This is a genomic window from Streptomyces thermocarboxydovorans (assembly GCF_039524635.1).
Lineage (GTDB): Bacteria > Actinomycetota > Actinomycetes > Streptomycetales > Streptomycetaceae > Streptomyces > Streptomyces thermocarboxydovorans.
In genome coordinates this window covers 1-57,671 of the sequence record NZ_BAAAGU010000007.1, presented here as the reverse complement: position 1 = coordinate 57,671, position 57,671 = coordinate 1, and the positions used below count along the sequence as shown (strand labels likewise).

At 70.3% G+C, this 57,671-nt stretch carries 46 protein-coding genes and 1 pseudogene; 36 read left to right on the top strand and 11 right to left on the bottom strand.

Annotated elements, in window-relative coordinates:
* Positions 1-10: 10 nt before the first annotated feature.
* The 15 genes and pseudogenes from ABD198_RS04695 (at position 11) to ABD198_RS04630 (ending at position 12,813) form a co-directional block, all read left to right on the top strand.
* Positions 11-1,789: a nickel-dependent hydrogenase large subunit gene (locus ABD198_RS04695; protein ID WP_343998052.1), complete on the top strand. Its 1,779-nt coding sequence runs from the start codon at positions 11-13 to the stop codon at positions 1,787-1,789.
* Positions 1,786-2,373: a hypothetical protein gene (locus tag ABD198_RS04690; protein WP_343998051.1), complete on the top strand. Its 588-nt coding sequence runs from the start codon at positions 1,786-1,788 to the stop codon at positions 2,371-2,373. The genes ABD198_RS04695 and ABD198_RS04690 overlap by 4 nt, the downstream gene beginning before the upstream one ends.
* Positions 2,374-2,621: 248 nt before the next feature.
* The gene (locus ABD198_RS04685) at positions 2,622-3,227 is read left to right on the top strand and encodes a DUF5947 family protein (protein WP_343998116.1); all 606 of its coding nucleotides are present in this window, start codon (positions 2,622-2,624) and stop codon (positions 3,225-3,227) included.
* On the top strand, positions 3,224-3,862 hold the full coding sequence (locus ABD198_RS04680; RefSeq protein WP_343998050.1) for a DUF6084 family protein: 639 nt from the start codon (positions 3,224-3,226) through the stop codon (positions 3,860-3,862). Before ABD198_RS04685 ends, ABD198_RS04680 begins: the two co-directional genes overlap by 4 nt.
* Positions 3,859-5,355 carry a hypothetical protein gene (locus tag ABD198_RS04675; RefSeq protein ID WP_343998049.1) on the top strand — a complete coding sequence of 499 codons (1,497 nt, stop codon included), beginning with the start codon at positions 3,859-3,861 and terminating at the stop codon, positions 5,353-5,355. Before ABD198_RS04680 ends, ABD198_RS04675 begins: the two co-directional genes overlap by 4 nt.
* A complete protein-coding gene (locus ABD198_RS04670) occupies positions 5,352-5,867 on the top strand; it encodes a hydrogenase maturation protease (RefSeq protein ID WP_343998048.1) in 516 nt (171 codons plus the stop codon). The genes ABD198_RS04675 and ABD198_RS04670 overlap by 4 nt, the downstream gene beginning before the upstream one ends.
* 52 nt (positions 5,868-5,919) lie before the next feature.
* A complete protein-coding gene (locus ABD198_RS30660) occupies positions 5,920-6,036 on the top strand; it encodes a DUF6893 family small protein (protein WP_425580415.1) in 117 nt (38 codons plus the stop codon).
* Between the two features lie 162 nt (positions 6,037-6,198).
* Positions 6,199-6,594, top strand: coding sequence for a hydrogenase maturation nickel metallochaperone HypA (hypA, locus tag ABD198_RS04665; protein WP_343998047.1), 396 nt, complete (start codon positions 6,199-6,201; stop codon positions 6,592-6,594).
* 2 nt (positions 6,595-6,596) lie between these two features.
* Positions 6,597-7,292, top strand: coding sequence for a hydrogenase nickel incorporation protein HypB (hypB, locus tag ABD198_RS04660; protein ID WP_343998046.1), 696 nt, complete (start codon positions 6,597-6,599; stop codon positions 7,290-7,292).
* Positions 7,289-9,712, top strand: a complete 2,424-nt coding sequence (gene hypF, locus ABD198_RS04655; protein WP_343998045.1) for a carbamoyltransferase HypF — start codon at positions 7,289-7,291, stop codon at positions 9,710-9,712. Before hypB ends, hypF begins: the two co-directional genes overlap by 4 nt.
* 10 nt (positions 9,713-9,722) lie before the next feature.
* Positions 9,723-10,031 carry a HypC/HybG/HupF family hydrogenase formation chaperone gene (locus tag ABD198_RS04650; RefSeq protein ID WP_343998044.1) on the top strand — a complete coding sequence of 103 codons (309 nt, stop codon included), beginning with the start codon at positions 9,723-9,725 and terminating at the stop codon, positions 10,029-10,031.
* A complete protein-coding gene (gene hypD / locus ABD198_RS04645; RefSeq protein WP_343998043.1) occupies positions 10,028-11,212 on the top strand; it encodes a hydrogenase formation protein HypD in 1,185 nt (394 codons plus the stop codon). Before ABD198_RS04650 ends, hypD begins: the two co-directional genes overlap by 4 nt.
* A gap of 70 nt (positions 11,213-11,282) precedes the next feature.
* Positions 11,283-12,275 carry a hydrogenase expression/formation protein HypE gene (gene hypE / locus ABD198_RS04640; protein ID WP_343998115.1) on the top strand — a complete coding sequence of 331 codons (993 nt, stop codon included), beginning with the start codon at positions 11,283-11,285 and terminating at the stop codon, positions 12,273-12,275.
* Between the two features lie 203 nt (positions 12,276-12,478).
* Positions 12,479-12,616, top strand: a pseudogene (locus ABD198_RS04635) (Scr1 family TA system antitoxin-like transcriptional regulator); the annotation flags it as partial.
* On the top strand, positions 12,613-12,813 hold the full coding sequence (locus tag ABD198_RS04630) for a DUF397 domain-containing protein (RefSeq protein WP_343998042.1): 201 nt from the start codon (positions 12,613-12,615) through the stop codon (positions 12,811-12,813). The pseudogene ABD198_RS04635 and the gene ABD198_RS04630, both read left to right, overlap by 4 nt.
* A 72-nt stretch (positions 12,814-12,885) precedes the next feature.
* Here the strand turns inward: ABD198_RS04630 and ABD198_RS04625 are convergent, their stop codons facing one another.
* Positions 12,886-14,415, bottom strand: coding sequence for a UDP-N-acetylglucosamine 1-carboxyvinyltransferase (locus ABD198_RS04625; protein ID WP_343998040.1), 1,530 nt, complete (start codon positions 14,413-14,415; stop codon positions 12,886-12,888).
* 79 nt (positions 14,416-14,494) lie between these two features.
* Entirely contained in the window at positions 14,495-14,698 is a 204-nt protein-coding gene (locus tag ABD198_RS04620; protein WP_343998039.1) for a DUF4236 domain-containing protein, read from the bottom strand.
* Positions 14,699-15,059: 361 nt separating this feature from the next.
* Between ABD198_RS04620 and acnA the strand changes: the two genes are divergently transcribed.
* The 3 genes from acnA to ABD198_RS04605 all read left to right on the top strand — a co-directional run bounded on the left by acnA (position 15,060) and on the right by ABD198_RS04605 (position 19,828).
* Positions 15,060-17,777 (top strand): aconitate hydratase AcnA, encoded by a 2,718-nt coding sequence (gene acnA / locus ABD198_RS04615; protein WP_343998038.1) that lies wholly within the window; start codon positions 15,060-15,062, stop codon positions 17,775-17,777.
* Between the two features lie 147 nt (positions 17,778-17,924).
* Positions 17,925-18,380, top strand: a complete 456-nt coding sequence (locus ABD198_RS04610; protein WP_343998037.1) for a hypothetical protein — start codon at positions 17,925-17,927, stop codon at positions 18,378-18,380.
* 14 nt (positions 18,381-18,394) lie between these two features.
* Complete coding sequence (locus ABD198_RS04605; RefSeq protein ID WP_343998036.1) at positions 18,395-19,828, top strand: caspase, EACC1-associated type; 1,434 nt, start codon at positions 18,395-18,397, stop codon at positions 19,826-19,828.
* Between the two features lie 77 nt (positions 19,829-19,905).
* Here ABD198_RS04605 and ABD198_RS04600 read toward each other — a convergent pair whose 3' ends face one another.
* On the bottom strand, positions 19,906-23,721 hold the full coding sequence (locus tag ABD198_RS04600) for a GH92 family glycosyl hydrolase (RefSeq protein ID WP_343998035.1): 3,816 nt from the start codon (positions 23,719-23,721) through the stop codon (positions 19,906-19,908).
* 412 nt (positions 23,722-24,133) lie between these two features.
* Between ABD198_RS04600 and ngcE the strand changes: the two genes are divergently transcribed.
* The 9 genes from ngcE to ABD198_RS04555 all read left to right on the top strand — a co-directional run bounded on the left by ngcE (position 24,134) and on the right by ABD198_RS04555 (position 36,309).
* Complete coding sequence (gene ngcE / locus ABD198_RS04595) at positions 24,134-25,603, top strand: N-acetylglucosamine/diacetylchitobiose ABC transporter substrate-binding protein (protein ID WP_343998034.1); 1,470 nt, start codon at positions 24,134-24,136, stop codon at positions 25,601-25,603.
* Between the two features lie 82 nt (positions 25,604-25,685).
* The gene (locus ABD198_RS04590; RefSeq protein WP_343998033.1) at positions 25,686-26,612 is read left to right on the top strand and encodes a carbohydrate ABC transporter permease; all 927 of its coding nucleotides are present in this window, start codon (positions 25,686-25,688) and stop codon (positions 26,610-26,612) included.
* A gap of 4 nt (positions 26,613-26,616) precedes the next feature.
* Positions 26,617-27,540, top strand: coding sequence for a carbohydrate ABC transporter permease (locus ABD198_RS04585; protein WP_343998032.1), 924 nt, complete (start codon positions 26,617-26,619; stop codon positions 27,538-27,540).
* A 195-nt stretch (positions 27,541-27,735) separates the two neighbouring features.
* A complete protein-coding gene (locus tag ABD198_RS04580) occupies positions 27,736-28,947 on the top strand; it encodes an ROK family transcriptional regulator (RefSeq protein ID WP_343998031.1) in 1,212 nt (403 codons plus the stop codon).
* 134 nt (positions 28,948-29,081) lie between these two features.
* Positions 29,082-30,179, top strand: a complete 1,098-nt coding sequence (locus tag ABD198_RS04575) for a substrate-binding domain-containing protein (protein ID WP_343998113.1) — start codon at positions 29,082-29,084, stop codon at positions 30,177-30,179.
* Between the two features lie 177 nt (positions 30,180-30,356).
* On the top strand, positions 30,357-31,148 hold the full coding sequence (locus ABD198_RS04570) for an ATP-binding cassette domain-containing protein (RefSeq protein WP_167993061.1): 792 nt from the start codon (positions 30,357-30,359) through the stop codon (positions 31,146-31,148).
* A complete protein-coding gene (locus tag ABD198_RS04565) occupies positions 31,145-32,437 on the top strand; it encodes a sugar ABC transporter permease (protein WP_343998030.1) in 1,293 nt (430 codons plus the stop codon). Before ABD198_RS04570 ends, ABD198_RS04565 begins: the two co-directional genes overlap by 4 nt.
* Positions 32,438-32,716: 279 nt before the next feature.
* Complete coding sequence (gene dxs / locus ABD198_RS04560) at positions 32,717-34,639, top strand: 1-deoxy-D-xylulose-5-phosphate synthase (RefSeq protein ID WP_343998029.1); 1,923 nt, start codon at positions 32,717-32,719, stop codon at positions 34,637-34,639.
* A 158-nt stretch (positions 34,640-34,797) separates the two neighbouring features.
* The gene (locus tag ABD198_RS04555; protein WP_343998027.1) at positions 34,798-36,309 is read left to right on the top strand and encodes an amino acid permease; all 1,512 of its coding nucleotides are present in this window, start codon (positions 34,798-34,800) and stop codon (positions 36,307-36,309) included.
* Between the two features lie 20 nt (positions 36,310-36,329).
* Here the strand turns inward: ABD198_RS04555 and ABD198_RS04550 are convergent, their stop codons facing one another.
* Positions 36,330-36,701, bottom strand: coding sequence for a PIN domain-containing protein (locus tag ABD198_RS04550; protein WP_343998025.1), 372 nt, complete (start codon positions 36,699-36,701; stop codon positions 36,330-36,332).
* Between the two features lie 89 nt (positions 36,702-36,790).
* Between ABD198_RS04550 and ABD198_RS04545 the strand changes: the two genes are divergently transcribed.
* The 3 genes from ABD198_RS04545 to ABD198_RS04535 all read left to right on the top strand — a co-directional run bounded on the left by ABD198_RS04545 (position 36,791) and on the right by ABD198_RS04535 (position 41,187).
* The gene (locus ABD198_RS04545) at positions 36,791-37,807 is read left to right on the top strand and encodes a PLL family lectin (protein WP_343998024.1); all 1,017 of its coding nucleotides are present in this window, start codon (positions 36,791-36,793) and stop codon (positions 37,805-37,807) included.
* A gap of 240 nt (positions 37,808-38,047) precedes the next feature.
* Complete coding sequence (locus tag ABD198_RS04540) at positions 38,048-39,319, top strand: nucleotide sugar dehydrogenase (protein WP_343998023.1); 1,272 nt, start codon at positions 38,048-38,050, stop codon at positions 39,317-39,319.
* Positions 39,316-41,187, top strand: a complete 1,872-nt coding sequence (locus ABD198_RS04535; protein ID WP_343998022.1) for a glycosyltransferase — start codon at positions 39,316-39,318, stop codon at positions 41,185-41,187. The genes ABD198_RS04540 and ABD198_RS04535 overlap by 4 nt, the downstream gene beginning before the upstream one ends.
* A gap of 107 nt (positions 41,188-41,294) precedes the next feature.
* Here the strand turns inward: ABD198_RS04535 and ABD198_RS04530 are convergent, their stop codons facing one another.
* The 4 genes from ABD198_RS04530 to ABD198_RS04515 form a co-directional block, all read right to left on the bottom strand.
* The gene (locus tag ABD198_RS04530; protein WP_343998021.1) at positions 41,295-42,728 is read right to left on the bottom strand and encodes a polysaccharide deacetylase family protein; all 1,434 of its coding nucleotides are present in this window, start codon (positions 42,726-42,728) and stop codon (positions 41,295-41,297) included.
* Positions 42,729-42,782: 54 nt separating this feature from the next.
* The gene (locus ABD198_RS04525; protein WP_343998020.1) at positions 42,783-44,234 is read right to left on the bottom strand and encodes a cellulose binding domain-containing protein; all 1,452 of its coding nucleotides are present in this window, start codon (positions 44,232-44,234) and stop codon (positions 42,783-42,785) included.
* Between the two features lie 144 nt (positions 44,235-44,378).
* The gene (locus tag ABD198_RS04520) at positions 44,379-46,508 is read right to left on the bottom strand and encodes a 3-hydroxyacyl-CoA dehydrogenase NAD-binding domain-containing protein (protein ID WP_343998019.1); all 2,130 of its coding nucleotides are present in this window, start codon (positions 46,506-46,508) and stop codon (positions 44,379-44,381) included.
* Positions 46,505-47,725 carry a thiolase family protein gene (locus ABD198_RS04515; protein ID WP_343998018.1) on the bottom strand — a complete coding sequence of 407 codons (1,221 nt, stop codon included), beginning with the start codon at positions 47,723-47,725 and terminating at the stop codon, positions 46,505-46,507. The genes ABD198_RS04520 and ABD198_RS04515 overlap by 4 nt, the downstream gene beginning before the upstream one ends.
* A 216-nt stretch (positions 47,726-47,941) precedes the next feature.
* Here ABD198_RS04515 and ABD198_RS04510 point away from each other — a divergent pair, with 216 nt between their 5' ends.
* Positions 47,942-48,511: a PadR family transcriptional regulator gene (locus ABD198_RS04510; RefSeq protein ID WP_343998017.1), complete on the top strand. Its 570-nt coding sequence runs from the start codon at positions 47,942-47,944 to the stop codon at positions 48,509-48,511.
* Between the two features lie 77 nt (positions 48,512-48,588).
* Positions 48,589-50,313 (top strand): acyl-CoA dehydrogenase family protein, encoded by a 1,725-nt coding sequence (locus tag ABD198_RS04505; RefSeq protein ID WP_343998016.1) that lies wholly within the window; start codon positions 48,589-48,591, stop codon positions 50,311-50,313.
* A gap of 79 nt (positions 50,314-50,392) precedes the next feature.
* Here the strand turns inward: ABD198_RS04505 and ABD198_RS04500 are convergent, their stop codons facing one another.
* The 3 genes from ABD198_RS04500 to ABD198_RS04490 form a co-directional block, all read right to left on the bottom strand.
* Positions 50,393-51,679 (bottom strand): ribonuclease D, encoded by a 1,287-nt coding sequence (locus ABD198_RS04500; RefSeq protein ID WP_343998015.1) that lies wholly within the window; start codon positions 51,677-51,679, stop codon positions 50,393-50,395.
* A gap of 182 nt (positions 51,680-51,861) precedes the next feature.
* A complete protein-coding gene (locus ABD198_RS04495; protein WP_004923664.1) occupies positions 51,862-52,524 on the bottom strand; it encodes a helix-turn-helix transcriptional regulator in 663 nt (220 codons plus the stop codon).
* 277 nt (positions 52,525-52,801) lie between these two features.
* Positions 52,802-53,476: a DUF3000 domain-containing protein gene (locus tag ABD198_RS04490; RefSeq protein ID WP_343998014.1), complete on the bottom strand. Its 675-nt coding sequence runs from the start codon at positions 53,474-53,476 to the stop codon at positions 52,802-52,804.
* A 153-nt stretch (positions 53,477-53,629) separates the two neighbouring features.
* On the opposite strand from ABD198_RS04490, the gene hemE reads away from it, so the two are divergent.
* From hemE to ABD198_RS04470, 4 genes are all read left to right on the top strand, one after another.
* Complete coding sequence (gene hemE / locus ABD198_RS04485; protein ID WP_343998013.1) at positions 53,630-54,697, top strand: uroporphyrinogen decarboxylase; 1,068 nt, start codon at positions 53,630-53,632, stop codon at positions 54,695-54,697.
* 122 nt (positions 54,698-54,819) lie between these two features.
* Entirely contained in the window at positions 54,820-55,479 is a 660-nt protein-coding gene (locus tag ABD198_RS04480) for a ScbR family autoregulator-binding transcription factor (RefSeq protein ID WP_343998012.1), read from the top strand.
* A gap of 325 nt (positions 55,480-55,804) precedes the next feature.
* Positions 55,805-56,395 carry a TetR family transcriptional regulator gene (locus ABD198_RS04475; protein WP_343998011.1) on the top strand — a complete coding sequence of 197 codons (591 nt, stop codon included), beginning with the start codon at positions 55,805-55,807 and terminating at the stop codon, positions 56,393-56,395.
* A gap of 149 nt (positions 56,396-56,544) precedes the next feature.
* A complete protein-coding gene (locus ABD198_RS04470) occupies positions 56,545-57,591 on the top strand; it encodes an NAD(P)/FAD-dependent oxidoreductase (RefSeq protein WP_343998010.1) in 1,047 nt (348 codons plus the stop codon).
* The last annotated feature ends 80 nt before the right edge of the window (positions 57,592-57,671 follow it).

Here is a 57,671-nt window from a genome sequence, read left to right as displayed (position 1 = left end):
CACAGACACGATGGCGACGACGACCACCGGTGACAGCACCGGCCTGGTGGAGATGGCGTGGGACCCGATCACCCGGATCGTGGGCAGCCTCGGCATCCACACGAAGATCGACTTCAAGCAGAAGCGGGTGGCGGAGTGCTACAGCACCTCGTCGGTGTTCCGCGGCTACAGCGTCTTCATGCGCGGCAAGGACCCGCGCGACGCGCACTTCATCACCAGCCGCATCTGCGGCATCTGCGGCGACAACCACGCCACCTGCTCGGTGTACACGCAGAACATGGCCTACGGGGTGAAGCCCCCGCACCTCGGTGAATGGATCATCAACCTCGGTGAGTCCGCCGAGTACATGTTCGATCACAACATCTTCCAGGAGAACCTGGTCGGGGTCGACTACTGCGAGAAGATGGTCCGCGAGACCAACCCGGGCGTTCTCGAACTCGCCGAGCGCACCGAGGCCCCGCACGCCGCCGAGCACGGCTACCGCACGATCGCCGACATCATGCGCTCCCTCAACCCGCTGGAGGGCGAGTTCTACCGGGAGGCGCTCCAGGTCAGCCGGTACACGCGGGAGATGTTCTGCCTGATGGAGGGCCGCCACGTCCACCCCTCCACGCTGTACCCGGGCGGCGTCGGCACCGTCGCCTCCGTGCAGCTCTTCACGGACTACATGAGCCGCCTGATGCGCTACGTCGAGTTCATGAAGCGCGTCGTGCCGCTCCACGACGACCTGTTCGACTTCTTCTACGAGGCGCTGCCCGGCTACGAGAACGTCGGCCGCCGCCGGGTGCTGCTGGGCTGCTGGGGCGCCCTCAACGACCCCGAGTACTGCGACTTCACCTACGCCAACATGACCGACTGGGGCCGGCGCATGTTCGTCACCCCGGGCGTGATCGTGGACGGCAAACTGGTCACCAACGACCTGACCGAGATCAACCTCGGCATCCGCATCCTGCTGGGCAGCTCCTACTACGAGGACTGGGAGGGCCAGGAGCAGTTCGTCACCCGGGACCCGCTCGGCAACCCGGTCGACCCGCGCCACCCGTGGAACCAGCACACCCTCCCCGCCCCGCAGAAGCGGAACTTCGACGACAAGTACAGCTGGGTGATGTCGCCCAGGTGGTTCGACGGCGAGAACCACCTGGCCCTGGACACCGGCGGCGGCCCCATCGCCCGGCTGTGGTCCACCGCCCTGTCGGGGCTGGTCGACATCGGCTACGTCAAGGCGACCGGGCACAGCGTCGTCATCAACCTGCCGCGCACCCTGACCAAGCCGGAGACCACCTTCGAGTGGAAGATCCCGCAGTGGAGCAACGCCCTGGAGCGCAACCGCGCCCGCACCTACTTCCAGGCGTATTCGGCCGCGGTCGCCCTGCACTTCGCGGAGAAGGGCCTGGAGGAGGTGCGCGCCGGACGCACCCAGACCTGGGAGAAGTTCGAGGTCCCCGACGAGTCCATCGGCGTCGGCTTCACCGAGGCGGTGCGCGGCGTGCTCTCGCACCACCTGGTCATCCGGGACGGCAAGATCGCCAACTACCACCCGTACCCGCCGACCCCGTGGAACGCCTCCACCCGCGACAGCTACGGCACGCCCGGCCCCTACGAGGACGCGGTGCAGAACACGCCCATCTTCGAGGAGAACCCGCCGGAGAACTTCAAGGGCATCGACATCATGCGGGCCGTGCGCAGCTTCGACCCGTGCCTGCCGTGCGGTGTCCACATGTATGTGGGCGGAGGCAGGACGGTGAAGAGCATGCACGTCCCCACCGGCCTGAGCGGCCTGGCCGGATGAGCGGCGCGCAGGGCGCGGCGGACCGCGGCACGGTGAGCGCCGAGGCGGCCGGGCGCATGGTCGAGGAGGTCCTCGACCTCCTCGCCGCGAGCGGCGACCGCACCGCGTGCGAGGCCGCGGAGGAACTCGTCCGGGTGCTCATGCAGTTCTACGGCGCCGGCCTCGCCCGCATCGTGGAGCTGCTGGGGCGTCACCCCGGCGCACCGGGCGAACAGGCCCTCACCGCGCTGCTCGACGACGACCTGGTGGCGAGCCTGCTGGTGCTGCACGACCTGCACCCGGCCGACGTGGAGACCCGCATCGCCCGGGCGCTGGACGCCGTGCCGTACCCCGTGGAGAACGCCGGCTTCGACGCGGACTCGGGCACCCTGCGGCTGCGGCTCACCGGATCGGCCGGCTGCGGCAGCACCCGCGAGGCCGTGGAACAGGCGGCCCGGGACGCCCTGGCGGGCCTGGCCCCGGAGGTCACCGAGGTGCGGCTGGACGCGGACGCGGCCCGCGAGCCGGTGCTGCTGCAGATCGGGTCGGGGCCGCCCGCCGCGCAGAGCACGAACGGCCGCCCGCCAGCCGGCCGGGCCTCGTGAGCGGCGCACCCAGCGCCGAGCGGCGCACGTACGGCCCCGGCGCCGAGCGGCCCGCCCACGGCTCCGGCACCGACAGGAACGCGTACGCCTCCGGCGCCGAGAAGAGTGCCTGTGGCCCCGGCACCGACCGGAGCGCGTACGGCTCCGGCGCCGAGAGGAGCGCCCATGGCCCCGGCACCGACCGGACCCCCGCCCCGGGTGACCGGCACGGTCCCGGTGCCGCACGGCCGGGCGGTCTGGCGCGGTTCCTGGCCCCCCGCGGTCCCCGCGAGGAGCGCTGCGAGCTGTGCGCAACACCGCTGCCCGGCGAGCACCACCGGCATCTCGTCGACACCGAGCGGCGGTCCCTGGCCTGCGCCTGCGATCCGTGCGCCCAGGTGCTGGAACGCCCGGGCGCGGCCGGCGGGCGCTTCCGGACCGTCCCCGGCCGCTGTCTGACCGACCCGGCGCACGGCATCGACGAGGGGACCTGGGAGCGGCTGGGCATCCCGGTGGGTGTCGTCTTCCTGTTCCGCAACTCCGCGCTCGGCCGCACGGTCGCCTTCTACCCGAGCCCGGCCGGGGCGACCGAGAGCGAACTGGACCCGGAGACCTGGCAGTCGGTGCTCAGCGGCTCCCCGCTGGCCCGGCTCCTCGAGGCCGACGTGGAGGCGCTGCTGCTGCGCAAGCACGAGGGCCGGGTGGAGTGCCATCTGGTGCCGATCGACATCTGCTACGAGCTGGTGGGCCGCATGCGCCTGCACTGGCAGGGCTTCGACGGCGGTGCCGAGGCACACGCCGAACTGGCCGCCTTCTTCGCCCATGTCCGCGAGCGGGCCCGCGACGCCCGTCAACCGCGCAGGAGTCACGCGTGACCGAGTTCGCCTTCAGCTGCACCGGCGTGCGCGCCGACCCGTACGCGGCCGGCCCCACCCTGGTGTTCCGGCTGCGCGTCACGGCGTCCCCGGACACCCGGGTGCACGCGCTGGCGCTGCGCTGCCAGATCCGCATCGAACCCGCCCGGCGCGCCTACGACGACACCGAGGCGGCGGCCCTGGGAGACCTCTTCGGCGAACGCTCCCGGTGGGGGAGCAGCCTCAACCCCGTGCAGTTCGCCCAAGTCCCCCTGATGGTGCAGAGCTTCACCGGCCAGACGGATGTCGACCTGCCGGTGCCCTGCACCTACGACGTGGACATCGCCTCCACCCGCTACTTCCACGCACTCTACGACAGCGAAGTACCCCTGCTGATGCTGTTCTCCGGCACCGCCTTCACCGGCACCGGCGGCTTCCACGTCGAACCGGTCCCCTGGGACCGGGAGGCCACCTTCCGGATGCCGGTGAAGATCTGGCGGGAGATGATCGAGCAGCACTTCCCGGGCTCGGCCTGGGTGCGGCTGCCGCGGGACACCATGGACGCGCTGCTCGCCTACCGGTCCCGGAGGGCGCTGCCCTCCTGGGAGGCGACCGTGAACCGGTTGCTGGCGGCGGCCGGGGAGGGGACACCGTGACCACGACGCCCATCACCACATTCCCCCCGGCGACCGAGAACCGCCTGGCCGTCGCCCGCCAGGTCGCCGACGCCGTGCTCTTCGAGGGATACGTGCTGTACCCGTACCGGGCGTCGGCCGCGAAGAACCGGCTGCGCTGGCAGTTCGGGGTGCTGGTGCCGCCGTCGTGGACCACCGCGGCCGACGAGCACGACTTCCAGCACACCGAACTGCTGATGGAGCCCCGGCGCGGCGCGGCCCTCGCCGTCGAGGTGCGCTTCCTGCACGCCCAGCGGCGCACGGTCCAGCGGGCCCTGCCGGACGGCCGGTTCGAGACCGTGCCCGAACTCCGCCTCGACGACCGGGTCCTGGTGCCCTGGGACGAGGGCACCGAGGAGCAGGTCCGTTTCACCGTCCCGGTGGAGGAACTGACCGGCCCCGGCCTGGAGTTGCCCATCTCCCGTCCCGCGGCCGAGGAGACCGAGCCGGTCGAGGACGCCGAAGGACGGATCGTGGGACGGCTGGTGCGGCACCGCGAGGACATCGCCGGCCGCGTGCGCCTGTCGGCGGAGCCTCTCGACGGGCCGTACACCGCGCAGCGCCTGACCCTCGTGGTGGAGAACACCAGCACCTGGCTGCCGGCCGAGGGCGAGGACCGCGACGCCGCCCTGCTGCGCTCCCTCGTCGCCACACACACCCTGCTGTGCCTGGACACCGGCGCCTTCCTGTCGCTGACCGACCCGCCGGAGTGGGCCGGGCCCGCGGTCGCGGCCTGCCGCAATCTGCACACCTGGCCGGTGCTGGCCGGGGAGCCGGACTCCCGCGACCTGGTGCTCTCCTCACCGATCATCCTCGAGGACCACCCGGCCATCGCCCCCGAGAGCCCCGGCGCCCTGTACGACGCCACGGAGATCGACGAGATCCTGGCGCTGCGCACCGCGGCCCTCACCGACGAGGAGAAGCGGGAGGCCAGGGGCACCGATCCCCGGGCCGCCGCGGTGATCGACCTGGCCGACTCGATGCCTCCCGAGGTGCTGGAACGCCTGCACGGCGCGGTGCGCGGCCTGCGCGAGATCACCACGCCGGGCGCGCCCGCGCCGTACTCCTCCGGAGCCGGGGAAGTCCCGGTCTTCCGCGAGAGCGCCGACCCGACCGGCGGGCCGGCGGCGGCGCCCGGCCCCGGCTTCCCCCGGCCGGAGGCCCCCTGGTGGGACCCGGGCGCGGACGCCTCCGTCGACCCTGCCAGGGACCACGTCCTGATCGACGGACAGAAGGTCCGGGCCGGAAGCCGGGTGGTGCTGCGGCCACGGCTGCGGCACACCGACGCCCAGGACCTCTTCCTCGACGGCCGGCCGGCCCTGGTGGAGGCGGTGCTGCACGACGTCGACGGCGGGGTGCACATCGCGGTCACCGTCGAGGACGACCCGGGCGCCGACATCCGCCGGGAACAGGGCCGGTACCTCTACTTCCAGCCCGACGAAGTCGTCGTCGCGAGCACCGAGGAGGACGCGTGAGCAACGGGTCCGGCAGTCCCGCGCGCACCCTGGTCGCCGGGGTGGGCAACATCTTCCTGGGCGACGACGGCTTCGGCGTCGAGGCCGCCCGCGTCCTGGCCGGGCAGGACCTCCCGGAGGGCGTCGAGGTCGCCGACATCGGCATCCGCGGCGTGCACCTGGCCTACCAGCTGCTCGACGGCTACGACACGCTCGTCCTCCTCGACGCCACGGCACGGGGCGGCGAGCCGGGCACGCTGTACCTCATCGACGCCACCGACCCCGGGACCCGGCAGCAGCCGGACGGTGTCGCCCTGGACGGCCACCGCATGTCCCCGGACGCCGTACTGGCGCTGCTGGACGCCCTGTGCGCGGGCACGGGCGCACAACCGCCGCGGCGCACCCTGGTGGTGGGCTGCGAACCGGCCTCCGTCGAGGAGCGCATCGGCCTCAGCCCCCAGGCGGCCGCGGCAGTGCCCGAGGCGGTGCGCATGGTCGGTGAACTGATCCGCGCCGAGGCCGTCGTGACATGAGCCGCGCTCGGACGAGCCGCCCATCCCTCCCATCCCCTTCACGGAGAGCACCATGAAGAAGCGAGTCATCGGCGGCGCCGCCGCCATGGTCACGGCCACCGCGCTCGCGGCGGTCGTCGCAGCCGTCTGGCCCGACGTGCAGCGTTATCTGCGCATCCGCAGGATGTGACCGCAGGATGTGACGCCCGCCCCGCAGAGCGGTCCGCGCAGGGGCATGCACCGATCGGGTTGTCCGGCCGGCCCGGCGCGGCGTGCCGGTCGGTGCTCCGTACCCGCCGCGCCTCTAATGGGCGGGGCAGCAAGGACTTCCCCGGCCCAGGACGGAGCGACGATGCACGAGATGTCCGTCGCGCTGTCGGTGGTCGACCAGGTCGAGCAGGCGGCGCGGGCCAACGCGGCCCAGGGCGTGCGGCAGGTCGGGGTGGACATCGGCGAACTGGCCGGAGTCGTCCCGGACTCGCTCGCCTTCTGCTTCGAACTGGCCTGCGCCGGAACGGTTCTGGAGGGCGCCCGGCTGGTGATGCGCTCCGTGCCGGGCCGGGCGAGCTGTGAGCCGTGCGGGCGCACCTGGGACACCGGAATGCCGCCCGACCTGGTGTGCGCACAGTGCCGCTCGGCCGCGACCGAGCTGCTGTCGGGACGCGAGCTGCGCATCACCGAAGTGCAGTGGACCACCGAGGCCGACGCGCCCCCGCCCACACCCGCCGGTCGATCCGAGGAGAACTGACCATGTGCCGCACAGTCGACCTCCGCCAGGCCGTGCTCGCCAAGAACACCATGGCCGCGAACATCCTGCGCACCGAACTGACGGCCCGCGGCACGACAGTGATCAACCTCCTGTCGAGCCCCGGCAGCGGCAAGACGGCCCTGCTGGAGCGTGAACTGCTGCTGGCCCGGGAACGCGGCATCGCCGCCGCGGCCCTCACCGCCGACCTCGCCACGGAGAACGACGCCACCCGCCTCGCCCGTTCCGGCGTCCCGGTCAAGCAGGTACTCACCGACGGGCTGTGCCACCTGGAGGCGGACATGCTCGCCGGCCATCTGCACGACTGGCTGCCCGAGGACACCCGTCTGCTGTTCGTGGAGAACGTGGGCAATCTGGTCTGCCCGGCCTCCTACGACCTGGGCGAGTCGCTGCGCGTGGTGCTGGCCTCGGTCACCGAGGGCGAGGACAAGCCGCTGAAGTACCCCACCGCCTTCGGCCTGGCCAACCTGGTGGTCGTCACCAAGTCCGACCTGGCCGGACCGGCCGAGTTCGACGAGGCCGCGTTCCGCGACCATGTGGAGCGGGTCAACCCGGGCGTGGAGGTGGTGCTCACCTCCGTGCGCAGCGGGGAGGGCGCGGGCGTGCTGGTCGACCGGGCCCTCGCCGTCGCCGAGGGGCAGGCCGTCCACGCTCCGGTGATGGCCCGGACCGAGGCGTGAGCGGCACCCCGGGCGTCGACGCCCCCGAGCGGGACGGACAGACCGTCCGGCGGGCCCGGATCGTCGTACGGGGCGTGGTGCAGGGCGTGGGGTTCCGGCCGTTCGTGTACGGGCTCGCCACCCGGCTGCGGCTCGCGGGGCATGTCACCAACACCGGCGAAGGCGTCGTGGTGGAGGTCGAGGGCCCGCCGGACGCGGTGGACCGCTTCCGCTCCCGGCTCGCCCCGGAGGCGCCGCCGCTGGCCTCGGTCGAATCGGTCGAGTCGGCCGAGCTTCCGGCCATCCGGGAGAGCGGCTTCCGCATCGTGCCGTCCCGCACGGACGGGCCCGTGCGCACGCTGGTGGCACCCGACACCGCGACCTGCGACGCCTGCCTGAGGGAACTGGCCGACCCGCACGACCGGCGTCACCGCCACCCGTTCATCACCTGCACCCACTGCGGTCCGCGCTTCACCATCGTCACCGGCCTCCCCTACGACCGCGCGCACACGACGATGGCGCGGTTCCCGCTCTGCCCGGACTGCGACCGCGAGTACCACGACCCCGCCGACCGCAGATTCCACGCACAGCCCGTGGCCTGCCCGCACTGTGGTCCGCGGCTGCGGTTCGTCCCCGCGCAGGGCCGTACGGGCCCGGTGTACGGCGAAGCGGCCCTCGCCGCGGCCCGGGCGTTGCTCGCGGCGGGAGGGATCCTCGCCGTCAAGGGCCTCGGCGGATACCACCTCGCCTGCGACGCGACCCGGGCCGGCACAGTCGCCGAACTGCGCCGCCGCAAGGCACGGGGGGACAAGCCGTTCGCGCTGATGGCCCGGGACATCCACGACATCGAGCACCTGGTCCACCTGGGCCCGCTGGAACGGCAGTTGCTCACCGGGCGGGTGCGTCCCATCGTCCTGCTGCGCCGGCGCGGTGGCGCCGAGCCCTCGGCCGGACGCACCCTGCCCGCCGACGCGGTCGCACCGGGCAGCCCGGACCTCGGGATCATGCTGCCGTACACGCCGCTGCACCATCTCCTGCTGGCGCAGGCCCGTCCGGGCACCGACGACGGCCCGGCGCCGGGCCTGCTGGTGATGACCAGCGGGAATCTCTCCGGAGAGCCCATCGTCACCGACGACGACGAGGCCCTGGAGCGCCTTGCCGTCCTCGCCGACGCCTGGCTGATGCACGACCGGCCCATCCATGTGCCGTGCGACGACTCCGTGGTGCGGGTCTGCGACGGCGAGTCACTCGTGCTGCGCCGCTCCCGGGGCTATGCCCCGCTGCCGGTCACGCTGCCCGTGCGGGTCGACGCGGCGCTCGCGGTCGGCGGCGACCTGAAGAACGTCCTCTGCCTGGGGCAGGGCGACAAGGCCTGGCTGTCCGCCCACATCGGCGACATGGACGACCTGGCCACCCAGCGCGCGTTCGGCCGCACCGAGCGGCAACTGGAGTCGATCACCGGCGTCCGCCCCGGCCTCCTCGTCACCGACACACACCCTGCCTACCGTTCGGCCGCCTGGGCCCGGCAGCACGCCGACGGCCGGACGGTGGCCCGGGTGCAGCACCATCACGCCCACATCGCCTCGGCGCTGGCCGAGAACGGCGTACCGGCGGGCACCCAGGTGATCGGGGTCGCCTTCGACGGCACCGGGCACGGCGACGACGGGGCCGTCTGGGGCGGTGAGTTCCTGCTCGCCGGCTACGGGGGCTTCCGCCGGTTCGCCCACCTGTCCTACGTTCCGCTGCCCGGCGGGGACGCCGCCGTGCGGCGCCCGTACCGCATGGCGCTGGCCCATCTGCACGCCGCGGGTCTGCCGGCCGACCCGGACCTGCCCTGCACGGCCGCCTGCCCGCCACCCGAACTCGACGTCCTGCGCCGGCAGTTGGAGCGCGGCCTGAACTGCGTACCGGCCTCCAGCATGGGCCGGCTCTTCGACGCCGTCGCATCGCTGACCGGGGTCTGCCACTACGCCGGCTACGAGGCACAGGCCGCGATCGAGCTGGAGGCGGCGGCCGTCTCGGCGGGTGCCGCGCCCGAGGACCCGCGCTACGTCTTCGGCCTGGCCGATGACGCAACGCCGGAGGGGGCACCGCTCACAGCAGACCCGGCGCCGCTGCTTGCGGCCGTCGCGGCGGATGTGCGGCAGGGAGTGCCGGCTCCCGTGATCGCCGCCCGATTCCATCTGGCCGTCGCCCGGATGGTGCGGGACGTGTGCCGCGCCTCCCGCGAGGCGTCCGGCCTGCACACGGTGGCGCTGACCGGCGGCGTCTTCGCCAACACGCTGCTCTCCTCGGCCTGTGCGCGGGGGCTGCGGGAGGACGGATTCACCGTGCTGCGCCATCGCGAGATCCCGCCCAACGACGGCGGGCTGGCCCTCGGGCAGCTCGTCGTCGCCGCACGGACAGGTGCGCCGGGCGCGGCAGTTGAGCACCAGCAGTGAGGAGACACGCATGTGCCTGGCGGTACCCGGCAGAGTGCTGGCCGTCGAGGAACGGGACGGCACCCGGATGGCCACCGTCGACTTCGGCGGGGTGGTCAAGGACGTGTGCCTGGAGTATCTGCCCGATCTGAAGGTCGGGGAGTACGCCATCGTCCACGTCGGCTTTGCCCTGCAACGGCTGGACGAGGAGTCCGCACGCCGGACCCTCGAGCTGTTCGAGAACCTCGGCATGCTCGAGGAGGAGTTCGGCGACCCATGGGAACAGGCCGCGCAGGCCGGATCGGCAGACAGTGACCTGGCCGGGGAGGTGCGGCAGTGAAGTACATCGACGAATTCCAGAACCCTCAGCTCGCGCAGCGGCTGCTCGACGACATCAAAGCCACGGTGACCAGGCCGTGGGCGCTGATGGAGGTGTGCGGCGGCCAGACGCACACGATCATCCGCCACGGCATCGACCAACTGCTCCCCGAGGGCGTCGAGTTGATCCACGGTCCCGGCTGCCCGGTGTGCGTGACACCGCTGGAGGTCATCGACAAGGCCTTGGAGATCGCCTCCAGGCCCGACGTGATCTTCTGCTCCTTCGGTGACATGCTGCGCGTGCCCGGGACCGGACGGGACCTGTTCCAGGTGCGCGGCGAGGGCGGCGACGTACGGGTGGTGTACTCCCCGCTGGACGCGCTGCGGATCGCCGGGGAGAACCCGGACCGCCAGGTGGTCTTCTTCGGCATCGGCTTCGAGACGACCGCACCACCCAACGCCATGACGGTCTATCAGGCCCGCAAGCACGGCATCCGCAACTTCAGCCTGCTCGTCTCGCACGTCCGGGTCCCGCCCGCGATCGAGGCGATCATGCACTCGCCCGACTGCCGGGTGCAGGGCTTCCTGGCCGCCGGCCACGTCTGCAGCGTGATGGGCACGCAGGAGTACCCGGAGCTCGCCGAACGCTTCAAGGTGCCCATCGTCGTCACCGGCTTCGAACCCCTCGACATCCTCGAGGGAGTCCGGCGCACCCTGCAGCAGCTGGAGCGGGGCGAGCACGCCGTCGACAACGCCTATCCGCGCGCGGTGCTGGCCGAGGGCAACCCGGCCGCGCGGGCCATGCTCGACGACGTCTTCGAGGTCACCGACCGCTCCTGGCGCGGCATCGGGGTCATCCCCGACAGCGGCTGGCGGCTGTCGTCCCGCTACCGGGACTACGACGCCGAGTACCGCTTCGACGTCGGCGACATCACCACCCGGGAACCGGCCGCCTGCCGCAGCGGCGAGGTGCTGCAGGGCCTGCTCAAGCCCCATGAGTGCGAGGCGTTCGGCACGACCTGCACGCCGCGGACCCCGCTCGGCGCCACCATGGTCTCCAGCGAGGGCGCCTGCGCGGCCTATTACCTGTACCGGCGGCTCGACCTGCCGGCCCGCCCGGCCGCAGCCGCCTCGACCGCCGGCTCGACCTCCGCTTCGACATCCGCCTCGACCCCGGACCTGGAGGGCAGCTCCGTTGTCTGACACGAACGCTGTCGTGGACGCCCTGTCGTGGACGTGCCCGGCGCCCCTGCGTGACCGGCCTCGGGTGGTGATGGGTCACGGGGGCGGCGGCGCGATGTCCGCCGAACTCGTCGAGCAGATCCTGCTTCCGGCCCTCGCCGGGCCCGAGCCCGCCCCGCTCACCGACTCCGCGGTGGTCGAACTCGGCGGCGCCCGCCTCGCCTTCTCCACCGACTCCTTCGTCGTCCGCCCGCTGTTCTTCCCGGGCGGCAGCATCGGTGACCTGGCGGTCAACGGCACCGTCAACGACCTCGCCATGAGCGGCGCCCGCGCGGCCTTCCTGTCCTGCGGGCTGATCCTGGAGGAGGGCGTCGGCATCGACACCGTCACCCAGGTCGCCGAGGCGATCGGCGCCGCCGCCCGCGCCGCGGACGTACGGGTGGTGACGGGTGACACCAAGGTGGTGGAGGCGGGTCACGGCGACGGCGTCTACATCAACACCGCCGGTGTCGGCCTGGTCCCGGCCGGGGCCGACCTGCGCCCCGACCGGGTGGTGCCGGGCGATGTGGTCCTGCTCAGCGGCCCCATCGGCCTGCACGGCGTGGCGATCCTCAGCGAGCGGGAGAACCTGGCCTTCGAGAGCGACGTCCGCAGCGACTGCGCCGCGCTCGGCGGCCTCGTCGAGGCGATGCTGTCGGTCACCACCACCAACCTGCATGTGCTGCGCGACCCGACCCGCGGCGGCCTGGCCGCCTCGCTCAACGAGATCGCGACGGCCGCCGGCTGCGGGGTCGTCGTCCAGGAGCGCGCCGTCCCCGTGCCGCCGTCGGTCGCCGGAGCCTGCGCCATGCTGGGCCTGGACCCGATGTACGTGGCGAACGAGGGCAAGCTCGTGGCCTTCGTGGCCCGGGAGCACGCCGACGAGGTCCTCGCCGCGATGCGGGCCCACCCGCTGGGCGCCGAGGCCGCGATCATCGGCGAGGCCGTCGCGGACCACCCGGGCATGGTGGTGGCCCGGACCGGACTCGGCGGCACCCGAGTCGTGGACATGCCGCTCGGGGAGCAACTGCCCCGGATCTGCTGAATGCAGGGGTACGTCATGGGCACCTAGCTAGGTGGCCGCGAACCCCGGCCTTGGCGTAGGGAGGTCAACCCCCGCAGGCGCGGGGACGACTTACCGGAGAGGTACATGGCACTGGACTCGGGGGGACAACCCCCGCAGACGCGGGGACGACCGCGCGCTCGACTCCGTAGGCATACCGCGCGAGGGACAACCCCCGCAGGCGCGGGGACGACGACGGACGTTTGATTATGGACCCAAAACAGGTGAGTGTGCTCTGCCAGCGCTATGAAACACTGCGCTCCCAGGCCCTGAGCCCGAAGGATTCCAGGGACCTGCTGGAGCGACTGCGAGGAGAGCTATGAGCAGCGGTACGACAGAACTCGCCTGGTTCAAGTCCAGCTACAGCGGCAGCCAGGGCGACAGCTGTGTAGAGGTCGCCATCGCCGAACAGGCCGTTCACGTACGGGACTCCAAGGACCTGTCTCGTACGCGCTTCGCGGTGAACCGCGAACACTGGGCGCCCTTCGTGGATTTCGTCGCCGGGAGCACCGAGGCGTAGCCGCCGGTCCCCCTCCTGACCGCCGGGCAACGGCCCACGGTCAGGAGGGAGCGGTGTGAAAAACCGGGGACCTCAGATGTCCCGGAAGATCTCGATCTGCGCGCCGATCGAGTTCAGGCGCTCGGCGAGATCCTCGTAACCCCGGTTGATGACATACACGTTGCGCAGGACCGACGTGCCCTCCGCCGCCATCATCGCCAGCAGGACGACGACCGCGGGCCGCAGCGCGGGCGGGCACATCATCTCGGCCGCGCGCCAGCGGGTCGGGCCCTCGACCAGGACGCGGTGCGGGTCCAGCAGCTGCAGGCGGCCGCCGAGGCGGTTGAGGTCGGTCAGGTAGATGGCGCGGTTGTCGTAGACCCAGTCATGAATCAGCGTCTTGCCCTGCGCCACCGCCGCGATCGCCGCGAAGAACGGCACGTTGTCGATGTTCAGGCCGGGGAACGGCATCGGGTGGATCTTGTCGATGGGCGCCTCCAGCTTGGAGGGGCGCACCGTCAGGTCCACCAGGCGGGTACGGCCGTTGTCGGCGAAGTACTCGGGCGTGCGGTCGTGGTCGAGGCCCATCTCCTCCAGGACCGCCAGCTCGATCTCCAGGAACTCGATCGGCACCCGGCGGATCGTCAGCTCCGACTCCGTCACCACGGCGGCGGCGACCAGACTCATCGCCTCGACCGGGTCCTCGGAGGGCGAGTAGTCGACGTCGACGTCGATGTCCGGCACGCCGTGCACGGTGAGCGTGGTGGTGCCGATGCCGTCGACCTTCACGCCCAGCGCCTCCAGGAAGAAGCACAGGTCCTGGACCATGTAGTTGGAGGAGGCGTTGCGGATGACGGTGATGCCGTCGTGCCGCGCGGCGGCCAGCAGGGCGTTCTCCGTGACCGTGTCCCCGCGCTCGGTCAGCACGATCGGGCGGTCGGGGCTGACCGAGCGGTCCACCACCGCGTGGTACTGGCCCTCGGTGGCGGCGATCTCCAGGCCGAACCGCCGCAGCGCGATCATGTGCGGCTCGACGGTGCGGGTGCCGAGGTCGCAGCCACCGGCGTAGGGCAGCTTGAAGCGGTCCATCCGGTGCAGCAGCGGGCCGAGGAACATGATGATCGAGCGGGTGCGGCGGGCGGCGTCCGCGTCGATGGCGTCCAGGTCCAGCTCGGCCGGCGGCACGATCTCCAGGTCGGTGCCGTCGTTGATCCACCGGGCGCGCACACCGATGGAGCCCAGCACCTCCAGGAGGCGGTAGACCTCCTCGATGCGCGCGACGCGGCGCAGCACGGTGCGTCCGCTGTTGAGCAGCGAGGCGCACAGCAGGGCCACGCACGCGTTCTTGCTCGTCTTCACATCGATGGCGCCGGAGAGCCGGCGGCCGCCGACCACGCGCAGATGCATCGGACCGGCGTAACCCAGGGACACGATCTCGCTGTCCAGGGCCTCGCCGATGCGGGCGATCATCTCAAGGCTGATGTTCTGGTTGCCGCGCTCGATGCGGTTGACGGCGCTCTGGCTGGTGGCGAGGGCCTCGGCCAGCTGCGCCTGCGTCCAGCCCCGGTGTTGCCGGGCGTCGCGGATGAGCTTGCCGATGCGTACGAGGTAGTCGTCTGCCATGGGGTTGAGGTTATCTCAGATATGAGATGCCACCTCTCGGGGGGTCCATTCGGGTGACACGGCGTCAAACTTGCCCGATTCATCCCCTGGTGCTACGTGTGTTCCGCGTCCGCCGCCAGCCGAAAGGTCCCGGCAAATCCATGGATGTCGTACGACGTCCGGTACTGCTCCGAGTGTACCGGGGGCCCTTGCCGCCGCCGGTGGTGATGGACCAGGACCGCTTGTTGATGTTCAGCCGCACCCCCGGAAGGATCCGGAAGCTCTTGCGGAAAGTGAGCGGCACCCCTGCCTCCCTCGTATGAGTATCTGACCCTGCCTCAGTGCGGCTACCCCGAATGTACGGGGTCATGGACCGGGGGTGCGGGGCTCGGGGTGCCGGGGTGCACTGGAGGGGGTGCGTCGGTCGTGCGCGGGCGTCGTGCCAGGGCATGCCGCAGGCCGCGCCGGGGCGCGCCGGGAGTCCGGGCATGACCATTCGGCGCCCGTGTACTAGAGTTATCTCGACATCGAGATATCTGCCGAGGCGCACCGCGGTCGCCACTCGAGTTAGGCATACCTAACTTAGCCCGACCTCACCGGAACGGCCAAGCCGGCGTGGCGGCACGATTGACGGTGGTACGCGCACATCTATGAAGGAGACTGTCGTGTCGGCGAACAGCTTCGACGCCCGCAGCACGCTGCAGGTGGGCGACGACTCGTACGAGATCTTCCGGCTGGACAAGGTCGAGGGCTCCGCGCGCCTTCCCTACAGCCTGAAGGTGCTGCTGGAGAACCTTCTCCGCACCGAGGACGGCGCGAACATCACCGCCGACCACATCCGCGCGCTCGGCTCCTGGGACTCCCAGGCCCAGCCGTCGCAGGAGATCCAGTTCACGCCGGCCCGCGTGATCATGCAGGACTTCACCGGCGTCCCCTGTGTCGTGGACCTCGCCACCATGCGTGAGGCCGTGAAGGAGCTGGGCGGCGACCCGTCGAAGATCAACCCGCTGGCCCCGGCGGAGCTGGTCATCGACCACTCCGTGATCGCCGACAAGTTCGGCACCAGCGACGCCTTCAAGGTGAATGTCGACCTGGAGTACGGCCGCAACAGGGAGCGCTACCAGTTCCTGCGCTGGGGCCAGACCGCCTTCGACGAGTTCAAGGTCGTCCCGCCCGGCACCGGCATCGTGCACCAGGTGAACATCGAGCACCTGGCCCGCGTGGTGATGACCCGCGACGGCAAGGCGTACCCCGACACCCTCGTCGGCACCGACTCGCACACCACGATGGTCAACGGCCTCGGCGTCCTCGGCTGGGGCGTCGGCGGCATCGAGGCCGAGGCCGCGATGCTCGGCCAGCCGGTCTCCATGCTGATCCCGCGCGTCGTCGGCTTCAAGCTCACCGGTGAGCTGCAGCCCGGCACCACCGCCACCGACCTGGTGCTCACCATCACCGAGATGCTGCGCAAGCACGGCGTCGTCGGCAAGTTCGTCGAGTTCTACGGCGAGGGCGTGGCCGCCACCTCGCTCGCCAACCGCGCCACCATCGGCAACATGTCTCCGGAGTTCGGCTCCACCGCCGCGATCTTCCCGATCGACGAGGAGACCATCAACTACCTGCGCCTGACCGGCCGCAGCGAGAAGCAGATCGCGCTGGTCGAGGCGTACGCCAAGGAGCAGGGCCTCTGGCTGGACCCGAAGGCCGAGCCGGACTTCTCCGAGAAGCTCGAGCTGGACCTGTCCACCGTCGTCCCGTCCATCGCCGGCCCGAAGCGCCCGCAGGACCGCATCGTCCTGGCGAACGCCGCCGAGCAGTTCAAGCAGGACGTCCGCAACTACGTCAGCGACGAGTACGAGGCCAGCAAGGAGTCCTTCCCGAGCTCCGACGCCCCCTCGTCGATCCCGAACGGCACCCCGTCCAACCCGGTCCGGGTGACCGCCCCCGACGGCACCTCCTACGAGCTGGACCACGGTGCGGTGACGGTCGCGGCCATCACCTCCTGCACCAACACCTCCAACCCGTACGTCATGGTCGCCGCCGCCCTGGTCGCCAAGAAGGCGGTGGAGAAGGGCCTGACCCGCAAGCCGTGGGTCAAGACCACCCTCGCCCCGGGCTCCAAGGTCGTCACCGACTACTTCGACAAGGCGGGCCTGACCCCGTACCTGGACAAGGTCGGCTTCAACCTCGTCGGCTACGGCTGCACCACCTGCATCGGCAACTCCGGCCCGCTGCCGGAGGAGGTCTCCAAGGCCGTCAACGACCACGACCTCGCCGTCGTCTCGGTCCTGTCCGGCAACCGCAACTTCGAGGGCCGGATCAACCCCGACGTCAAGATGAACTACCTGGCGTCCCCGCCGCTGGTCGTCGCCTACGCCATCGCCGGCTCGATGAAGGTGGACATCACCAAGGACGCCCTGGGCACCGACCAGGACGGCAACCCGGTCTACCTCAAGGACATCTGGCCCTCCGAGGCCGAGGTCAACGACGTCGTGGCCAACGCCATCGGCGAGGACATGTTCTCCAAGTCCTACTCCGACGTCTTCGCCGGCGACGCCCAGTGGCAGGCGCTGCCCATCCCGACCGGCGACACCTTCGAGTGGGACCCGGAGTCCACCTACGTCCGCAAGCCCCCGTACTTCGAGGGCATGACGATGGAGCCGGCCCCGGTCGAGGACATCAGCGGCGCCCGCGTCCTGGCCAAGCTGGGCGACTCGGTCACCACCGACCACATCTCCCCGGCCGGTGCGATCAAGGCCGACACCCCGGCCGGCAAGTACCTCACGGAGCACGGCGTCGAGCGCCGCGACTTCAACAGCTACGGCTCGCGCCGCGGCAACCACGAGGTCATGATCCGCGGTACGTTCGCCAACATCCGCCTGCGCAACCAGATCGCGCCGGGCACCGAGGGCGGCTACACGCGCGACTTCACGCAGGAGGGCGGCCCGGTCTCCTTCATCTACGACGCCGCCCAGAACTACCAGGCCGCCGGCATCCCGCTGGTCGTCCTGGCCGGCAAGGAGTACGGCTCCGGCTCCTCCCGCGACTGGGCCGCCAAGGGCACCGCGCTGCTCGGCGTCAAGGCCGTCATCGCCGAGTCCTACGAGCGCATCCACCGCTCCAACCTCATCGGCATGGGCGTCCTGCCGCTGCAGTTCCCCGAGGGCCAGAGCGCCGACACCCTCGGCCTGACCGGCGAGGAGACCTTCTCCATCTCCGGCGTCACCGAGCTCAACAGCGGCACCACGCCGCGCACGGTGAAGGTCACCACCGACACCGGCGTCGAGTTCGACGCGGTCGTCCGCATCGACACCCCCGGTGAGGCGGACTACTACCGCAACGGTGGCATCATGCAGTACGTGCTGCGCAGCCTGCTCCGCAAGTAAGCACCGGCTGATCCGCAAGCAGGCGGCAGCGCACGGCAGTTGGGCCGCACCTCCGGCGTCGGAGGTGCGGCCCTCGCCGTGTCCCCCGTTGTACGCTGGAGCGACACCAGGCGACGGGGGGTGGCGGTGAGCCGCGGCAGGGAACACATGCAGCTCGTCCTGACCGGACGTCAGGACAGCGACCAGGAAGAACTCGACGAACTGACCCGCCGGTTACGCGACCGGCTGTTCGAACTGGACGTGGACGACGTCCAGCTGCGCCGCGCCGGCGACCTCCCCGAGGGAGCCAAGCCGGTCGACGCGATCGCCGTGGGCGCGCTCGCGGTGACCATGGCGCCCATCGCACTGCGCTCGGTGGTGAGCCTCGTACAGACCTGGATCGAGAACCGGCCGGTGCACACGGTCAGCATCGCCCTCGGCGACAACAGCCTGGAACTGGAGGCCGTGTCCTCCGCCGACCAGCAGCGCCTCATCGAGGCCTTCCTCGCCGCCCACCAGGCCAGCACGGCAGGCGGCGGCTCCGACGACGGGGGCGACCCCGACGACGGCCCCGAGGACCCCGGCCCCGCCGGCTCCTCCGCCGGCACCGGCCAGGGCGGCTGAAGGGCGGCCCCGAAGTGTCCGCGGGCCGCTTCGCCCTGCTCGTCGCGACGGGCCACTACGAGAACCGGGAACTGCGCAGGCTGCGCTCACCCGTCCGGGACGCCGAGGGACTCGCCGAGGTGCTGCGCGACCCCGGCATCGGCGGCTTCACCGTGACCACAATCGTCGACCGCCGCCACCACGAGGTGGCCCGCGCCATCGAGCACTTCTTCCTCGACCGGGGCCGCGACGACCTGCTCCTGCTGCACATCTCCAGCCACGGCGTGAAGAACGACGACGGCGAGCTGTACTTCGCCGCCGCCGACACCGACCGCCGCCTGCTCGCCTCCACCGCCGTCTCCGCCGAGTTCCTGCGCACGCAGATGCAGCGCTGCCGCGCCCGGTCGGTCGTGCTGCTGCTCGACTGCTGCTACAGCGGCGCCTTCCTGCCCGGAGCCAAGGGCGACACCGCCGTGCACCTCAGGGACGAACTGGCCGGACACGGCCGGGCGGTGCTCACCGCGACCAACCGCACCGAGTACGCCTGGGAGGGCGAACGCCTCGACGAACTCGAACCCGAGCCCTCCAGGTTCACCGGCGCGGTCATCAAGGGCCTCCGCTCGGGCGAGGCCGACCGCAACGGCGACGGCCTGATCAGCACGCAGGACCTGTACGAATACGTCTACGACGAGCTGCGGGCGGCCGGGGTGCGCCAGCGCCCCCAGCTGTGGGCGCAGGTGGAGCGCCAGCTGGTCGTCGCCCGGTCGGTGACGGCACCGCGGCAGCACCCGCTGCCCGGCATCCCGGCCCAGGCGGACAGGCCGGCACCGTCCGTCGTGCCCGACGTCCCTCCTCCGGTGCCGGAACAGCCGAGGCCCGCCAACGGGTTCGCCCGGCTGCTGATCCTCGTCAAGCTGCTGTGCGAACTGCCGTCCCTGGCGGACGTACAGACCCGGATGCGGTTCGCCGTCGTCCTGGGCGAACACCTGGGGCGCACCGTCGATCTGCGCGGTGTCCGGCTGCAGGAGGACGCGGCGATGCTGGCCCGGAGCGCCCTGGCCGCCGAGGGCGGAGAGGACACGCTGATGAGGGTGATCGAGCTGTACGAGGGGGGCGCGGCGGCCGACCGCATACGGCAGCGTCTGGACCGGGCGAGCGGGGAAGCCCACGGGGCGAACGGCGGCGACGCGGGAGACATGCAGCTGCTGCTGAACCTCACCGACGCGCTGTGCGCCCTGCCGTCCGTGCAGGACCCCCAGGGCCGCCAGAACGCCGCCTCTCTCCTCGCCGAGGTGCTGGGACGGCCGGTCGACGTCCGCGGAATGCGGCTCCGCGAGGACGTGGTGGCCATCGTCCGGGCGGCGCTCAAGGTCCCCGGCGGTGAGCACGCGCTGGTGGACGTGATCCGTGTCCTCGACGGCGAGCAGCAGGCCGCCGAGCTCGAGCGGCTGCTTCAGACCGCCCACTGACCGAACGCCCCTCTCACACAACGGAAGGCGGGTCCGGGCCAGGCCCGGACCCGCCTCACGGCGTGGGTGGCGCCGCGTCAGCCCAGCAGCTCCACCTCCGTCAGCGTCGCCTCACCGCTCAGCACCAGCCGGTAGTGGCGGTACGCCGCCGGCTCGCCGACCGAGAAGGCCCGGGTCTGCCGCTCCCAGCGGAAGGTCTCACCGGACCGCTCGTCCAGGTCCTTCCACGTCTTCCCGTCGGCCGAGCCCTGCAGCACCCAGCCCGTGGGCGCCTTCGCCGGGTCCGCGGAGGTCAGCGTGTACTGCACCGCCTCGGCGTTCCCGGCGACCGGCAGCTCGACCGTGGACACCGTGGCTCCGGTCCCCGAGGTGTTGTCGAACAGGGGACCGTCGCCCTCCAGCAGGTCCTTGCGCGGGCTGGGCACCTTGTCGTCGCGGGTGATGGACACCGGCGCCGCGTTCTTGCCGGTGCCCCACGTCGACGGGCGCGGGCCCATGTCGAACTCCAGGACGCCGCCCTTGGCGATCAGCGCGTGCGGGAGCGCGGTGGAGTTCCAGCGCTTGCCGTTGACCTTCAGGCCCTGCACATACACGTTGCGCGTGCTGTTCTCCGGGGCCTTCACCACCAGCTTGCGGCCGTTCTCCAGGTGCACGGTCGCCTTGGTGAACAGCGGGGAGCCGATGGCGTACTCGCCGCTGCCCATCACCAGCGGGTAGAAGCCGAGCGCGGAGAAGAGGTACCAGGCCGACTGCTCGCCGTTGTCCTCGTCGCCGTGGTAGCCCTGCCCGATCTCACTGCCGGTGTAGAGCCGCTGCAGCACCTCGCGCACGTTCTTCTGCGTCTTCCAGGGCTGCCCGGCCGCGTCGTACATGTACAGGGCGTGGTGGGCGACCTGGTTGGAGTGGCCGTACATGCCCATCCGCACGTCCCGCGCCTCGGTCATCTCGTGGATGACACCGCCGTAGGAGCCGACGAACTCCGGCGAGGCCGTCTCCGGGGTGGAGAGGTACTCGTCGAGCTTGTCGGCGAGGCCCTTCCGGCCGCCGTAGAGGTTGGCCAGGCCCCGGCTGTCCTGCGGTGCGGTGAAGGCGTAGCCCCAGCCGTTGGTCTCGGTGTAGTCGTAGCCCCACACCCGCGGGTCGTACTTCTCCGACGGCACCCGCCAGTCGCCCTTGGCGTTGCGGCCCTGGAAGAAGCCGGCCTTCGCGTCGAAGAGGTTGACGTAGTCGCGCGCCCGGTTCAGGAAGTAGGCGGCCTCCTCCTGGTAGCGCTTCTTGCCGGTCTTCCGGTGCAGGGCCTCGGCCATCTTCGCGATGCCGTAGTCGTTGATGTAGCCCTCCAGCGCCCAGGACAGGCCCTCGTGGGTCTCGGTGGAGGTGTAGCCGAGGAACGGCGAGGTGGCCATGCCCTTGCGACCCACGCCCGAGGAGGGCGGCACCACGGTGGCGTTCTTCACGGCCGCGTCGTACGCCGCCTCGGCGTCGAAGCCGACGCCCTTGACGTAGGCGTCCGCGAACGCCACGTCCGAGGAGGTGCCGGTCATCAGGTCCGCGTAGCCGGGGGAGGACCAGCGGGAGGTCCAGCCGCCGTCCTTGTAGTGCTGCACGAAGCCGTCGACCAGCTCACCGGCCCGGGACGGGGTGAGGAAGGAGTACGCCGGCCAGGTGGTCCGGTAGGTGTCCCAGAAGCCGTTGTTGACGTACACCTTGCCTTCGACGATCTTCGCCCCGGTGTGGGTCGGCGTGTCCGGCCCGGTCATCTTCGAGAACGGTGAGGCGTACTTGTAGGTGCCGTTGGCCTTCTCGAAGCCCGAGTTCGGGTAGAGGTACAGCCGGTAGAGGCTGGAGTAGAGCGTGGTCAGCTGGTCCGGGGTGGCGCCCTCGACCTCCACCGTGCCCAGCAGCTCGTCCCACTGGCGCTGGGCGGCCTTCTTCACCGACTCGAAGGACCGGCTCGCGGGCAGCTCCTGGCGCAGATTGTCCTTCGCCTGGTCGACGCTGATCAGGGAGGTGGCCAGCCGCAGCGTCACCGTGCGGTCCTTGCCCGCGTCGAAGCGCAGATGACCCTTGACGCCGCTGGACGCCCCGTCGACGACCTCCTTGTCGAACTCGCCGTACACGAACAGCCGGGTCGCTCCGGTCGACAGGCCGGACTTGACGTCCGAGTAGCCGGTGACGGCGCCGTTCTCCTGGTCGAGCGTCAGCCCCGCCTGGTCGGTGACGTTGTCGAAGATCACGCTCGCGTCGTCGCCGGGGTAGGTGAAGCGCAGCGCCGCCGCGTGGTCGGTCGGGGCCATCTCCGCCTTCAGGCCGTTCTCGAAGCGGACCCCGTAGTAGTACGGCCGGGCCGTCTCGTTCTCGTGCCGGAACGCCAGCTCCCGCGCCTCGCGGCCGGTGTCCGGGGTGCCGGACGCGGCCGACGGCATCACCTGGAAGGTCTGCCGGTCCCCCATCCACGGACTCGGCTCGTGGCTGGCGCTGAACGCCTGGACGGTCGGCAGGTTGTCCCCGTTGTTGCCGCGGGCGTAGTCGTACAGCCAGGTCAGCGAGCCGGCGTTGGTCACCGGCGTCCAGAAGTTGAAGCCGTGCGGCACGGCGGTGGCCGGGAAGGTGTTGCCGCGCGAGAAGCCGCCGCTGGAGTTGGTGCCGCGCGTGGTCACCGCGTAGTCGGACAGGTGGGCCTTGGGCCGCTCGGGTGCCACCGGCTTCAGCTCCACGTCGTCCACCCAGCCCCGGAACTCCGCGGGGCCCTTGGGGGAGTCGTAGGCCACCAGGATCCGGTCGACCGTCTTGCCGCGGGCCACCGAGCCGATCCGGGAGACCACGTTGTTCCACTGGTTGACGTAGAGGACCTTCGCCGCGCCCTGGCCGCGCGGGGTGAGCGGGAAGCCGTGCTGGTCGGTGGCGCGCAGGTCGCTCAGGTACGTGCCGTCGGTGAAGGCGAGGTCCACCGAGACATTGGTGGCGTCGTAGTCGAGGTCGCCGTCGGCCATCGAGGGGAAGATCCGGTACGACAGCCGGGTGTCCCGCTCCACCTTCACATTGACGTCGAAGACCTTGTTGTACGAGTAGGCCCGTCCCTCGGCGGTGTGCCGGCCGGCGTAACGCAGGGCACGCTTTCCGGTGAATCCGGCGCCCGCCTTCGCGGTGGGCGACCCGCTCGGGCCGCGGTCGGTCAGCGTCAGCATGTCCGGGGGCACCGGGCCGTCCTCGCCGCCCGTGGAGAACTGCACGTCGGCGAGCTGGACGATGGTGCCGCTGCCGTTCTTGGTGATCTCCAGCCGGAAGTGCCGGTACTCGGCGACCGCGCCGGCGTCCAGGTCGTAGATCTTCGTCTGGAACCGCTCGCCGAAGGTCTCGCCCGTCCGGGTGTCGAGGGTCGTCCACTCCTTGCCGTCCGCGGAGCCCTTCAGCGTCCAGTCCCGCGGGTCGCGTTCGGCGTGGTCATTGGCCGATGTGAGGGCATATCGGGTGATCTTCACCGGTTCGTCCAGGTCGAACTCGACCCAGCCGGTGGGCTCGAACGTCAGCCACTTGGTGCTCGGCTCGCCGTCGATGAGGTTCTCCTTCACCTCCCCGCCGCCGGTGTTCTCGGCGCTCGCCCGTACGTCGGTCACCCGGTCGGTCACATTCCCCGGGATGCCGCTGGTGTAGCCGCCGTCGACGCCCAAGGCGCGCTTGCCGCCGCCCGGTGCGGTCTCCACGGTGCTCACCCAGTCCGGGGCGGGGTCGCCCTGTTCGAACGAGGAGGCGAACGCCCGGTCGGTCTTCGCCGGTGCTCCCGGCAGGGCCGCGGCGGCGCCCTGGGAGCTCACGGCCAAAGCGAAGGCGGTCGCCGCCACGACCGCCGTACTCCATCTGTGCCGTACTCCGTGCCGGACTCTGTGCAGCATGCGCGAGCACCCTCCCTGCGCCTGGACAACGTTGTCAGTTTCACTGCGCAAGGAACAGTAGTGGGCCAAGTGGCCCGCGGTGTCAAGGTGTTGAATGCGGCATTCGAGATCGGAGGCCCGGATAATTCCGCCGAGAAGCGTGCCGGGAGCACATATTTCCGGCAGGTCTCAACTCGGAAAAGACCGGCAGCGAACCTTGCATTCGATCTTGCTCCGCTGGCGGGAAGTGGACTATACCTGTCGGCACTCCGGGGCATCTTCACCGCACCCGGCCATCAGTGACGTGTCACCGGGAACGTCCAGCACCACAGCACCTCGACAGCACTTCCAGCACGACCCAGCTTGACCCGAACGCGGTGCCGGGAAGGATCCGGTTCACCGCCTGAGTCCTGGAGAAGGCGAGGACTTGAGCATGGGATCCACCTCCGCCGAGAACAACGGCACCGGCGAGTTCGCCACCGGCGGCGTCGACCGCCGCAGTCTGATCAAGCGGTCCGCCGCGCTGGGGCTGGTCTCCGTACCCGCCATGGGCTTCCTGTCCGCGTGTGCCAGCGGGGGAGGGGGCGGCGATCAGGACAAGGCCAAGGCCGGCAAGAAGACCGCGAAGAACCCGCTCGGCGTCAATGACACCGCGCAGATGGAATTCGTCCTCTTCGACGGCGGCTTCGGCAAGGAGTACGCCCAGGACGCCGTCAAGATCTATGAGAAGAACTTCCCCAAGGCCAAGGTGAAGTTCTCCGCGACGCAGAAGATCCAGTCGACCCTGCAGCCGCGCTTCAACCAGGGCAACCCGCCCGACCTCATCGACAACTCCGGTGCCGAGCAGATGGACATGGGCGTCCTCGTCGGCAAGAACCAGCTCGCCGACCTCACCCCGCTCCTGGACGCCCCGTCCTACGACGACCCGAACAAGAAGGTCCGCGACACGCTGCGCCCCGGCATCGTCGAGATGGGCCAGTTCGACGGCGACAAGGTCTGGATCCTCTACTACGCCTACACGGTCTACGGCGTCTGGTACTCGAAGAAGGCCCTGGACTCGCTGGACGAGGAGTACCCGAAAACCTGGGACCAGATGCTCGCCGTCTGTGCCAAGGCCAAGAAGAAGGGCATGGCGGGCTGGACGTACGCGGGCAAGTACCCGTACTACATCCCCTTCTCGCTCTACCCGATGATCGGCAAGGTCGGCGGCCGCGAGGTGCTCGACGCCATCGACAACCTCGAGCCGAACGCCTGGAAGCACCCGGCGGTCAAGGCCTGCTTCGAGGCCTACTACGAGCTCTACAAGAAGGGCTACATCCTCAAGGGCACCCCCGGCCTCGACCACATCCAGTCCCAGACCGCCTGGGCCCAGGGCAAGGCGCTGTTCCTTCCCAACGGCTCCTGGGTGGAGAACGAGTCGGCCAAGGTCATCCCGGCGGACTTCGAGGTCACGGTGTCCGCGCCCACCGGCCTCGACGAGAACGACAAGATGCCCTTCGGCACCATCTGGGCCTCCGGCGGTGAGCCCTTCATCGTCCCGGCCAAGGCGAACAACGGCCTGGGCGGCATGGAGCAGCTGCGCATCATGCTCAGCGAGGCCTCCTCGAAGAACTTCACCAGCAAGGTGAAGTCGCTGACCGCCTACAACGGCGGCACCGACGGCATCGAGCTCACCCCTGGCCTCAAGTCCGGTGTCGCGGCGCTGGAACTGGCCGGCGAGAACGTCCTGAACCCGCGCATCCAGGACTGGTACGTGCAGCTGCAGAAGGAGAAGATCGGTGTGGCGGGCCTCGGCGAGATGATGGCCGGCCGCATCACCCCGGCCGAGGCCATCAAGAAGATCCAGGCCTTCGCCGACGAGACCGCCAAGGACTCGTCGATCAAGCACTACAAGCACCAGTGAGGACCCGTCCCCAGGGCCTGTCCGGCGCAGCCGCGCCGGGCCGGCCCTGGCGGCACCCGCGCGCAGATCGGGGTCGCTAGGAATGCAGCACGGCAAGTACCGGTTCATCGTGGGGTTCCTCGCGGTTCCCCTGGGGCTGTACGCGCTCTTCGTCATCTGGCCGTTCATCCAGTCGATCTACTACTCGTTCACGGACTGGACCGGTCTGAGTCCCGAGTTCTCGATGGTGGGCTTCGCCAACTACGAGCGCATGTGGGACGACTCCATCTTCTGGAAGTCGCTGCAGCACAGCCTGCTGTTCGCGCTGCTGGTGCCGGTGGTGACGATCGGTCTGGCGCTGTTCCTGTCGTTCATGATCAACGTGGGCGGCCGGCGGCGCCGGGGCGGACCGGTGATCAGCGGGGTCCGCGGCTCCGGCTTCTACAAGATCGTCTACTTCTTCCCGCAGGTGCTCTCGATCGCCATCGTCGCCCTGCTGTTCGCGTTCGCGTACAACCCGGACAGCGGTGCGGTCAACTCCGTCCTGCGGGCGGTCGGCCTCGACGACGTCCAGCCGCTGTGGCTGGGCGACCCGGACCTCGCCCTGTGGGCCGTGATGGCGGTGCTCGTCTGGTCCACGGTGGGCTTCTTCGTGGTCCTGTTCTCCGCGGGCATGGCCTCCATCCCGGCGGACCTGTACGAGGCCGCGCTGCTGGACGGGGCCGGCCGCTTCACCATGTTCTTCCGTATCACCCTGCCGCTGCTGTGGGACACCGTGCAGTCCGGCTGGGTGTACATGGGCATCCTCGCCCTGGGCGCCGAGTCGTTCGCGGTCGTACAGATCATGACGACCGGACCCGGCGGGCCCGACTACTCGACCACCGTCATGGTCCTGTACGTGTACCAGAAGGCGTTCCGTGACGGTCAGGCCGCCTATGCCACCACCATCGGTGTCGCCCTGCTCGTCGTCACGCTGGCCTTCGCCGCCATCGTGATGCGGCTGGGGCGGCGCGAGCGGCTGGAGTACTGATCAGATGAAGACGACCGAGACCTCCGCTCCGGTACCCGCCGAGTCCGGCGCCCCTGTCACCAAGGTCGACCTGCCGGCGCCCGGGCCGGCGCGTGGGAAGAAGGAGGGCACCGTCCTCAATGTCTTCTCCCACGGCATCCTCGTCATCTGGGCGATCATGGTGGTCATGCCGCTGGTGTGGGCGGTGATGACGTCCTTCAAGGACGACGCCTCCATCTTCGGCTCCCCCTGGTCGCTGCCGGACCGGCTGCACTTCGAGAACTGGTCGCGGGCCTGGACCCAGGCCCATATGAGCGACTACTTCCTCAACACCGTCCTGGTGGTGGGCGGCTCGCTCATCGGCACCCTCGTCCTGGGCTCGATGGCGGCCTATGTGCTGGCCCGCTTCGAATTCCCGGGCAACCGGTTCATCTACTACCTGTTCATCGGCGGCATGAGCTTCCCGATCATGCTCGCCCTGGTCCCGTTGTTCTACGTGGTCAACAACATGGGACTGCTGAACACCATCCACGGCCTGATCCTGGTCTACATCGCCTATTCGCTGCCGTTCACGGTGTTCTTCCTGACCGCCTTCTTCCGCAGCCTGCCGACCTCCGTCGCCGAGGCCGCCTTCGTGGACGGCGCCTCGCACAGCCGGACGTTCTTCCAGATCATGCTGCCGATGGCCAAGCCGGGCCTGATCAGCGTGGGCATCTTCAACTTCCTGGGCCAGTGGAACCAGTACATGCTGCCCACCGTGCTGAACACCGACGAGGACAAGCACGTCCTCACCCAGGGCCTGGTGCAGCTGGCGGTCAGCCAGGGCTACAAGGGGGACTGGTCCGGGCTGTTCGCCGGCCTGGTGATGGCGATGCTCCCGGTGCTCGCCGCCTACATCATCTTCCAGCGCCAGGTGGTCCAGGGTCTCACCGCCGGTGCGCTGAAGTAACGCTGCGCATCCGCTCCCGCACGCGCCGCTCCCGGCTCCCGGGGGCGGCGTCCGTGTATGTGACCGTTCTCCCTGTCGTCCTCCGAAACGGTTCAACCTCTTGACGGGAGGCAGCCCGAACGGCTCAGCTTAGAGTTCACTAGTTGGACATGAAACGGGGCCTCACCGAAGCGGCCCCGCGCGCAGGAGGTCGTCGTGGAGACTCCGGGGTCGCAGTCGTCGCTGCACCGAGCCAACCTGGAGCGGGTCGTCCGAGCAGTACGTCTTGCGGGTTCTCTCACTCAGGCCGAGATCGCGAGGACGACAGGCCTGTCGGCGGCGACCGTATCCAACATCGTCCGGGAACTGAAAGAGGGCGGAACGGTCCAGGTCACCCCCACCTCGGCGGGCGGACGCAGGGCCCGCAGCGTCTCGCTGAGCGGGGACGCCGGCATCGTCATCGGGGTGGATTTCGGCCATACGCATCTACGCGTGGCGATCGGCAATCTCGCCCATCAGGTGCTGGACGAGAAGTCCGAGCCACTGGACGTGGACGCCTCCGCCACGCAAGGCTTCGACCGGGCGGAACAGCTGGTCAACAGGATGATCGACGCCACCGGGGTGGACCGCTCCAAGATCGCCGGGATCGGCCTGGGCGTGCCCGGCCCGATCGACGTGGAGTCCGGCACCCTGGGCTCCACCGCGATCCTGCCGGGCTGGGGCGGCACCAGACCGGCCGAGGAGCTGCGGGGGCGCCTCGGAGTGCCGGTGCACGTGGACAACGACGCCAACCTCGGCGCCCTCGGCGAGATGGTCTGGGGCAGCGGCCGGGGCGTGCGCGACCTGGCCTACATCAAGGTCGCGAGCGGCGTCGGCGCCGGCCTGGTGATCGACGGGAAGATCTACCGGGGGCCCGGCGGCACCGCGGGCGAAATCGGGCATATTACGCTCGATGAGTCCGGCCCCGTCTGCCGCTGCGGCAACCGCGGCTGCCTGGAGACCTTCGCGGCGGCCCGCTATGTGCTCCCGCTGCTCCATTCCAGCCACGGCACGGACCTGACCATGGAGAAGGTCGTGAGACTGGCGAGGGACGGCGACCCGGGCTGCCGCCGGGTGATCGCCGACGTCGGCCGCCATGTCGGCAGTGGAGTCGCCAATCTCTGCAACCTGCTGAACCCGAGCCGCATCGTCCTCGGCGGTGATCTCGCCGAGGCCGGTGAGCTGGTGCTCGGGCCGATCAGGGAGTCCGTCGGCCGCTATGCGATCCCCAGTGCGGCGCGCCAACTGTCCGTTCTCCCCGGGGCACTTGGGAGCCGAGCGGAGGTCCTCGGAGCGCTCGCCCTCGCCCTCAACGAAATGGGCGATTCGACCCTTTTGGACGGAGCTGTGGCGGGGGCACCGATGGCCGGTACACCCGCCTTCACTTAGAGAACGGATGGCACCGTTGCCATCTCGTTAAGGATTTACTTCTTGACGTCGCACGTGTGGCCGAGTTGACTTCCAGCCACCTCGGCCGCAACGACGCGGCCTCGTCAGGGAGGTTTGAAGAAGTGAACGCACGTATGCGTCGTGCCGCCGTTGCCATTGCCGCCGGTGCAATGGCCGTCTCGCTGGCCGCCTGTGGCAGCGCCAAGGAGTCGGGCGACAAGGACAGCGGCGGCTCGGCCGCCAAGGGTGACGAGATCAAGGTCGGTCTGCTCCTGCCGGAGAACCAGACCGCGCGCTACGAGAAGTTCGACAAGCCCTTGATCGAGAAGAAGATCAAGGAGCTCACGAACAACAAGGCCGAGGTGGTCTACGCCAACGCCAAGCAGGACGCCAGCCTGCAGGCCCAGCAGGTCGACACCATGGTGACCAACAAGGTCGACGTGCTGATCCTGGACGCGGTGGACTCCAAGGCCATCGCCGGCTCGGTGAAGAAGGCCAAGGACGCCAAGATCCCGGTCGTCGCCTACGACCGTCTCGCCGAGGGTCCGATCGACGCCTACACGTCGTTCGACAACGTCACCGTCGGCAAGACCCAGGGCGAGGCCCTGCTGAAGGCGCTCGGCGACAAGGCCAAGGACGGCCAGATCGTCATGATGAACGGGTCCTCCACCGACCCGAACGCCGCCCAGTTCAAGAAGGGCGCCCACTCCGTCCTCGACGGCAAGGTGAAGATCGGCCGCGAGTACGACACCAAGGAGTGGAAGCCGGAGAACGCCAACCAGAACATGGAAGGCGCCATCTCCGCCCTCGGCAAGAAGAACATCGTCGGCGTCTACAGCGCCAACGACGGCATGGCGGGCGGCATCATCACCGCCCTGAAGGCGGCCGGCATCGACAACATCCCGGTCACCGGCCAGGACGCCGAGCTCGCGGGTGTGCAGCGCATCGTCACCGGTGAGCAGTACATGAGCGTCTACAAGCCGTACGCCCCGGAGGCCAACGCCGCCGCGGAGATGGCCGTCGCGCTCGCCCAGGGCAAGTCCCTGGACTCCATCGCCAAGGACAAGGTCGACAGCCCCACCACCAAGGGCGTCCCGGCCGTGCTGGTCCCGGTCGTCTCGCTGACCCAGGACAACATCAAGGACACCGTGGTCAAGGACGGCGTCTACACCATCGACGAGATCTGCGCGGGCAAGTACAAGGCCGCCTGCGACAAGATCGGTCTGAAGTAAGCAGCAAGGAGTCCCACGCAGTACGGGAGTCCACCCGATGACTCCCGTACGGGACCCGCTGCCCCGAGTTTCCGCCGGCGCCCCGCACACACCAGCCCCGCAAGCTACGCGGGGCGCCGGACGGAACACCCCCCGAAAACTCTGCACAACCTCCCGCCGGGTCAGGCGGCGAAGGAGATGGTTCACGTGTCCGCTACGCCCGTGCTGGCGTTGCGCGGGGTCTCCAAGCGATTCGGTGCCGTCCAGGCGCTCACCGACGTAGAGCTTGAGGTCCACGCCGGTGAGGTGGTCGCCCTGGTCGGCGACAACGGCGCCGGAAAGTCCACGCTGGTCAAGACGATCGCCGGCGTGCATCCCATCGATGAGGGCGTCATCGAGTGGGAGGGCAAGCCCGTCCAGATCAGCAAGCCGCACGATGCCCAGAACCTGGGCATCGCGACGGTGTACCAGGACCTCGCGCTGTGCGACAACATCGATGTCGTCGGCAACCTCTTCCTCGGCCGGGAGATCCGCCGCCGCGGCGTCCTGGACGAGGTGGAGATGGAGCGCCGCTCCCGCGAGCTGCTCGACACCCTCTCGATCCGCATCCCCAGCGTCCGCATCCCGATCGCCTCGCTCTCCGGCGGTCAGCGCCAGGTCGTGGCCATCGCCCGGTCCATGCTCGGCGAGCCCAAGCTGGTGATCCTCGACGAGCCCACCGCCGCCCTCGGTGTCGAGCAGACCGCCCAGGTCCTCGACCTGGTGGAGCGCCTGCGCGAGCGCGGACACGCGGTGATCCTCATCAGCCACAACATGGCCGACGTCAAGGCCGTGGCGGACAAGGTCGCCGTGCTGCGCCTCGGCCGCAACAACGGCGTCTTCGAGGTCAAGTCGACCTCGCAGGAAGAGATCATCTCCGCCATCACGGGCGCCACGGACAACGCCGTGACCCGTCGTGCGGCGCGCACCAATGGGGAGATCAAGAAATGAGCACCGACAAGACCACCACCCCCGCCGAGGACCACGTCGTGGAGAACCCCGAGGCGGCAGCCGCAGCGGTCACCGCCGTCGACCCCCGGCTGCTGGTGCGCGAGCAGGGCCTGAAGGGCTACGTCAACGAGTTCAAGCGGAAGATGAAGGCCGGTGACCTGGGCTCCCTCCCGGTCGTGGTCGGCCTGCTGATCATCTGGGGCATCTTCACCAGCCTGAACTCCAACTTCCTCACCGCCGGCAACTTCTCCGACATGTCGATCGCCATGGTCGGCACGGGCATGATCGCCGTCGGTATCGTCTTCGTCCTGCTGCTCGGCGAGATCGACCTGTCGGTCGGCTCGGTCAGCGGTGTCGCCGGCGCCACCTTCGCGGTGCTCAGCGTCACCCACGGGATGAACGAGGTGCTGGCCCTGGTGCTGGCGATCCTCACCGGCACGGTCGCCGGCGCCATCCACGGCTTCGTCTTCGCCCGCATCGGTGTGCCGGCCTTCGCCGTGACCCTGGCCGGTCTGCTGTTCTGGCAGGGCTTCATGCTCCAGATCCTGGGCGAGAACGGCACCATCAACCTCGACTCCGACGGTCTGGTCGTCAAGCTGACCAGCTACTACTTCTCGGACGTGGCCGCGGCCTACGGCCTGGCGCTCGTCGCGACCGTGGGGTACTTCCTCACTTCGTTCTTCGACAACCGCCGCCGTGAGGCCGCCGGGGTGCCCTCCCGGCCGGTCAGCGAGATCGTGGTGCGGACCGCGCTGCTGGCCGTCGTGGCCTTCGCCGTGGCGGTCGTCTTCAACCAGTACAAGGGCCTGCCGCTGGCCGTGGTGATCTTCCTCGCGGTCCTGGTGATCACCGACTTCGTGCTGCGCCGCACCTCCTACGGCCGCAAGGTGTACGCCCTCGGCGGCAGCGTCGAGGCCTCCCGCCGCGCCGGTATCAACGTCGAGCTGGTGCGCATCTCGGTGTTCGCCATCGCCGGTACGTTCGCCGCCATCGGCGGTCTGTTCGTCGCCTCGAAGATCGCCTCCGCGAACCAGGGCGCCGGTACCGGTGAGTTCCTGATGAACGTCATCGCCGCGGCGGTGATCGGTGGTACCTCGCTGTTCGGCGGACGCGGCCGGACCTGGGACGCCCTGCTCGGTGTGATGGTGATCATCTCGATCGCCTACGGCCTGGCGCTCGAGGGCATCGCCTCGCCGGTCCAGTACATGATCACCGGTGGCGTGCTGCTGGCCACCGTCATCATCGACGCGGTCACCCGCCGGACGCAGAAGACCGCGGGCCGCGCCTAGCGCCCGCTCCCGGCCCGTGCGGGGCCGGCCCCGCCTCCAGGGGCGCCGGCCTCGCACGGACGGCGTCCGCACCCCCCTCGGGGAGCGGCACAGTGGCCCGGTGCCTTCACGGCACCGGGCCACCTGTGCGTTTCTGCGGGTGTCGCAGGGGTGCCGCATCGTGGGTACTGCCGAACGCGTGACGTACGACGCACCGCCCGGAGTCCGCGCCCGGCAGCGGAACATTAGACTCGTCAGGCCCGGCAAAAGCTCGATCAGCTCTACTGCAAGGAGGCACGGGTGCCGCTGCTGACCCGCATCAGGGGACCGCGCGATCTGGACCGGCTCAGCCAGGAGGAGCTGAAACAGCTGGCCCAGGAGATCCGGACCTTCCTCGTCGACGCGGTCTCCAAGACCGGCGGCCACCTCGGCCCCAACCTCGGTGTGGTGGAACTGACCATCGCCCTGCACCGGGTCTTCGACTCGCCGAAGGACAAGGTGCTCTGGGACACCGGGCACCAGTCCTACGTGCACAAACTGCTCACCGGCCGGCAGGACTTCTCCCGGCTGAAGATGAAGGGCGGCCTGTCCGGCTACCCCTCGCAGGCCGAGTCCGAGCACGACGTCATCGAGAACAGCCACGCCTCCACCGTGCTCGGCTGGGCCGACGGCATCGCCAAGGGCAACCAGCTCATGAAGCGCGACAGCCACGTCGTCGCCGTGATCGGCGACGGCGCCCTGACCGGCGGCATGGCCTGGGAGGCGCTGAACAACATCGCCGACGCCAAGGACCGCCCGCTGGTCATCGTCGTCAACGACAACGAGCGCTCCTACGCGCCCACCATCGGCGGCCTGGCGAACCACCTGGCGACCCTGCGCACCACCGACGGCTACGAGCGCTTCCTGGCCCGCACCAAGGATCTCCTGGAGCGCACCCCGGTCGTCGGCCGCCCGCTCTACGACACCCTGCACGGCGCCAAGAAGGGCCTGAAGGACTTCATCGCCCCGCAGGGCATGTTCGAGGACCTCGGCCTGAAGTACGTCGGCCCGATCGACGGACACGACATCGAGGCCCTGGAGTCCGCCCTGGCCCGCGCCAAGCGCTTCGGCGGCCCGGTGATCGTGCACTGCCTGACCGAGAAGGGCCGCGGCTACCAGCCCGCCCTCCAGGACGAGGCCGACCGCTTCCACGCCGTCGGCAAGATCCACCCCGACACCGGGCTGCCCATCGCCACCGCCGGCGCCGACTGGACCTCCGTCTTCGGCGACGAGATGGTCAAGCTGGGTGAGGAGCGCGAGGACATCGTCGCCATCACCGCGGCCATGCTCCAGCCGGTCGGCCTGGACAAGTTCGCCAAACGCTTCCCCGACCGGGTCTACGACGTCGGCATCGCCGAGCAGCACGGCGCCGTCTCCGCGGCCGGCCTCGCCCACGCGGGCGTGCACCCGGTCTTCGCCGTGTACGCCACCTTCCTCAACCGCGCCTTCGACCAGGTGCTGATGGACGTGGCCCTGCACAAGTGCGGCGTGACGTTCGTGCTGGACCGGGCCGGCATCACCGGCACCGACGGCCCCTCGCACAACGGCATGTGGGACATGTCCATCCTCCAGGTCGTCCCCGGCCTGCGGCTGGCCGCCCCGCGCGACGCCGACCAGGTGCGCGCCCAGCTGCGCGAGGCCGTCGAGGTGGACGACGCGCCCACCGTGGTGCGCTTCTCCAAGGGCGCCGTCGGGCCCGCCGTACCGGCCGTGGGCCGTGTGGGCGGCATGGACGTGCTGCGCGAGCCCGGCACCGACACCCCGGACGTGCTGCTGGTCTCCGTCGGCGCCCTGGCGCCGATGTGCCTGGAGGTCGCCGAACTGCTCGACAAGCAGGGCATCTCCACCACCGTCGTCGACCCGCGCTGGGTCAAGCCGGTGGACGAGGCGATGGCCCCGCTCGCCGAGAAGCACCGCGTGGTCGTCACCGTGGAGGACAACTCGCGGGTCGGCGGGGTCGGCTGCGCCATCGCCCAGGCGCTGCGCGACGCCGGCGTCGACGTCCCGCTGCGCGACTTCGGCATCCCGCCGCGCTTCCTCGACCACGCCTCCCGCGCCGAGGTGCTCGCCGAGATCGGGCTGACCGCGCCGGACATCGCCCGTCAGGTCACCGGCCTGGTCGCCCGGCTGGACGGCAGGTACGAGCGCTCCGCCGTCGGCTCCGTGGAGGCCGCCCGCGACTGACCTGCGCGCACCCGCCTTCCCTGATCGCCCGATCGGGCCGCCCGCGCCACCGTGATGAGTGGCGCGTGCGGCCCGTTTGCGTGAGGGTGACGGTACCGGGGCATACGACCTACGCCCCCTCTCGATCATGTCGAGGATGACAAGCGTGGGAGGTACCTGTGACCAGCCCCCTCTTCAGGACGAAGAACGTCGAGCAGTCGATCCTCGACACCGAGGAGCCAGAGCACGCGCTCAAGAAGTCCCTGTCCGCGCTCGATCTGACCGTCTTCGGCGTCGGTGTCATCATCGGTACCGGCATCTTCGTCCTCACCGGCACGGTCGCGAAGAACAACGCCGGGCCCGCGGTGGCCCTGGCCTTCGTGGTGGCCGGAGTGGTCTGCGCGCTCGCCGCGCTCTGCTACGCCGAGTTCGCCTCCACCGTCCCGGTGGCGGGCTCCGCCTACACGTTCTCGTACGCGTCCCTCGGTGAGCTGCCCGCGTGGGTCATCGGCTGGGATCTCGTCCTGGAGTTCGCGCTCGGTACGGCGGTGGTGGCCGTCGGCTGGTCGGGGTACATCCAGTCCCTGATGGGCAACGCGGACTGGGAGATGCCCGCGTACCTGGGCAGCCGGGAAGGCTCCGACGTCTTCGGCTTCGACGTGCTCGCGGCCGCGCTGGTGCTGGTCCTCACCGGCATCCTGGTCCTCGGCATGAAGCTCTCCGCCCGGGTCACCTCGATCGTCGTCGCCGTCAAGGTGACCGTCGTCCTCGTCGTGATCATCGCCGGCGCGTTCTTCATCACCGCCGACAACTACAAGCCCTTCATCCCCAAGTCGCAGCCCGTGGAGGCGGGGCAGAGCCTGGATGCGCCCCTGATCCAGCTGATGTTCGGCTGGGCGCCGGCGAACTTCGGCGTCATGGGCATCTTCACGGCCGCCTCGGTCGTGTTCTTCGCGTTCATCGGCTTCGACATCGTGGCCACCGCCGCCGAGGAGACCAGGAACCCGCAGCGCGACATGCCCCGCGGCATCCTCGGCTCGCTGTTCATCTGCACCGTGCTGTACGTGCTGGTGTCGATCGTGGTCACCGGTATGCAGCACTACAGCAAGCTGTCCGTCGACGCACCGCTCGCCGACGCCTTCAAGGCCACCGGGCACCCCTGGTACGCGGGCTTCATCAGCTTCGGCGCCGCGGTCGGCCTGACGACCGTCTGCATGATCCTGCTGCTCGGTCAGACCCGTGTCTTCTTCGCCATGAGCCGCGACGGGCTGCTGCCGCGGTTCTTCTCCCGGGTCCACCCGCGCTTCAGGACCCCGCACCGCCCGACCATCCTGCTCGGTGTGCTCATCGCGGTGCTCGCCGGCTTCACCCCGCTGAACGAACTGGCGGCGCTGGTGAACATCGGCACGCTGTTCGCCTTCGTGATCGTCGCGCTCAGCGTGATCATCCTGCGCCGGACCCGGCCGGACCTGCCGCGCAACTTCCGTACGCCGTGGGTCCCGTTCCTGCCGATCCTCTCCGTCGCCGCCTCCCTCTGGCTGATGCTGAACCTCCCCGCCGAGACCTGGGTGCGGTTCGCCATCTGGATGGCGATCGGCTTCGTCGTCTACTTCCTCTACAGCCGCGGTCACAGCCGTCTGGCCAGGGAGGGGCAGGTGGCACCGGGCCAGGCCGGCAAGCCCGGTCCCTGACACCCGGTGAGCCTCCCGGATCAGCCGCGCACCGATCGCGGACCCGTGACCTCCGCGCCGAGTTCCGACACCCGGCGACGGAGGTCGCGGTCCGCCGTGACCACCAGCACCCGCCGCCCGGCGGCCTCCGCCACCAGCCGGACGATGTGATCGTCCCCGCTCCCCGGCGCCTCCTCCACCTCCACCCCCGGCACCGGCGCCACGCCCTTCGCCGCCCCCTCCACCACCATCACGATCTCCACCGGCCCCTCGTGCCCTGGCAGCCCCACCTCCGCCAGCCGGTCCCGCAACCGCTCCGCAGCCCCCCGCCGGTCCCGCCACCACCCGTCCGGCACCGACCCGACCACATTGGCGGCGTCCACAATGACCAGCAGAGCAGCGGTGTCGTCCATACCGCCCAGCGTCCCACGGAACGAGTACAGCGCGGCTCCGCACGCCCCGGCGGGATGCCCCGAACAACGGGCCCCTTAGGGTGAAGAGGGTGAACGGCGACTGGCTTTTGTGTGGTCGGGATGGCCGCCTCATCGTCTACCTGCCGTCGGACGGTGCCGTGCTGTGCCGTGCGGAGCCGGCTGCCGGCGGGCCGTGGGAGCCGCCGCGCAGGGCGGGTGGGCCGCAGCGGTTGCTGCCGGGGGTGGCCGTCGGGCAGGGGCCCGACCGGTATACGCATCTGGTGGCCTGGCGGCCCACCGTCTCCGGGGAGGCGGGGCTGGTGCACTCGACCCACTACCGGCCCCGGCTGGCGGCCCTGGACTTCGCTCCCGTGGGCCATCCGGACAAGAAGGGCGGGCGGACGGGGACGCCCGCGGTTGCCGTGGATGCCCAGGGCCGGGCCCATGTCTTCGTGCGGAACAAGGGCGGCGGGGTGAGCCTGCTCGCCCAGAAGGAGAAGGGCGGCTGGGAGGCCTGGGCCGATCTCGGGGGCGAGCAGGTGCAGGAGCACCTGGCGGCCGTGACGGGCGAGTCGGGGCGTGTGGAGCTGTACGCGGCCGGTCCGGGAGGGATTCTGCACTGGCGTCAGGAGGAGGCGGGGAAGCGGCCGGTGCGGGCGGAGGGGAGCGATGTCGACGTGCAGCCGGGCACGTTGTGTGCGCTGGCGACGTCGGCGGAGCACACCACTGTGTACTTCACGGACACGGGCGGGGAGTTGTGTGCCTGGCGGCCGGGGGAGAAGCCCGTGGCCCTGCTCGCGGCGGCCGGGCCGGGGCCTGTGAGTGCCGTGCGGTGCGTGATCGAGGGGCACGACTGCACCGTGCTGGCCCAGCGGTCGGCGAGCGGGCGGGTGGCCTTCGCCGCGTATCCGACCGAGCAGGAGTCCGCGGGGGCCTGGTGGACCGAGTCCGGGCCCCGGCTGCCGGCGGACGCACGGGTGTGCCTCGCCCTGGATGAGAACGGGGAGCTGGTCGCGGCTGCGTTCGCCCCGTCGACCGGGACTCTGATGATCACGCGGCGGAAGGACGAGCCGGGGCTCGCCCTGACCGCCTGGCAGCAGGTCTGAGAGCCGCAGGTCTGAGAGCTGTGCAAACGTGTGCCCGCTCACGTGGCTTTGGTGACGGGAGACACACGGGATGCGTAAAGGGTTGTACGGGTGTGTACGTGACAAGGCGCACGTGATGTGGGCGGGATGAAAATATGAAGGTTCTGTTAGCCTCCTCGGACATGTTCGAAATACGTGGGGGGCTTGCGCTGCCCGCGTGCGGCCTGCTCGTGGCCGAGCAACGGGGTTGGGAATGGTGTCGTGAGCAGATCCTCCACGACGGATCTTGTCGTTGTCGGACTCGGTTACGTGGGGCTGCCCTTGGCCCGCTCCGCCGCCGCGGCCGGACTGAAGGTGGTCGGCCTCGACCGCAGCCGCCAGGTGGTCGACGGCCTCAACAGCGGCCGCTCGCACGTGGATGACATCACCGACGCCGAGGTCGCCACGATGCTCGAGCAGGGCTTTTGCGCCTCCGACCGGCCCGAGGTGATCGCCGAGGCCGCCGCCGTCGTCATCTGCGTGCCCACCCCGCTCACCGAGTACGGCTCCCCGGACCTCGGCGCCGTGCACGCCGCGGTCGAGGACATCGCCACCCACTTCAAGCCCGGCACCCTCGTGGTCCTGGAGTCCACGACCTACCCCGGCACCACCGACGAGGTCGTCCGCCCCCGCCTCGAGGCCGGTGGCCTCAAGGCCGGCCGGGACTTCCACCTCGCCTTCTCGCCCGAGCGCATCGACCCGGGCAACGCCTCCTTCGGCCTGGAGAACACCCCCAAGGTCGTCGGCGGAGTCACCGCCGACTGCACCAAGGCCGCCCGCGCCCTCTACGAGCGCTTCGTGGCCCGCGTGGTCGAGGCCAAGGGCACCCGCGAGGCGGAGATGGCCAAGCTGCTGGAGAACACCTACCGGCACGTCAACATCGCCCTCGTCAACGAGATGTCGATGTTCTGCCGGGAGATCGGCGTGGACCTGTGGGACGCCATCCGCTGCGCCTCCACCAAGCCGTTCGGCTTCGCGCCGTTCTACCCCGGCCCCGGCGTCGGCGGGCACTGCATCCCGATCGACCCCAACTACCTGTCCTACAAGGTGCGTTCGCTGGGCATCCCGTTCCGCTTCGTGGAGCTGGCGCAGGAGATCAACCAGCGCATGCCCGTGCACGTGGTCAACCGCGTCGCCGACCTGCTCAACCACGAGGGCAAGGCGGTCCGCGGCTCCCGTGTGCTGCTGATCGGCGTCACCTACAAGCCGGACATCTCGGACCAGCGCGAGAGCCCCGCCCTGGCGGTCGCCGAGAACCTGATCGCGCGCGGCGCCGGACTGGTCTACTTCGACCCGCACGTCGAGGGCTGGACCGTCGGCGGCGAGCAGATCGAGCGCGCCGGCGACTACCTGGCCGCCGCCGAGGCCGCAGACCTCACCATCCTGCTCCAGCCCCACCGGGAGATCGACCTGGACCTGCTGGCCGATCGCGCCCGCAAGCTCTTCGACACCCGCGGCAAGACCTCCGATCATCCCCGGGTGGTCAAGCTGTGACGACTGAGGATACGTACATACCCGGAGCCGTCGACTCCGACGGGCGCCGAGCCCACCGCAAACGACGGCACCTGAAGGTCTCGTACTTCTTCTTCATCGCCATCGCCGCCGTCATCGCCACCCGGCTCGACTCCGACTCGCTGCACCTGTACTCGATGGGTGCCATGGGCCTGCTGGGCCTGAAGATGTTCGGCGCCCTCTTCTACCGGCCCGCCAAGGCGGGCCGCGAGGAGCTGCAGTACCTCGAGGAGTGCTGGGTCACCGCGGTCATCCCGATCTACAACGAGGACCCGGTGATGTTCGAGCAGGGCATGCGCTCCCTGCTCGCGCAGAGCCGGCTGCCCAACGAGATCCACATCATCGACGACTGCAGCGCCGACCCGGCCGGTATCCGGGCGGCGAGGAAGCTGCGCCCCGAGTTCGAGGCGAAGGGCGTCAAGTACACCGTCAGCGTCCAGCCCGAGAACAAGGGCAAGCGCGAGGCGCTGGCCCTCGGCTTCGAGGCGGCCCCGTACTCCGACATCTTCCTGTGCGTGGACTCCGACACCGTGCTCTCCCGGGACACGGTCCGTGAGCTGCTGCTGCCGCTGGCCGACGAGAAGATCATGGCCTCCACCGGCATGGTGCTGGCGCTCAACCACGACAGCAATGTCTTCACCCGCCTGCAGGACCTGCGCTACGGCAACTCCTTCCTCTTCGAGCGGGCCGCCTACTCGCGGCTGAAGTCCGTGCTGTGCTGCTGCGGCGCCCTGTCGGCGTACCGCGGCTCGCTGGTGCGCAAGTACCTGCCGGACTTCCTCAACCAGCAGTTCCTGGGCAAGCCGGCCGTCTTCGGCGACGACCGCCGCATGACCAACTACTGCCTGATGGAGGGCCAGGTCGTCTTCCAGGAGACCGCGGTCGGCTACACCGCCGTCCCCGAGAAGCTGCCGCACTTCCTGCGCCAGCAGGTCCGCTGGAACAAGTCCTTCTTCCGCGAGTCCCTGTGGGCCTTCCGGCACCAGAAGAAATACCGCCCGGCCTTCTGGCTGACCTGCATGGAGCTCGGCCTGTGGCTGGTGTTCGGCTCGGCCATGTTCTACTCCATGGTCATCCTGCCGATCATGCACCCGGCCCGGTTCCTCGACCACATCGGCGACTACGCGCTGTTCATGGTCCTCATGGGCTATCTGCGCAACGTCCGCTATCTGGACTTCCCGCGCCGCGGCATGGGCTTCATCAAGCGGTTCGGCATGTTCCTGCTGGCCCCGCTGTACGGCCTGATCCAGCTGTTCCTGCTGACCCCGCTGCGCTTCTACGCCCTGCTCACCCTGCACAAGGGCAGCTGGGGCACCCGCCAGGGCGGTGTCGAGGTGTCCGTGGGCGGCGACCACGAGGCCGAGATGACGGAGATCTGGGAGGAGGAGGACCCCTACTCCGACAAGCAGGTCACCGAGACGCTGCAGCTGATGCGCCTGGAGGGCGTGGCGCTGCGCACCCGCCCCCGCCCGGCCTACATCCCCAGCCAGCCGCAGCCGCTGCCCGGGTACGACGAGCAGCTGCACCAGAACATGCCGCAGCAGCCCGTCCGCTGGGGCACTCCCGCGGCGGCTCCGGCCCCGGAGCCCGCGCCCGCTCCGGCGCCCGTGGGCTACGGCGGCGGACACCAGTGGCAGCAGGGCGGCGGCGCCCAGCCGGGCCCGTACCCGCAGCAGCCCTACCCGCCGCAGCAGCACCACCAGCAGCCGTACCCGCAGCAGGGGCAGCAGCAGCCGTACCCGCCGCAGCAGGGGCATCCGCAGGCTCCGCAGCAGCGCGGCCCGCACAACCCCGGCTACCCGCCGCAGGACCCGAACTGGCCGCAGAACGGCCAGGGCGACGGCTGGTAGGCCCACGCGGCGAGCGAAGGTCACCATCGACCGCATGACATGACGAAGGGGGCGGCCCTCAACGGGCCGCCCCCTTCGTCATGTCCGCAGAAACCTGTCGTGCGGGCCTACTTGTAGTAGGCCATCGCCTCCTCGACCGTCACCACCGGGATGTCCCGGTCCTGGAGCTCCTGCATCAGCTTGGTGAGCCCCGCCGTGCCGATCTCCGTGCTGGTCTTCGGCGCACCCTCGACGATCTTGTGCAGGCAGAGGATGAGCCAGTCGCCGCTCTCGGCGCACCGGTCGAGCTTGCCGCCCTCCTCGGTCAGCCTGGACAGCGCGGTGCCGCCGATGCCCTTGCCGTCGGTGATGCCGGTCAGCGACTTCAGCCGGTAGGGGTGAGCCGGGGCGAACGACTCGATGGTCTCGGAGATGATCGTGCGGGCGGTGGTGAAGTGCCGGCTGGCGATCAGGTCCACCGGGACGCCGTCCTTGGTCTTCTGGAACGCCCCGTGCGGGTAGGCGAAGTGCTCGCTGGTGAAGCCGTTGGACACGAGCCACTCCCGCAGCTTGCGGAAGTCCTCGTCGGCCTCCTCCGCGGTGAGCTTGGGGTAGCTCGCGGTGTGCACCGCGTTGGCGTAGGAGTGCCCGGCCATCTCCCAGCCGGAGAAGTTCTGCATGGACCGCATCTGGTCGACGGTCAGGAAGCTCCCGGTGCCGATGGCGTCGGCGATGTTGTAGATGGTGCCCGGGAAGCCGAAGGAGTCCATGATCGGCCGGGCCAGGTCGTGGATCGACTTGTGGGAGTCGTCGAAGGTGATGGAGACGACGCCCTTGGGGAAGACGTCGGTGGTGTCCGGTATCAGCTCCACGGCCTGGAGCCGGTAGGTCACCTGCCCGCCCGCGTCGTCGTAGACCGCGAAGGACATGTCGGTGAAGCCGGTGGTGGTGGAGGGCTTGCCCGCGGCCGAGATGCTGTACGCGTCAGCCGCGCCGCTGACGTCCGCCCACTGCAGGTGGACCGTCACCCACTCACCGGACTGCACATAGTTGGCCGCGGTCTTGGAGTGGACGTGGAAGTTCCAGACGAAGTAGTTCGTCAGCCCGCCGCTGCCCAGGTAGAAGACCAGCTTGGCCAGGTTGCTCACGTCGTCGACGCGGAACAGCAGCCGGATCATCTTGCCGGTCGCGTTCAGCTCGGCCATGCCCGTCTTGCGGACGTAGGACTGCTTGCCGGTGCCGTTGGTGGTCACCCGCACCGACTGGGTGCCCCGCACGAACTGGGTCCTGTCGTTCACCTCGGCCGACGCCGTGCCCGCGCCGCCGGCCTTCCAGCCGTGCGAGTCCTGGAACTGCTGCGACCAGGTGGCCCGGCGGTTCTTGGGACGCCGGCCGGAGGGAGCGTAGGGCGGGGGAGTGGTCAGTCCCCCGATGGCCCCCTCGGCGGCCGCCTGCGGGCCGGCCGCGGACTGGGCCGCGACATTGCCGAGCCAGGCGCCCCCGCCCGCCATCGCCACACCGCCCGCTCCGCCCATCAGCAGCGCGGCCCGGCGGCTGACCACCGGCCTGTCACTCGCAGCGGCACGACCGTGTGAGTTGGCCCGCCTCTTGCCCACCTATGACTCCTGAACCGTGTCGAAGTAGTTCCTGCCGCTCTCGGCGAAGCCCTCGACCTGGGCCTGGACTTCCTTCGCCGAGAGGGTGTCGTTCGCGTTGTAGTAGAGCCAGTCGACCTTCATGTCCCAGGCCCGCTCGCCCTTGAACGGCAGGTCGATGAACCAGTGGTTGAAGTTCACCGACATCCCCGCGCGCGGGGCGTACTTGCCGCTGCTGACGAACAGCTTCTTGCCGTCGATCCAGTAGGAGACGACGTCGTCCTGCACCCGGATCATCACCGTGTGCCAGGCGTCGAGGCTCTTGTCGGTGGTCTGGTAGACGCGGTCGTTGGTCTTGTGGTCGTACCAGGTCACCGTGTCGAGCTTGGGCCCCGGGCGGCCCCAGCCGCCGTTGGGCATGTACTCGTTGTCCAGCTCGCTGTACGTCGAGCCCTTGCCGCCGATGGTGTAGAAGGTCTGGTTGACGTGGTCGCCCTTGTCACCGGTGGCGGGCTTGTCGCTGAAGTGGATCCGGGCCGCGTACGTCCCCTCGCGGAACTTGCTCGCGGCGGTGCCCAGGCTGGCCTGCCGGGTGCCCGCCTCGGTGCCGTCGGTGCTGGCCCGCAGCTGCAGCACCTGACCGGAGTTCAGGGCCTGCTCGTCGCCGGGGAAGGTGACGCCGTCGGCCGACCAGGTGTTCTCGATGCCGGGGCCGCCCTTGCTGGTGCGCACCAGCCAGCCGTGCTTGAACAGGGCCGGGTCCTTGGCGCCGAGGTAGTCGAAGGTGTCGAAGAGCACGCCCTCGGGGGCCTCCGGCACCGGGTCGGCGGCCGCGGCCGCCTTCGCCTTCGACCGGTCGTCGGCCGGCTTGGTGCCGTCCGGCTCCTCGCCCCAGGCGAGCACGCCCTTGTTGTACGCGGTGACCTTCTGCGCCTCGCGGTAGCTGGTCATCTTCGCGTCGAAGGAGCGGTCGTCGGACTGGTTCAGCTTCTTGTGGTCGGTGCGGAACAGCTGCAGGTCGATGCCCTTGCTGTTGGCCCCCGGCTTCAGCGTGCCCGCCGCCTTGCTGAACCGCATCTCCAGATACCGGTCGGCGTTTCCGGCCGGTTTGTCCATCTCCACCACCCGGCCCGCCAGATTCGAGCAGCCGAAGGCGGCGTTGACGCAGTTGAAGGCGTACGACGCGGACTCGTCGGCGGTGAAGTAGTACCGCAGTGTGACATCGCTGAGCGGCAGCGGCTTGTCCGTCTTGTTGAACACCTCGAGCGAGGGCCTGGCCGCCGGCGCCGTGGCCGGGGTGTCGGTGCGGTAGCGCACCAGGAGCTCGGGGGGATCCGGATTCGCCTTCTTGTACAGGGGCTTCCAGTACGGGTACGTCACCGTGGCGCCTGCGGCGAGCACGGCCACGATCAGCAGCAGCCGTATCTTGGGCCAGACCCGACGTCGGGGTGGGCGGCGGCGGGTGGACGCCACGGGGACTCCTCAGCGGAACGGCACGACGTTTGTGTGAACAGGTGGTGGGATGGTGTGGAGATCCTATCGGCACCTGTGTGACGAAAGGGGGCGGGCCGCACGGATCGTTATCCGTGCGGCCCGCCCCCTTGGCAGGGACGGCGGTTACGCCGGGACGCTCGCCACGCCCGGGGCCAGGAACCGCTTGCCGTTGACGCGCTCGGAGACGCCCTCACGGTCCAGGTACGGCGTGATGCCGCCCAGGTGGAACGGCCAGCCGGCGCCGGTGATCAGGCAGAGGTCGATGTCCTGCGGCTCGGCGACCACGCCCTCCTCGAGCATGAGGCCGATCTCCTGCGCCACCGCGTCCAGCACGCGGGCGCGCACCTGCTCCTCGGTGAGGACGGTGTCGCCCTGCTTCAGCAGCGCGGCGACCTCCGGGTCCAGCTCCGGCTTGCCGCTGTCGTAGACGTAGAAGCCGCGCTTGCCCGCCTCGACGACCGCCTTGAGGTTCGGGGAGACCTTGAAGCGGTCCGGGAACGCCTTGTTGAGCGTCTCGGAGACGTGCAGACCGATCGCCGGGCCGACCAGCTCCAGCAGCACCAGCGGCGACATCGGCAGACCCAGCGGCTCGACGGCCTTCTCGGCGGTCTCCACGGGGGTGCCCTCGTCGATGACGTTCTGGATCTCGCCCATGAAGCGGGTCAGGATGCGGTTCACGACGAACGCCGGGGCGTCCTTGACCAGCACCGCGGTCTTCTTCAGCTTCTTGGCGACGGCGAACGCGGTCGCGAGCGACGCGTCGTCGGTCTTCTCGCCGCGGACGATCTCCAGCAGCGGGAGCACGGCGACCGGATTGAAGAAGTGGAAGCCGACGACCCGCTCGGGGTGCTTCAGCTTCGACGCCATCTCCGACACCGACAGCGAGGAGGTGTTGGTGGCGAGGATCGCGTGCTCCGGGGCGACCGCCTCGACCTCGGCGAACACCTGCTGCTTGACGCCCATCTCCTCGAACACGGCCTCGATCACGAAGTCCGCGTCCGCGAAGCCCTCGGCCTTGTCCAGGACACCGGTGACCAGCGCCTTGAGGCGGTTGGCCTTGTCCTGGTTGATGCGGCCCTTGCCGAGCAGCTTGTCGATCTCGGCGTGGACGTAGCCGACGCCCTTGTCGATGCGCTCCTGGTCGATGTCGGTCAGCACGACCGGCACCTCCAGGCGGCGCACGAACAGCAGCGCGAGCTGGGAGGCCATCAGACCGGCGCCCACGACACCGACCTTGGTGACCGGGCGGGCCAGGTTCTTGTCCGGGGCGGCCGCGGGGCGCTTGCCGCGCTTCTGCACCAGGTTGAACGCGTAGATGCCGGCGCGCAGTTCACCGCCCATGATCAGGTCGGCGAGCGCCCGGTCCTCGGCGTCGTAACCCTGCTGCAGGTCGCCGTTCTTGGCGGCGGCGATGATGTCCAGGGCGCGGTAGGCGGCCGGGGCGGCGCCGTGCACCTTGGAGTCGGCGAAGGCGCGGCCGCGCTCGACGGCCTGGTCCCAGGCCTCGCCGCGGTCGATCACCGGGCGCTCGACCTCGATCTCGCCCTTGAGGACCTTGGCGGTCCAGTTCAGCGACTGCTCCAGGAAGTCCGCGCCCTCGAAGATCGCGTCGGCGATGCCGAGCTCGAAGACCTGCTTGCCCTTGAGCTGCTTGTTCTGGTTGAGGCTGTTCTCGATGATCACCGAGACGGCCTTGTCGGCGCCGATCAGGTTCGGCAGCAGGGTGCAGCCGCCCCAGCCGGGCACCAGGCCGAGGAAGACCTCGGGCAGCGAGAAGGCGGGAACGGCGGCGGACACCGTGCGGTAGGTGCAGTGCAGACCGACCTCGACGCCACCGCCCATGGCGGCGCCGTTGTAGTAGGCGAACGTCGGCACGGCGAGCTTGGAGAGCCGCTTGAAGACCTCGTGGCCGCCCTTGCCGATGGCCAGCGCGTCCTCGTGCCGCTTCAGCAGCTCGACGCCCTTGAGGTCGGCGCCGACGGCGAAGATGAACGGCTTGCCGGTGATGCCGACGCCGGCGATCTCGCCGTCCGCGGCCTCCTTCTCCACCTGGTCGACGGCGGCGTTGAGGTTCGCCAGCGACTGGGGGCCGAAGGTGGTGGGCTTGGTGTGGTCCAGCCCGTTGTCCAGGGTGATCAGGGCGAAGCGCCCGGCGCCCAGCGGCAGGTCGAAGTGGCGCACATGCGCCTGGGTGACGACCTCGTCCGGGAACAGCTCGGCCGCACCCTTCAACAGCTCAGCGGTGGTGCTCACTTGTTGCCTCCGTCGAAGTGCGGGTTCTCCCAGATGACCGTCGCGCCCATGCCGAAGCCCACGCACATGGTGGTCAGGCCGTAGCGGACGTGCGGCTGCTCCTCGAACTGGCGGGCCAGCTGCGTCATCAGACGGACGCCGGAGGAGGCGAGCGGGTGGCCGAAGGCGATGGCGCCGCCGTACTGGTTGACGCGCTCGTCGTCGTCGGCGATGCCGTAGTGGTCGAGGAAGGCCAGCACCTGGACGGCGAAGGCCTCGTTGATCTCGAACAGGCCGATGTCGGAGATGGACAGGCCCGCCTGGGCGAGCGCCTTCTCCGTGGCGGGGATCGGGCCGTAGCCCATGACCTCGGGCTCGACGCCGGCGAAGGCGTAGGAGACCAGGCGCATCTTCACCGGCAGGCCGTGCTCGCGGGCGAAGTCCTCGGAGGCGATGATCGAGGCCGTGGCGCCGTCGTTCAGACCGGCCGCGTTGCCCGCGGTGACCCGGCCGTGGACGCGGAACGGCGTCTTGAGGTTCGCCAGGTTCTCCAGGGTGGTGCCCGGACGCATCGGCTCGTCGGCGGTGACCAGGCCCCAGCCGGTCTCGCCGCCCTCGGGGTTGGTCCGGCGCACCGAGATCGGCACCAGGTCGGCCTGGATCTTGCCGTTGGCGTACGCCTTGGCGGCCTTCTCCTGGGAGCGCACCGCGTACTGGTCGGCGCGCAGCTTGGTGATCTGCGGGTAGCGGTCGTGCAGGTTCTCCGCGGTCATGCCCATGAACAGGGCGGACTCGTCGACCAGCTTCTCGGAGACGAAGCGCGGGTTGGGGTCCACACCCTCGCCCATCGGGTGGCGGCCCATGTGCTCGACACCGCCGGCGATGGCGACGTCGTACGCCCCGAAGGCGACGGAGCCGGCCACCGTGGTCACGGCGGTCAGGGCACCGGCGCACATGCGGTCGATGGAGTAGCCCGGCACGGACTGCGGCAGACCCGCGAGGATCCCGGCGGTGCGGCCGATGGTCAGGCCCTGGTCACCGATCTGCGTGGTCGCGGCGATGGCGACCTCGTCGATCTCCTTCGGGTCGAGACCGGGGTTGCGGCGCAGCAGCTCCCGGATGGCCTTGACGACGAGGTCGTCGGCACGGGTCTCGTGGTAGATGCCCTTCGGGCCCGCCTTGCCGAACGGGGTGCGGACGCCGTCGACGAAGACGACGTCCCTGACGGTACGAGGCACGATGGCTCTCCTCCAGGTACGGGATGCTGAGCGCTTGCTTAAGCATCATGCTACTTATGAGTAACGTGGCTGCCCACCCCTGGGCGAACGAGCGGCGAAGGTCACACGGAAGCACCGGTTCGGCGGAGTGCCCGCGCGGTGCCGGGGTCGTCGCGGTGAGCCGTGTCTCACCAGGGGAGGCTTGTCTATGCAACGAGTTGCATAGAGCATCGTGGCATGGCCCTCGAACACGCGATCCTCGTCTCCCTGCTGGAGAAGCCGGGCTCCGGCTACGAGCTGTCCCGGCGCTTCGAGCGGTCCATCGGCCACTTCTGGACCGCCACCCACCAGCAGATCTACCGCGTGCTCAAGCGCATGGAGGCCGACGGCTGGATCGATGTGCGCGAGGTGCCCCAGGAGGGCCGCCCGGACAAGAAGGAGTACTCCGTCTCCGCCGCCGGACGCGACGCCCTCGCCCGGTGGCTGCACGAGCCCAGCGAGCCCGAGAGCATCCGGCACGAGCTCGCCGTGAAGATCCGCGGCGCCGCCTTCGACGACCCGGCCGCACTGATCGCCGAGGTCGAACGCCACCGGGCCGCCCACAGCGAACGGCTCGCGCACTACCTGGCCGGCGAACAGCGCGACTTCACCGGCCCCGGCGCACCGGCCGGCACCGACCCCGGCCGGGAGCTCCAGCACGTCGTGCTCCGCGGCGGCATCGCCTACGAGCGCATGACCCTCGCCTGGCTCGACGACGTCCTGGCCACGCTGCGCCGCCTCGGCGACGACCCGGACCCCCGGACCTGACGCCTCACCCGCTCGTTTGCCCGTTCACCTGTTCGTTCACTTCCACCTCGACCCTCACGCCGGAAAGGCGATCGACGATGACGGACCCGCTGCTGTTCAACCCGCGCACCTACGACCCGGCCCACTTCGACCCCGAGACCCGGCGGCTGCTGCGCGCCACCGTCGACTGGTTCGAGGAGCGCGGCAAGCGCAGGCTCATCGAGGACTACCGCTCCCGCGCCTGGCTCGCGGACTTCCTCGCCTTCGCCGCCAAGGAGAACCTCTTCGCCACCTTCCTCACCCCCGCCTCCGCAGCCGGTGAAGGGGACGAGCACAAGCGCTGGGACACCGCCCGGATCGCCGCCCTCAACGAGATACTCGGCTTCTACGGGCTCGACTACTGGTACGCCTGGCAGGTCACCATCCTCGGCCTCGGCCCGGTCTGGCAGAGCGACAACGCCGCCGCCCGCGCCCGCGCCGCCGAACTCCTCGACCAGGGCGAGGTGTTCGCCTTCGGCCTGTCCGAGAAGGCGCACGGCGCCGACATCTACTCCACCGACATGCTCCTCGAGCCCGACGGGCAGGGCGGTTTCACCGCGAACGGCTCCAAGTACTACATCGGCAACGGCAACGCCGCCGGACTTGTCTCCGTCTTCGGCCGCCGCACCGACGCCGAGGGCCCCGACGGCTACGTCTTCTTCGCCGCCGACAGCCGCCACCCCGCGTACCACCTGGTGAAGAACGTCGTCGACTCCTCCAAGTACGTCAGCGAGTTCCGGCTGGAGAACTACCCGGTCCGCGCCGAGGACGTGCTGCACACCGGCCGCGCCGCCTTCGACGCCGCGCTCAACACCGTCAACGTCGGCAAGTTCAACCTGTGCACCGCCTCCATCGGCATCTGCGAGCACGCGATGTACGAGGCGGTCACCCACGCCCACAACCGGATCCTCTACGGCCGCCCCGTCACCGCCTTCCCGCACGTCCGCCGCGAGCTGACCGACGCCTACGTCCGGCTGGTCGGCATGAAGCTGTTCAGCGACCGCGCCGTCGACTACTTCCGCTCCGCCGGCCCCGACGACCGCCGCTACCTCCTTTTCAACCCGATGACCAAGATGAAGGTCACCACCGAGGGCGAGAAGGTCATCGACCTGATGTGGGACGTCATCGCCGCCAAGGGCTTCGAGAAGGACAACTACTTCGCCCAGGCCGCCGTCGAGATCCGGGGGCTGCCGAAGCTGGAGGGCACGGTCCACGTCAACCTGGCGCTGATCCTCAAGTTCATGCGCAACCACCTGCTGAACCCGGCCGAGTACCCGCCGGTGCCGACCCGCCTGGACGCGGCCGACGACGACTTCCTCTTCCGGCAGGGCCCGGCCCGCGGCCTCGGCTCCATCCGCTTCCACGACTGGCGCACCGCCTTCGACACGTACGCGCACCTGCCCAACGTCGCCCGCTTCCGGGAGCAGGCGGACGCGCTGTGCGAGTTCGTCACCACGGCCGCGCCGGACGAGGAGCAGAGCCGCGACCTGGACCTGCTGCTCGCCGTGGGCCAGCTGTTCGCGCTGGTCGTGCACGGCCAGCTGATCCTCGAACAGGCCGCGCTGACGTCCCTCGACGAGGACGTCCTCGACGAGCTCTTCGCCGTCCTCATCCGTGACTTCTCCGCGCACGCGGTCGAACTCCACGGCAAGGATTCGGCGACGGAGGCCCAGCAGCACTGGGCCCTGGGCGCGGTGCGCCGCCCGGCGGCCGACCCCTCCCGCTCCGAGCGCGTCTGGCAACGCGTCGAGTCCCTGTCGGGCGCGTACGAGATGGCGCCGTAACGGGGCTTTCCGTCGTACGCCGGGTGCGGGGGCGTCGTGGCTGGGCGCGCAGTTCCCCGCGCCCCTGGGGGTTGGTGCCCTAGCCGGACTTGGCCAGGGCCTCCATCAGTACTGGGGTGACCAGTTCCACCTGCCAGGGGCGGGCGCCGTGGGAGGTGAGGGCGGCGGCGACGGAGTCGGCGGTGACGACCGCCGGAGGCTCCCAGCAGACGCGGCGCACCGTGTCCGGAGTGATCAGGTTCTCCTGGGGCATGTTCAGCTGTTCCGCGAGCTTGGTGACCCCGGCCTTGGCCGCGGTGAGGCGGGCCGCCGCGGCCGGGTCCTTGTCGGCCCAGGCACGCGGCGGCGGCGGCCCCGTCACCGGCTGCCCCGGCTGCGGCAGCCGGGACTCGCTCAGCGCCCGCGCCCGGTCGACCGCCGCCTGCCACTGCTCCAGCTGGCGGCGGCTCACCCGCTGCCCGAAGCCGTTCAGCGCGGCCAGCGCCCGCGTGTCCGCGGGCATCGCCAGCGCCGCCTCGACGATGGCCGCGTCGGAGAGCACCTTGCCCGGCGAGACGTCCCTGCGCTGGGCGATCCGGTCCCGGGTCAGCCACAGCTCCCGCACCACCGCCATCTGCCGGCGCCGGCGCACCCTGTGCATGCCGGAGGTGCGCCGCCAGGGCTCCTTGCGCGGCTCGGGCGGCGGCGCGGAGGCGATCGCGTCGAACTCCTGCCGTGCCCACTGCAGCTTGCCCTGCCGGTCGAGCTCCTTCTCCAGCGCGTCCCGCAGGTCGACCAGCAGCTCCACGTCGAGCGCGGCGTAGCGCAGCCAGGGCTCGGGCAGCGGCCGGGTGGACCAGTCGACGGCGGAGTGGCCCTTCTCCAGGACGTAGCCGAGCACGTTCTCCACCATGGCGCCGAGGCCGACCCGGGGGAACCCGGCGAGGCGTCCGGCCAGCTCGGTGTCGAAGAGGCGGGTGGGCACCATCCCTATCTCGCGCAGGCAGGGCAGGTCCTGCGTGGCGGCGTGCAGCACCCACTCGGTCCCGGACAGCGCCTCGCCCAGACCGGACAGGTCGGGGCAGGCGATGGGGTCGATCAGCGCGGTACCGGCGCCCTCGCGGCGCAGCTGCACCAGATAGGCGCGCTGGCCGTAGCGGTAACCGGAGGCACGCTCCGCGTCGACGGCGACGGGGCCGGTGCCGGCGGCGAAGGCGGCGATCACCTCGGCGAGGGCGGCCTCGTCCGCGATCACCGGCGGAATGCCCTCGCGGGGCTCCAGCAAGGGGATCGGCGCCTCCGTAGCAGAAGATCCGTCGTCGTCCGGAGGAGCGCCTCCGGTGGTTCGCAGTGATGTGTCTGCTGCGGTGTCGTGGGCGTCGGTCACATGTCAAGAGTATCCGGGTCATGAAGCCGCCCGACGACGGAACGTTCCGTCGACGGGCGGGGGAGGGTCGTATTCCGGTCAGGCCGGAGGACGGACCGGCAGGTGATCCGGCAGATGACCCAGCGGATGGACCGGCAGGTGCCTCGGCAGGGGAAGGGGCAGCGGGAGCGGCACGGCGGCGGTCAGTGGATGATGCCGGTCCGCAGGGCCACCGCGACCATCCCGGCCCGGTCACCCGTGCCGAGCTTGCGGGCGATGCGGGCGAGGTGGCTCTTGACGGTCAGCGCGGACAGGCCCATGGAGACGCCGATCGCCTTGTTCGACTGGCCCTCCGCCACCAGCCGCAGCACCTCGACCTCACGGCCGGACAGCTCGCGGTAGCCGCCCGGGTGGCTCGGGGCACCCGGGGGACGGCGGTGCAGCCGGGCGGCCGCGGCACCGATGGGGGCGGCGCCGGGCCGGGTGGGCAGCCCGAGGTTGGTGCGGGTGCCGGTGACGACGTAGCCCTTCACTCCGCCGGCGAGGGCGTTGCGCACCGCGCCGATGTCGTCGGCGGCGGACAGGGCGAGCCCGTTGGGCCAGCCGGCGGCCCGGGTCTCGGACAGCAGGGTGAGGCCGGAACCGTCCGGCAGATGGACTTCGGCGACGCAGATGTCACGCGGGTTGCCGATGCGGGGGCGGGCCTCCGCGACGGACGAGGCCTCGATGACATCGCGCACACCGAGCGCCCAGAGGTGTCGGGTGACGGTGGAGCGGACACGCGGGTCGGCCACGACCACCATGGCGGTCGGCTTGTTCGGGCGGTAGGCGACCAGGCTTGCGGGCTGCTCGAGGAGAACGGACACCAGGCCTCCTGGGGTGCGGGACGGGGCCGGCTCGTGGGGGTGAAGCCGGGACGAACCGTGCTTTCAAGGTCACAGTCGTCTTCGGCAGCAAACCGGGTGTCCTTTAGAGAATGATCACGAATCGGTGAGTAACAATTCGTGCAATTCGGACACGCGATCGATCATTCGAAGACCGAACGGTTTCGGTAGGCGTCGCAACGCTTACGAAAGTGGCCGTATCGACAAAGTGATTCCCCTGAACGGCGGCACAGTGCCCCGACGCCCCGACCACGGCTGCTCAGCGCGACTGCGGCCCCCGCCGCTGCGGCAGCGTCACCACCGACGCGTCCCCCGGACCGGCCGGCGGCAGCCCCGCCACCTGCGCCAGCAGATCGCACCAGGAGACCAGGTGAGCGGCCGTGTCCGGCACCCCGCCCAGCTCCTCGCGGGGCGTCCAGGAGGCCCGGATCTCGATCTGCGAGGCCGACGGACGCTCCGCCAGACCACCGAAGTAGTGCGAACTGGCCCGCGTCACCGTCCCGCTCGGCTCCCCGTACGTCAGGCCCCGCGCCGCCAGCGCCCCGGTCAGCCACGACCAGCACACGTCCGGCAGCAGCGGATCCGCCGCCATCTCCGGCTCCAGCTCCGCCCGCACCAGCGTCACCAGCCGGAACGTGCCCCGCCAGGCGTCGTGCCCGGCCGGGTCGTACAGCAGCACCAGCCGCCCGTCGGCCAGATCCTGGTCGCCGTCGACGACCGCCGCCTCCAGCGCGTACGCGAACGGCGCCAGCCGCTTGGGCGGGCGGGTCGGCTCCACCTCGATCTGCGGCCGCAGCCGCGCGCTCCGCAACGCGTCCACCGCGGCCCGGAAGGGCAACGGGGCCGCATCCCCCTGATCCGGGTCCTCCCCGGTGTCCTTCGGTTCGTCCATTCCGCCAGCGCCGTCCGACAGTCGTCCCTGAGCCGCAGCCATGCGGGGAAGATTAAGCGGAACCGCGCCCCGGCGCAGGGAGGGACACCCCTGTCTCCCGCCGGGCAGCGGCGGGAGACAGGGGTGTCCGCGAGCCGCGGGAGACGGGCCGGGGTCGTCCGGGGGCCGTGCGCGGGCCGTGGGAGACTTGCCGGTGTGAGTGCCAACACCAGCCCGACGGGCCAGCGAGCCAACCCGACGTACGACAGCGCCTTCCTCAAGGCGTGCAGGCGCGAGCCCGTGCCGCACACCCCGGTGTGGTTCATGCGGCAGGCCGGGCGCTCACTGCCGGAGTACCGCAAGGTGCGCCAGGGCATCGGCATGCTGGAGTCCTGCATGCGGCCGGACCTGGTCACCGAGATCACCCTCCAGCCGGTGCGCCGGCACGGCGTCGACGCGGCGATCTACTTCAGCGACATCGTCGTCCCGCTCAAGGCCATCGGCATCGGCCTCGACATCAAGCCGGGCGTCGGCCCGGTCGTCGAGCAGCCGGTGCGCACCCGCGACGACCTGGCCCGCCTGCGCGACCTCACCCCGGAGGACGTCTCCTACGTCACCGAGGCCGTCGGCATGCTCACCCGCGAGCTGGGCTCCACCCCGCTGATCGGTTTCGCCGGCGCCCCCTTCACCCTCGCGAGCTACCTGGTCGAGGGCGGCCCGTCCCGCACCTACGAGAACGCCAAGGCGATGATGTTCGGCGACCCCGAGCTGTGGGCCGACCTGCTGGACCGCCTCGCCGACATCACGGCCGCCTTCCTCAAGGTGCAGATCGAGGCCGGCGCCTCCGCCGTCCAGCTCTTCGACTCCTGGGCCGGCGCGCTCGCCCCCGCCGACTACCGGCGCTCGGTGCTGCCCGCCTCCGCGAAGGTCTTCGACGCCGTGGCCGGCTACGGCGTCCCGCGCATCCACTTCGGCGTCGGCACCGGCGAGCTGCTGGGCCTGATGGGCGAGGCCGGCGCGGACGTCGTCGGCGTCGACTGGCGCGTCCCGCTGGACGAGGCCGCCCGCCGCGTCGGCCCCGGCAAGGCGCTCCAGGGCAACCTCGACCCGACCGTGCTCTTCGCCGGCCGCGAGGCCGTCGAGGCCAAGGCCCAGGAGGTCCTGGACTCCGCGGCCGGCCTGGAGGGCCACGTCTTCAACCTCGGCCACGGCGTGATGCCGTCCACCGACCCGGACGCCCTGACCCGCCTCGTGGAGTACGTCCACACCCGCACCGCGCGCTGACCACCGGTCGCAGCCGGCCGACCATGGGACGCGGCGGGCAGCCGCCGCACACCAGCGGTCCGGCCCGGCACGCCTCCGGGCCGCGCACGTAACATAGGGAACGTTCTCTTTTGGGGGTTACGATGGCTCAGCGGCCAAAGCAAGAGCGTGCCGTCCAGACCCGCGAGTCGCTCCTTCGCGCGGCCGCGGAGGTCTTCGACGAGGCCGGTTTCGCCGGTGCGAGCATCAGCCGCATCCTCAAAAGGGCGGGACTCACGGCGGGGGCGCTCTACTTCCACTTCGACTCGAAGGAAGACCTGGCACGGGCCGTCATGAACGCCCAGCCCCGGTCGGTCGTTCCGTGGCCGGAGTCCGAGGGGCTGCAGCGACTGGTCGACCTCACCATGGTGTGGGCGCATCAGCTCCAGGTCGACCCGCTGCTGCGGGCGGGCGTGCGACTCACCAGCGAGCAGGGCTCGTTCGGCGTGAAGGACGCGACTCCCTACGAGGAGTGGAGTCAGATCATGACCGAAATCCTGGAGGTCGCCTGCGAGAAGGGGGAGTTGCAGGCCGGCGTCGAGCCCGGGGAGCTGGCCGAATTCGTCGTCGAGGCATGCACCGGGATGCAGACCTACTCGGCCGCCGCCAGCGAGGGGCGAGCCGATCTCGCAGAGCGGGTCGTACGGATGTGGCGTCTGCTGCTCCCCGGCGTCGCCGTTCCGGCCGTCGTCGCCCGCACCCAGGTGAATCCGGAACGGTTCCGGAAACTGATCCAGACCGCCGGTGCCGCTCCGGCACACTGAACGGGCGCGATCGGGGAGCGACCCGGGCGGCCGCGCCGGACCACTGAAGCCGGGGCGGCGCGCGGCTGCGCAGCGCCCCTCCTCGTCCGTGACCGGCGCAGCGATGCCGTGGACGGCGCTCGACCGGGTGCAGCCAGGCGCATTCCGTCCCTCTGGCGCCGTCCACTCCGCCCGGTGCGGCGAGAGACATCGGTCCGGCTCATCCGATACTGCGGCGAACCGGCCTTTCCGTGAAACAATAGCGAACGATCGCTTTGTTTAGTGTGTGGGCCCGACGTCACAGCGGGGCACGCGCCGGGACTCGCCCCGAAGGAGGCGCGACAAGATGGCTGTTCAGGAAAGGGGGGTGCGCACACGCAGGGGACTTGTCCTGGCCGCCGCCCTGGAGATCGACCGGGCCGGCTACGAAGGAGCGACGCTGACCAGGATCTGTGCCGCGGCGTCGGTCTCGATGGGGGCGCTGACCTTTCATTTCCCGTCCAAGGCGGCGCTGGCCGACGCTGTTCAGGAGGAAGGCCGGGCGCTCGCCCAGAGGCTGGTCGGCCGGATACTGGAGTCGCCCGAGCCGACCCTGCGTGCGGTGGCCGACCTGACGGTGGGGCTTGCGGGCCTGCTGGAGGAGGATGTCGTCGTGCGCTCGGCGGCGCGCCTTGCCAGGGAGCGGCCGCAGCAGCCCGACCGCTGGGTGCAGGTCTGGCTGCCCGCCGTGTGTGACCTGCTGGAACGCGCACGAAGGGCCGGCGGAGGGGACATGGTGGCGCACCCCGGGGCGGTGGTCGCTCTGGTCGGCTACCTGCTCACCGGGGCCGAGGCCCAGATGCGGGCCGGGTGCGTCTCGGGGGGGGGCAGGGTGGCCCAGCAGGTGGCGGACATCTGGCGGTTCGTCCTCGACGGCGTCGCGGCGCACAGCGCCTGAGCTGCGCCTTTCCCTGCTCGGTTTCAGTCGGAGCCGAAAACTGCTGGAAAAACAAAGCGAGCGTTCTGTATGGTTCTAGCCCTGGGGGTGATCGTCATCCCTCCGGCGCGTACGGACTGGTGCGCGCCCGTTCGACAGGGGAGATCGAGATGTCAGCAGTCGTGAGGGCCGTCGGCCGGCCCGACGTCATGGCGGCGGACGTCGCCGTCGTGGGAGCGGGGCCGTCAGGTTTGTACGCCGCCTACTACGCAGGCTTCCGCGGCCTGTCGGCGGTGGTCGTCGACGCGCTGGACGAACCGGGCGGCCAGGTCGCCGCTCTCTACCCGGAGAAGCTGCTGTACGACGTCGCCGGTCACCCAGCCGTCAAGGGGCGCCAGTTGATCGACAGCCTGGTGGAGCAGACCGAGCCGTTCGGCACCGAGTACCTGCTCGGCCGGACGGTGGTGGAGCTGGACCGCCGGGACGGGGGGTGGACCCTCACCACTGACGACGGTGCCCGGATAGCGGCGGGAGCCGTGGTGATCGCCGCCGGACTGGGGCGCTTCGTACCCCGCCGGCTGCCCTGCTCGGTGCCGTACGAGGGAAAGGGTGTCGCCTACCACGTGCCGGACCCCCGGGCGCACGCCGGACGGGACGTGGTCGTGGTCGGCGGTGGTGACAGCGCCGTCGACTGGGCGCTCGCCCTGGCGCCGATCGCTCGCAGCACGACTCTCGTCCACCGGCGGAACACCTTCCGCGCCCACGAGTACAGCGTCCGGCAGCTGCACGCCTCCCCGGTCCGGGTCGTCACCGAGGCCGAGGTGGTCGCCTGCCACGGCGCGGACCGCCTGGAACGGGTCGAGATCCGGCATGGGGATCAGGTGTCCACTCTGCCCGCGCAGGCACTGGTCGCCGCTCTCGGTTTCACCTCCGGACTCGGTCGGATCGCCGACTGGGGGATCGAGCTCGAGCACCGCAAGATCCCGGTCGACCGGGCGATGAGCACCAACCTGCCCGGCGTCCACGCGGTCGGCGACGTGTGCACCTACCCCGGCCGCGTCCCGCTGATCACCGTCGGCTTCGGTGAGGCCGGCACCGCCGTCAACCACGCGGCGACACGTCTGCGCCCCGGCACCCGCCTTGCGCCCGACCACTCCTCCGACCTGCTCCCCGGCGCCCGTCCCGGCACGGCGGCACCCGCCGCTTCGGCCGCCTAGGTGCAATACCGGTGACTTTGTTGGGGTCTGGTCGTTGGATGGGTTGTGCCAAGGCCGGGTCAGGTGAAGTCGTCGGGGGT

Bases quoted from the DNA above. Each gene is read 5' to 3' on its own strand.
- ABD198_RS04695 (WP_343998052.1), top strand. From the start codon at position 11: ATGGCGACGACGACCACCGGTGACAGCACCGGCCTGGTGGAGATGGCG.
- ABD198_RS04690 (WP_343998051.1), top strand. From the start codon at position 1,786: ATGAGCGGCGCGCAGGGCGCGGCGGACCGCGGCACGGTGAGCGCCGAG.
- ABD198_RS30660 (WP_425580415.1), top strand. From the start codon at position 5,920: ATGAAGAAGCGAGTCATCGGCGGCGCCGCCGCCATGGTCACGGCCACC.
- hypA (WP_343998047.1), top strand. From the start codon at position 6,199: ATGCACGAGATGTCCGTCGCGCTGTCGGTGGTCGACCAGGTCGAGCAG.
- hypB (WP_343998046.1), top strand. From the start codon at position 6,597: ATGTGCCGCACAGTCGACCTCCGCCAGGCCGTGCTCGCCAAGAACACC.
- ABD198_RS04650 (WP_343998044.1), top strand. From the start codon at position 9,723: ATGTGCCTGGCGGTACCCGGCAGAGTGCTGGCCGTCGAGGAACGGGAC.
- hypE (WP_343998115.1), top strand. From the start codon at position 11,283: ATGGGTCACGGGGGCGGCGGCGCGATGTCCGCCGAACTCGTCGAGCAG.
- ABD198_RS04630 (WP_343998042.1), top strand. From the start codon at position 12,613: ATGAGCAGCGGTACGACAGAACTCGCCTGGTTCAAGTCCAGCTACAGC.
- ABD198_RS04625 (WP_343998040.1), bottom strand. From the start codon at position 14,415: ATGGCAGACGACTACCTCGTACGCATCGGCAAGCTCATCCGCGACGCC.
- ABD198_RS04610 (WP_343998037.1), top strand. From the start codon at position 17,925: ATGCAGCTCGTCCTGACCGGACGTCAGGACAGCGACCAGGAAGAACTC.
- ABD198_RS04600 (WP_343998035.1), bottom strand. From the start codon at position 23,721: ATGCTGCACAGAGTCCGGCACGGAGTACGGCACAGATGGAGTACGGCG.
- ngcE (WP_343998034.1), top strand. From the start codon at position 24,134: ATGGGATCCACCTCCGCCGAGAACAACGGCACCGGCGAGTTCGCCACC.
- ABD198_RS04590 (WP_343998033.1), top strand. From the start codon at position 25,686: ATGCAGCACGGCAAGTACCGGTTCATCGTGGGGTTCCTCGCGGTTCCC.
- ABD198_RS04585 (WP_343998032.1), top strand. From the start codon at position 26,617: ATGAAGACGACCGAGACCTCCGCTCCGGTACCCGCCGAGTCCGGCGCC.
- ABD198_RS04575 (WP_343998113.1), top strand. From the start codon at position 29,082: ATGCGTCGTGCCGCCGTTGCCATTGCCGCCGGTGCAATGGCCGTCTCG.
- ABD198_RS04570 (WP_167993061.1), top strand. From the start codon at position 30,357: ATGGTTCACGTGTCCGCTACGCCCGTGCTGGCGTTGCGCGGGGTCTCC.
- ABD198_RS04565 (WP_343998030.1), top strand. From the start codon at position 31,145: ATGAGCACCGACAAGACCACCACCCCCGCCGAGGACCACGTCGTGGAG.
- ABD198_RS04550 (WP_343998025.1), bottom strand. From the start codon at position 36,701: ATGGACGACACCGCTGCTCTGCTGGTCATTGTGGACGCCGCCAATGTG.
- ABD198_RS04510 (WP_343998017.1), top strand. From the start codon at position 47,942: ATGGCCCTCGAACACGCGATCCTCGTCTCCCTGCTGGAGAAGCCGGGC.
- ABD198_RS04505 (WP_343998016.1), top strand. From the start codon at position 48,589: ATGACGGACCCGCTGCTGTTCAACCCGCGCACCTACGACCCGGCCCAC.
- ABD198_RS04490 (WP_343998014.1), bottom strand. From the start codon at position 53,476: ATGGCTGCGGCTCAGGGACGACTGTCGGACGGCGCTGGCGGAATGGAC.
- ABD198_RS04480 (WP_343998012.1), top strand. From the start codon at position 54,820: ATGGCTCAGCGGCCAAAGCAAGAGCGTGCCGTCCAGACCCGCGAGTCG.
- ABD198_RS04475 (WP_343998011.1), top strand. From the start codon at position 55,805: ATGGCTGTTCAGGAAAGGGGGGTGCGCACACGCAGGGGACTTGTCCTG.
- ABD198_RS04470 (WP_343998010.1), top strand. From the start codon at position 56,545: ATGTCAGCAGTCGTGAGGGCCGTCGGCCGGCCCGACGTCATGGCGGCG.